Below are 55,465 nucleotides of genomic sequence, written 5' to 3' on the forward strand. Positions count from 1 at the left end.
CCCCACCCCCCACCCGCCGGGCGCCCCCACGTCACGGCTCCCGGGCGACCTGCACCACTCGCCCCCCGCCGGGTGGCCCCCCACCTCGCGGCCCCGAAGGGGCGCCCCCACCCGCCTTGGGAGTGCCTCTAATCCGGCGCCGGGTCGGCGGGAAGTGGTACGGCGAACCCGGCGCCGCCGTACGGCGAGAAACCCGCTATAGGTGGCCGAACCGGGAAGATCGCCGTTAAGGGACCAACAACATCAACCCCCTGCCGGCTGGGGTGGATAGCCCCACCCGTCGTCGATTCCCACCATGTCGACATTGGCCCACCCGATTCCCGGCGCATCCAACACCGCACGGAAACGACACCCCCCAAGGGCGGGCGCCCACCGCGGACGGCAACCCTAACCGTGAACGCCATCCCGCCAACGCAGGTACCCCGGCGGACCCGATCACCATCGGGCTCCTGAACGCCGCGACCGCGCGACGCGAGACCAGGAGCAACTGACGTCAAACATCAACCCCGTTCCGGCTGGGGTGGATAGCCCCACCCGTCGTCGGTACCCACCATGTCGACATTGGCCCACCCGATTCCCGGCGCATCCAACACCGCACGGAAACGACACCCCCCAAGGGCGGGCGCCCACCGCGGACGGCAGCCCTAACCGTGAACGCCATCCCGCCAACGCAGGTACCCCGGCGGACCCGATCACCATCGGGCTCCTGAACGCCGCGACCGCGCGACGCGAGACCAGGAGCAACTGACGTCAAACATCAACCCCGTTCCGGCTCGGGTGGATAGCCCCACCCGTCGTCGGTACCCACCATGTCGACATTGGCCCACCCGATTCCCGGCGCATCCAACACCGCACGGAAACGACACCCCACGAGGGTGGGCGTCCGCGGGGGACGGCCACCGCGGACGCCACCGCGGACGCCACCGCAGGCGCCCGCCGCGGACGCCCGCCGCGGACGGCGTCCGCATCCGGCAGCACCACCGGTCCCTTGGGGCGGCGCCGGGACGGCGGGCCGTGGTACGGCGAAGCCGGCGCCGTCTGCGGTGGCCGGGCCGAAGCGTGGGGGATCGTGGCTGGTCAGGGGCGGTCGAGCAGGGTGGACAGGATGGTGCAGGCCTTGCGGACGTCGGGGAGGGAGGCTGAGCCGTAGCCGAGGACCAGGCCGTGTTCGTGGGGTGGGCCGTGGTGGTGGCGGGTGGTGGTGTCGAGGAGGACGCCGTGGGTGGCGGCGGTGGCGACCAAGGGGGCCACGCGGGGTTCGGGGAGGGGGAGGTAGACGTGGAGGCCGGCGGAGTCGCCGCGGATGCGGTCGCCCAGGACATCGACTATGGCGGCGCGGCGGCGGGCGTATTCCAGGCGCATGCGGCGGAGGTGGCGGTCCAGGTCGCCTCGGGCCAGCAAGGTCGACACCGCCTCCTGGACGGGGCCCGAGGTGCGGTCGTTCAGGCGGCGGCGTACGCGGGCGATCTCGTGCAGCAGGTCCGGGGGGGCGACCAGCCATCCGACGCCCACGTCCGGTGCCAGGGACTTGGACAGGGTGCCGAGCAGCACCACCCGGCCGGGGTCCAGGCCGTAGAGGGCGGGCAGGGGGGCCACGTCGTAGCGGAACTCGGCGTCGTAGTCGTCCTCGACGACGGTGGCCCCGGTGCGGCGGGCCCAGCCGAGCAGCATCTCCCGGCGCGGGATGGGCAGCCGGCCGCCCAGGGGGTACTGGTGCGCGGGGGTCGTGTACAGCACCCGCAGGCCGTCGGGCAGCCCGGCGGGGATCACGCCCTGCTCGTCCACCCGGCACGGCACCACCCGCCCGCCCCTGGCGGCGAACACCTCCCGGGCCACCCGGTACCCGGGGTCCTCCACGCCCGCCCCGTCCCCCGGCCGCAGCAGAGCCGCCGCGACCAGGTCGAGCCCGTGCGCCGTCCCCCGGGTCACCATCACGTTCTCCGGCCCGGCGGGCACGGCCCGCGCCCGCCGCAGATGCTCGGCCAGCAACTCCCGCAGCCGCGGCAACCCGTACGGGCTGGCCAGATCCGACGGCGGCCGCTCCCCCGCCGCCCGCCACGCCCGCCGCCACGCCGCCACGTCGTAGTACCGCACCCACGGCCGCCCCGGCCGCAGATCGATCGTCCCCGCCGGCACCGGCGTCTCCGACGCGCTGTACGGATCCGGCACCACCAGCCCGGCATGCTGCGCGGACGCCCCAGCGACCAGCGACCGCCCAGCACCGACCCAACCACCGACACCGACACCACCACCACCGGCAACGGCGGCACCAGCAGCACCGGCAGCACCGGCACCGGCACCGGTCCAACCACCGACACCACTACTGGCCCAACCACCGGCACCACCCACACCACCGGCACCACCCACACCACCGGCACCACCCACACCACCGGCACCACGACCGGCACCACCCACAGCACCCACACCACCGGCACCAGCACCACCGGCACCATGGGCAGCGGTGGCACCACCCACACCACCGGCACCACGACCGGCACCACCCACAGCACCCACACCACCGGCACCAGCACCACCGGCACCATGGGCAGCGGTGGCACCACCCACACCACCGGCACCACGCGCAGCACTCGCACCACGGGCACCACCCGCACCATTCGACGCGGGCGGCGTGCCGCAGGCGGGGGGTGCCGTGAAGGCGGGCCGGGTGGTGGGGGTGGGGATTTCGGCGACGTAGGTGCCGGAGCCGTGTCTGCCCTCCAGCCAGCCCTCGGCGTACATCTGCTGGAAGGCCTCGGTGACGACGGTGCGGCTGACGCCGAGGAGGGTGGCCAGGGTGCGGCTGGAGGGGAGGCGTTCGCCGGGGCGGAGGGCGCCGGTGCGGACGCCGGTGCGGAGCTGGTCGCCCAGTTGGACGGCCAGGGGGACGGGGGCGGTGCGGTCCAGGAGGAGGGGGAGGTCGATGGGGGCAGGCAAAGTGGTCTCCCGGAAGTGCTCGGGAGTGGACGTACACTTGGCGTCCACTTGGTCCTTACGGTAGCGGCATGCTCTCCACGACTCCTCGTACGACCCTCGGCCGCTCCAAGGACAGGGGCCGCACCGACCGAGCCGACCTCTACGCCGTGCTGGACGCCGGGCTCATCTGCCATCTCGGCGTCGTGCGCGACGGCGCCCCGATGGTGATCCCGACCGGGTACGGCCGGATCGGCGACACGCTCTACGTCCACGGCTCCACGGGGGCCTCCTCGCTGCGCATCTCGGGCGAGGTGTGCGTGACCGTGACCCATCTCGACGGCATCGTGCTGGCCAGGTCCGCCTTCCACCACTCCGTCAACTACCGGTCCGCGATGATCTACGGCACGGCCCGCGCCGTCGACGACCCGGACGAGCGCATGGCCGGCCTGCGCGCGGTGACCGAGCAGCTCGCCCCGGGCCAGTGGGACACCGTACGGCTCCCCGACCGCAAGGAGATGGCCAAGACCACGGTCGTGGCCATCTCGCTCGCCGAGGCGTCGGTGAAGGTCCGCCAGGGCCCGCCGAACGACGACGACGAGGACTACGCGCTCCCCGTCTGGGCGGGCGTGCTCCCCCTGCGGGTCGAATGGGGCACCCCCGTGCCGGACCCGAAGCTGGCACCGGGGATCGAGGTGCCGAAGCACATCGCCGAGCGCTGAGGTATCCGCGGGCCGGGCCGCCTTCCGGACGGAAATTGACTGGCGCCACGACAATCTGCCCAATATCCCGTTAAACGACACAAGGGCAGGTACGGCGTCGTTAAGCTTCGTTCTCGCCATGGGTGGGGGCCCGGCCACATAAGGAGACCGTATGGACGCCCACAGGGGGGAATGGCGAGTCCCCGGGTACACCGAGGTACGAGAGCTTGGAGTCGGTGGTTCAGGGCGCGTCGTGCTGGCGCGCTACGACGCGGACCAGACCCCGGTCGCCATCAAATACCTGTCCGACGAATTGCGCGCGGACCCCGGATTCATCGTGCGTTTCCGGCACGAGGCCCGTCTGCTGGAACTGGTGGACAGCCCGCACTCCGCCAGGTTCTACGAGTACGTGGAGTCCGACGGCGGCGCCGCGATCGTCATGGAGCTGGTCGACGGCGTGTCGCTGCGCGCGCTGCTCCGCTCGGAGGGCCCGACCGGCCCCGAGGCCGCGCTGACCCTGTTGAAGGGCGCGCTGCTCGGCCTCGCCACCGCGCATGCCAGCGGGGTGGTGCACCGGGATTTCAAGCCCGAGAACATCATGGTAGAGGCCAGCGGGCACAGCAAGCTGCTGGACTTCGGCATCGCCGTGCGGCCGGGCGACGGGGTCAGCGGCGCGGGCACCCCGCCGTACATGGCCCCCGAGCAGTGGGCGGGCGCGCCCGCCGGGCCGAGCACCGACGTGTACGCGGCCACCATCGTCTTCTTCGAGTGCCTCACCGGCACCCGGCCGTTCCAGTCGCGCAACGTCGCGGCGCTCGCCCGCCAGCACCAGTCCATGCCGCCCCCGGTGGAGCAGGTCCCCGCGCCGCTGCGCGGCCTCGTCGAGCGGGGCATGGCCAAGCACCCCGCCAACCGGCCCCCCACGGCGGACGCCTTCCTGGTGGAGCTGGAGGCCGTGGCCGCCGAGGCGTACGGCCCCGACTGGGAGGACCGCGGACGGCGCAGGCTGGCCGGGCTCGCGGCCCTGCTCGCCCTGCTGTTCCCGCTCGGCGGCGAGATCCCCGACGCCAGCACCTCCATGGCCGAGACCGACCTCGGCGGCGGGGTGAGCGGGGCGGCGCGCAAGCTGAGCATCAAGATCGTGGCCGGTGTGGCCGGGCTCGCGGTGGTCGCCGCGGTGACCGCCGTGCTGGTCGGCTCGCTCGGGGACCCGGACCTGCAGGCCCAGGAGACGCCGGTCACCCCCACACCGGCCGTCACCGAGACGATCGAGGACCCCTCGGCCGAGCCCGCCATCGACCAGCCGGTGGACCCGTCCGACAGCCCGAGCGACGCGCCGACCACGCCGGTGCCCGTCTCGTCGGCCGCCGCCCCGCCCACCGGCGCGGCGCCGACCTCGTCCGCCGCGGCCCCGCCGAAGCCGACCACCACCAAGAAGCCGCCCAAGTCGCCCATCGGCTCGGGCACGGCCAGCCCGTCGCCGAAGAAGTCCGGCGATCCCAAGTCCGACCCGGACGACCCGGACGTCGACAACGACCTGCCGTCGGGCAAGCCGAAGCCCAAGCCGACGACGCCTCCGCCGCCCCCGCCCCCCACCACCCAGGCGCCTACGCCGACGCGCACGCGGCCCTCGCCGCAGCCCTCGACCCCGACTCCCAGCGACACCCCGCGCGGCGAGTCCAGCGGGACGTCCCCCTCGCAGAGCTCCCCGCCGCCGAGGGGCGAGTCGGACGGCTCGGGTGACGGCGGCAGCCCTGCCCCCGACCCGGATCCCTCCACGCCGGGCGGCGACATCGGACTGCTCGCCGCCGGCCTGGTGACGACCGGCGCGGTTCCCGCCACACTTGTGCTGAGAAGGCGCATGGCGGGACGGCACCGGAGGCGGTAGATGCCCTATGGCGACGACACCGGACCGGGCGGTCCCGCCCCCGGGGCGGGCCGTCACAGCGGCTCCGACTTCCCCGCCGGCGTGAGAGGCCCCGGTTTTCCCTCCGGGACGGGCGGCCACGGGTTCCCTTCCGGCACGGGCGGCACCGGGGCGGGCGGTCCCACCGGTCCCACCGGCCCGAGCGGCCCCGCCGGGGGCGGCATGGGCGCCATCGCGGGGTACCGGCTCACCGGCCGGTACCGGAACGGCGACGCGGGTGTCTGGGTGGACGCCATCGCGCCGGACGGGGTGCGGGCCGGGGCGTTGCGGCTCGATCCCGGGGCCCTGGCCATTCCGGGGGCGCGGGAGCGCGTCGTGGCGGCGGTCACGGCGGACCGGCGGCTCGGGCAGAGCGGGCTCGGCGGCCTGATGCCGATCGACGACCTCGTCGCGGCCAGGGACGAGATCTGGCTGCTCACCGGCCGCCCGGGGACGCCGTCCCTCGAGGAGCTGATGAACGGGCGGCCCGGCTCCACGGGGCCGGACGCGGGCAGCGCGGCCACCGTGCTGGTCGAGACCGCGCAGACCCTGCTCGCGGTGCACGCGGCGGGACTGTCGCACGGCGCCCTGCGGCCCGGCACGGTCGTGATCGGCGAGGACGGCGCGACGGTGCTGGCCGAACGGGGACTGGCCGAGGCGCTGCGCGGCGAGCCCAACGACGCGCGGCGCGACGTCGCGGCCTGGGCGGTGCTGGCCCGCGCCCTCACGGCCTCGTGGGCCGCCGGCGACCCCCGGGCGGCGCAGTTGTTCGAGCGGGCGGCGGCGACGGCGTCCACGCACGGCCTGGGCGCCGCGCGGGACACCCTGCTGGAGGGCCGCGACCTGCTGCCGTCCGGCTTCACCACCCGGGAGCGGCTGGTCCGCACCATCCAGTGGTGGTCGGCGGGCGACGCGCCGACCCACGATCCCTCCCCCGCCCACGGGTTCGCCGCCGACTCCGGCGAAGTGGTCACCCTGCTCTACCAGCCCGGCACCTCCTCCGGCACCTACGGGGCCCCCGGCGCGTACGGCGCGGCGGGCGCCGCCGGAGCGGCGGCGGGCCTGGGGGCCGCGGGCACCGTCCCGGCGGGCGGGTCCGCCGCGAGCACGGTGCCGGCGGGCGGGCAGGCGTCCGGTGAGGGCATGCGGTTCGGCCCCGGCGTCCCGGCGGACACCGCCGCGGCGCAGATCTGGCGGTCCGGACGCGACCAGATGACCGTCTCCACCAAGGACCGGGCGTCCCGGCCCCGCAAGCGGCGGCGCGGCGGCGTCCTCGGCTCCGGGCTGATCTTCCTGCTGATCCTGGCGGCGGCCCTGTACCTGTGGTTCCAGCGCGGCGACCCGCTGGCCGTATCGGCGGTGGACGTCCGCGCCCCCAAGCCCAAGGGCTGCGACGTCACGCTGAACGTCGTCGGGGTGATCACCACCAACGGCTCGGCCGGGGAGGTCACCTACGAGTGGCTGCCCACCGGCCGCAAGCCGATCAGGCACACCGACACCGTGGAGTCGGGCAAGACGTCCCACCAGGTGAGCCTGGAGTGGGAGATCGGCGGCGAGGGCACCAAGAAGCTCACCGCCCGCCTGCGCGTGCTGTCCCCGATCGGCGACCAGGGTCCCCTGGAGGACAAGGCGACCTTTACGTATCGGTGCTGAAGGTTTACGCGGCGGCGTAAGAGGTTTCCCGGATGGGCGGACCGGCGCGGCGTCTTCATCATGAAGGCCGCGACGATCACACCAGGGGGGAACATGGACGTACTGCCCGCGCCGGCGAACGCCGAGTTGCCGGAGCCGACCAGTTACGAGGGACGCCACATCGTCCCGCTGGACGTCCGCCAGGAGGACTGGCTGGACTTCATCGGCATCAGCTACTGGATCGATCCGATCAGCTACGTGCAGGAGGGCACCTGCGCCCTGTCCTTCATCGAGGAGGAGCAGTTCGCCGGCGGGAAACCGTTCGAGCTGACCTGCGAGGTGTTCAACGAGCACGGCGGCCTGCAGACCCTGTCCCGCGACGGGGACGCCGATCCGCGCAACCCGGCGGCCCGGTCCTTCATGCTCATCCTGCGTGCCGGAGAGCCCGACCCGACCAGCGACCGGCTCGTCTGGACCGAGCAGGTGCCCGGCGACTCGCTGATGCTGCGGCTCAACTACGAAGGCAGCGTCGGAGTCAAGGATGTGGTGATCCGGCTGGAGTTCGGCGAGCCGGTTTCGCGGGCGCTCAACAAGCAGCGGCTGTGCTTCCGCCTCAAGCGCCGCCCGGTGACCTCCACCGACCTGCGGGCCCGCGACGAGGAGCGCCCCAAGGAGCGGACTCCCCTGATCTACCTGCACGGCTACGAGGACCCCGACACCGGCCAGGAGACGATCGGTGACCGCCTGCCGCCGTTCGCGCTGACCCACCAGCGCGTCGCCCGGGCATGGCCGGCCGCCCGCGACACCGGCTACTTCGACCCGGCGGTGTTCCCCAACGTGCCCGGCACGGGCGACCAGAACGTCCGCGCCGCGATGGCCCGGGCGGTCGCCGGGCTGGACGAGGCCACCGTGGCGCGGCAGCTCACCGCGGGCGGCCGTCTGGTGGTGCAGCGCACCGAGACCGGGGAGTACGGCTACCGGTTCCTGCCGGCGCCGCAGGCGTGCCGTCCCGGCCTGCTGCTGGTGGAGTACTACCGGCTGACGTCCTTCCCCGGGCGGTACGGCCCCGGGCGCACCGTCAAGACCTTCTCCCTGCTGCCGGGCGAGCGGACCAGCATCCGGGTCAGCACCTACAAGCGTTCGTCGCAGAGCCTGCAGAAGACCGCGTCGATCCTGGACGCCACCAACAGCGAGACAGAGAACGAGTTCGCCCGCACGGTGAACGCCGAGCAGTCCAACCAGGCCAACGCGGCCAACAGCCTGGAGTTCCGGGTCGAGGCCGAGGCGCAGGGCCAGGCGACGTGGGGCTGGGGCAGCGCCAGCGCCAAGGTCAGCGGCTCGGTGGCGGGCAGCACGTCCAGTGCCCGCGAGGAGTTCACCAAGAACCTCACCAACGCGGTGAGCAAGAACACCGCCCGCGCCTCCTCGCGGCGCGAGGTGCAGGTGGACACCAGCATCGATGTCAAGCTGGAGGAGGGCGAGGAGCAGGCGGTCGAGCGCACGCTGGAGAACATCAACGTCAGCCGCACGCTCAACTTCGTGTTCCGGCAGATGAACCAGGAGTACGTCACCCTGCTGCACCTGGTGGACGTGCGGGTGGCGTTCTTCAACGGCCACGCCGAGTCCCGCGACGAGGTCCCGCTGGCCGAGCTGGACCGGCTGCTCGCCGACTGCCTGCGTCCCGAGGCGATCCCCCAGGTCCGCGAGGAGGTGCACGCCGCGGTGCTGGCGATCACCGACCATCGCGGCGACAAGTGTCCCGGCTTCGTGCGGATGATCCAGCCGGACGGGGACGTCCCGGCGTACGCCCAGGTGAACCCGGACTTCACCTCCTCCGCCACCGGGCCGGACGGGCGCGAGCACACCGTGCCGGGGATCGTCGTCAGCACCGGCAGCCAAGTGCTGCGCACCGACGGGATCACCGTGGACTCCTACCTCGGCGCGGGCAGCGCGCTGGACGACTACTCCACCGGCCTCCAGACGCAGGCCGTCCAGGCGCGGGAGGCGGAGAACCGGGCCGCGCAGGCCGAGACGCGGCTGCGCAAGCTGGAGGCCGACCGGCTGGAGCTCGCCATGCGCATCGTCGCCGACAACGACACCGAGCGCGCCGCGCTGTTCCAGCGCCTGTTCGTGGTCCCGCAGATCGTCAACCAGATCGACCACGCCGCCGTCGCCGCCCGCCCCGCCGACCCGCTCCCCTCCGCCAACGGCCACTCATCCGCCACCCCGGCCTTGTGACGGGGCCGCCACATGGAACCGATGCCCCCGGGCAGGGGCGACAAGGGCGAGATCGAGGACCGGGTCACCGGCACCGGCGTGCTCGGCTCGGCGGTGCTCGTATCCGGCGCCACGGCGCTCGGCGGCCGGGCCGTGGAACACGAACCACAGGTGCTCGCCACGCCGGAGGACCCGCGCACACTGCGCGCCGGCGACCGGGTGCGGGTCGTCAACCCCACCTGGCGCCTCTACGGGCGGACCGGGGTGATCACGAAGCCGTCCGAATCCAAACCGGAGAAGATCTACGTGGCCTTCCAGGGCGAGGCGCTGCCCAACCGCTTCCTGCCCGCGGACCTGGAATTCGACATCAGGGACACCGCCGTGCGCCTCTACGGCGAGATCATGAAAAAGCATCCCGGCAACCGGTTCGTCCCCGGTCTTTACGAATTCCTTAAGTCCCTGACCGATGAGCAGTGGGCCCAGCTGCGGATCGGTGTGCCGCCGCGCTATATCGACCACATATGGCAGGTGTCCGGGGGCATCGCGCTGCGCCATACCCAGGACCCGTCCATCAAGAAAATGGTCATCGCCTGCGGCAACTCACCGCTGCCGGAGCGAGCGGCCAAGCTCAGCCATCCCAAGCACACGCCGGATACCTACACCATCGACCCGGAGATCGATCTGGGACCGACCCTGCTCGGGCTGTACGGCTCCGACCCCGTGCATCTGGCCTTCCTGCCGGGCAACTTCGATGTGGTCTTCATCGAGGGCCTGACGCTGCTGGACACCGTCGCCTCGTTCACGAAGGTGCCGTTCTTCCTGGAGGGGTTCCGTCATCTGCTGCGCGACGGCGGAATGGCGGCCTTCCCGATCGGGCCCAACGGGAAGACGGTGATGGTCTGGGCGATCAAGAAGGGCGAGTCGTTCCTCGCCGGCGACTACACCGAGCGGGAGGACTGGCGGGGGGCCGAGGTCACCCCTGAATGGCTGATGACGAAAGTTGCAGAGATCAACGGCTAGGAGCCGGTCGGCCGGGTGCGCGCGGTGCCGCGGTGAGCGGTGCCGGGCGGCCGGCGGTCTGCCTTGCGCGCATTCCCTGGCCTAGCAAATGCGCGAAAGAATCGGGATGTCACTATTCTGGCGGACATGACGCAGACCCCCGCCGGCTGGTACCCCGACCCGTACGGATCCCCCCAATTGCGTTGGTGGGACGGCACGCAGTGGACCGACGCCACGCATCCCATCGAGGGGACGCAAGGGCAGGGCCCGGTGTCGACGGGACAGTGGGCGCAGCCGGGCACCGGGCCGCAGCCTGCGCCCGGCTCCGGCCCCCAGGGACAACCGGCCCCTCCGCAGGGCACAGGCCCGCAGCAGGGCCCGCAGGACCCGGGCTCCTCGCCGTCCGCGCCGCAGGGACAGCCGTCCTTCCAGCCGGGCACCGGGCCGCAGCCGACCTTCTCCCCGAACCCGGGGGGCACCGGCGGGCCGGGCGGCACCGGGCCGTACCCGCAGCCGGGGACCGCCCAGTACGGCCAGCCCGGACAGCAGGGGACCGCCCAGTACGGGCAACCGGGACAGCAGGGGACCGGTCAGTTCGGCCAGCCCGGCCCTTACGGGCAGCCGGGCACCGGCCAGTACGGGCAGCCGGGGCCGGGCGGCACACCCTATGGCGGGCAGCAGGGCCCCGGGCCGTACGGCCAGCAGCGCACCGAGCAGTTCGGCGGCCCCGGGCTGCCCTCGTACAGCGGGCAGCCGACCCAGCAGCAGTGGGGCAACCAGGGCACCGCCCAGTTGCCGGGGGCCGACTTCGGCGCGCCGCCCCCGCCCAAGAAGAGCGGCCCGCTGCCCTGGGTGCTCGGCGGCGGGGCCGTGGTGATCCTCCTGGTGGTCGCGCTGGTCATCGGGCTCAGCCTCATCAACCGGGGATCCCCGACCGCGGGGCCGACACCGGAGCCGAGCGACATCGAGACGCTCGAACCGCTGGACCCGCAGGTCACCCCGCCCCTGGAGACGACCCCGCAGCCCTCGCCGTCCGGGTCGGGCGAGCTGCCGGCCGAGCTGGCGCAGCCCGACGGCGACACGATCAAGGACCCGCGCGCGGGCCTGTCGTTCTACTTCCCCGGGGGCCCGTTCACGGTGCCGACCTGGGCCGAGGTCAACGGCAACGGGCCGACCGACCCGCGCTTCCCGCGCTGGACCAGCGGCTACCAGGCCCCCTCGCAGGAGAACTACGACGGCCAGGGGAACAACTGGCTCGGCACGATCCTCGCGAGCAGGCTGCCCGAGTCGTTCGAGTACTCCGGGCCGCAGGATCTTCGTAAGACGACCGGTGAGGTGCTGCTGCGGTACGAGCCGGTCTTCTACAGCCCGCCGCACGAGCGCAAGGGCCTCAAGGACGAGGCCATCGACGTCAGCGGCAAGAAGGGCTGGGTGCTCCGCTTCCGGATGGACTTCACCGCGGAGTCCAAGAAGAACAAGTGGAAGTGGAAGACCGAGGAGGGCGCGATCGTGATCGTCGACCAGGGCCAAGGGCAGCGACCTTCCATGCTTTACGTCTCTGTACCCGACAATCTGGACACTTCGCTGATCGATCGCGTACTGGACTCTCTCAAGGCCTCGTGACCGGGCACTACGCTGGGCATCATGAGTGACCTGTTGGTCTGGATCGACTGTGAGATGACCGGGCTCGATCTCGGCCGGGACGCGCTCGTCGAAGTGGCGTGCGTCGTCACGGACGGCGATCTGAACCAACTGGACGAAGGCCTGGACGTGATCATCAAACCGCCCAGGGAGGCGCTGGAGCAGATGTCGGAGGTCGTGCGCCAGATGCACACCGCCTCCGGCCTGCTCACCGCCCTGGGCGACGGCGTCACGCTGGCCGAGGCCGAGGCCATGGTCCTCGACTACATCCGCCTGCACGTGGCCGAGCCCAAGAAGGCGCCGCTGTGCGGCAACTCCATCTCCACCGACCGCGCGTTCCTCGCCAGGGACATGCCCGCGGTGGACGCCTTCCTGCACTACCGCATGGTGGACGTCTCGTCGGTGAAGGAACTGGTCCGCCGGTGGTACCCCCGGGTGTACTTCGCCTCCCCGGCCAAGCAGGGGGGCCACCGGGCGCTGGCCGACATCACCGAGAGCGTGCGCGAGATGCGCTACTACCGCGCCGCCGTCTTCGTCCCCCAGCCCGGCCCCGACTCGGCCACCGCGCGGGAAGTGGCGGAGGCCATAACCGGATCTTGACCGGTGGCGTCCTCAGAACCCCCCAAAGCCCGCTACACTCTTCTTTGTGCCGCGGCGAACAAGCCAGGCCGTGGTGGGTGTAGCTCAGTTGGCAGAGCGCCAGGTTGTGGTCCTGGATGTCGTGGGTTCAAGTCCCATCACTCACCCCACAAGGGATGGCCGGTCCTATAGGACCGGCCATCGCCCTTTTCCAGGATGTTTCGGAAAAACACCCTTTCTGCGGCGGCATGCACCCAAAGGCGGGATCAGCGGGCTATGCTCGCACCGAACCGCTACGCCGCAGGCGCGGGGGGCTCGGCGATCTGACAATGTTCGTGCCACCGGAGGCCGGATGAGTGTCGATGACGCCACGCACGAGGAGCACGCGCACGCTGGGTTGAGTAAACGCGAAGCAGAGGTGATGGAGCTGATCGCGACTGGTCACTCGAACGGCGAGATAGCCCAGCGGCTATTCCTGAGCGAGAAGACCGTGAAGAACCACGTCAACCGCATCTACTCGAAACTCGGCGCCGACTGCCGCATGACCGCGATAGGTCTGTGGCGGGGGGACGCGCCGGGAAGGTCGCACGCCTAGCCCACCCAGGCGGACCGGCGCACAGGGGACGGCGCCGGTACCGGAAGGGGGCCGGGCGGCGATGCCGACGACCGTTTCAGGCGGGTACGGTCATCGGACTGGCCAGCGCGGACAGCGTCCGCGTCATGGCCGCCAGGCCGTGGTCGATCTCCTCGGCCGTGATCGACAGGGCGGGACGGAAGCGCACGGTCCGTTCACCGCCCGGCAGCACCAGCACCCCGTGATCGTCACGCAGGGCGGCGATGAACCCGTCCCGGCCGGACGGCACGTCGAACGCGCACATCAGGCCGCGGCCCCGCGGATGGAGCACGTGCCGGGGGAACGACTCCTGGAGCCGCCGCAGACCGGCCAGCAGGCGCTCGCCGAGCGGCCCGGCGCGGGCGATCAGGCCGTCCCGTTCGATGATCTCCAGCATCCGCCGCGAGCGCACCATGTCGGTCAGGCCGCCGCCCCAGGTGGAGTTGATCCGCCCGCTGACCTGGAACACGTTGTCCGGCACGTCGTCGACCCTGCGCCCGGCCATGATCCCGCCGACCTGCACCTTCTTGGCGAACGCCACCACGTCCGGCGCGAGCCCGAGCTGCTGGTAGGCCCAGGCGGTGCCGGTGATGCCGACGCCGGTCTGCACCTCGTCCAGCACGAACAGCGCGTCGTGCTCGTGGCAGAGCCGCTGGACGGCCTGGAGGAACTCCGGCCGCATGTGGTTGTCGCCGCCCTCGCCCTGGATGGGCTCGGCGATGAAGCACGCGATGTCGTGCGGGTGGCGGGCGAACGCCGCGCGGGCCTGCGCCAGCGCCCGCTCCTCGGCCGCCTCCACGTCGCCGTGGTGCAGGGCGGGGACCTCGACGCGCGGCCAGCCGAAGACCGGGAATCGGTCGGTCTTGACCGGGTCGGTGTTGGTGAGTGAAAGGGTGTAGCCGCTGCGGCCGTGGAAGGCGCGGGTGAGGTGCAGCACCTTGGTGCCGAGGGCGCGGGAGCGGCCCCTGGCCTCGTTGTGGCGGCTCTTCCAGTCGAACGCGCACTTCAGGGCGTTCTCCACGGCCAGCGCGCCGCCCTCGACGAAGAACAGGTGGGGCAGCGCGGGGTCGCCGAGGACGCGGGCGAAGGTGTCGGCGAAGTCGGCGAGGTGGGCGGTGTAGAGGTCGGAGTTGGCCGGCTTGTTGGCCGCGACCCGGCCGAGCAAGGCGACGAACTCCGGGTCGTCGTCGAACGGATTCACCCCGAGGGGGGCCGAGGCGAAGAAGGTGTAGAAGTCCAGATAGCTTCTGCCGGTGCGCGCGTCCACCAGCCAGGACCCGTGGCTGCGTTCCAGATCCGGCTCCATGTGGTAGCCGTCGATGAGCAGATGCCGGGACAGGCGGTCGAGTGCGCTCATGGCGCCTCCTAGGGGTGTCGGACGCTACACCGACAACCTTCCCGAATTGACGGTTTCTATATGCATATCTTCCGGTTACTCCGCGAACGGGGCGATGATTTTTCCGGTGACGCTCAGGCGACGCGCGGAGCGGTGCCCGCGGCCCCCTTGTGGCGCACGCCGTGGATCCGGTACGCCAGCACCAGTAGCGCGCCGCCGTACACGATCGCGAAGATGCCGATCAGCCAGGTGAGCGCCAGGGCGCCGGACGCCGGCCAGAGGAACATCAGGATCCCGAAGAGGACCGCGAGCCCGCCGTAGACGACGTACATCCACTCGGTCTCGCCGCTGCTGCGCCGCCGGAGCGCCGCGACGATCTCGGTGACGCCGACCACCACCGCGTAGGCCGCGATCAGCATCAGCAGGGCGAACGTCGTGATGCCCGGCCACAGCCAGGCGGCCACCCCGGCCACGATGCCGAGGATCCCCGACGCGATCGCCCACGGCTTGGAGTCCTCCGGGTCGCCGCCGCGCACCGCGCCGACCAGGGTGATGACCCCGCTGACCACGGCGAACACGCCGAACAGCACCACCAGCGTCATCAGGGTGATCAGCGGCCAGAAGATGGCCAGGATGCCGAACAGCACGGCTGCCGCGCCGCGCACCGCGTAACTCCACCAGTGACGGGTGGTCTCCTCCGCTACCAGTCGCATGTCGTCCCCCTCCCAGAGGCGTCCGGGAAACCGGGCGAAACCCATTAATCTCCCGATTTCGGTTCTATCCGCTTAGAACACGACAGCAGACCAACTGAGGGTCAAATGCTGCTCACCTCCTCGAAGGGGGACAGCGACCGGGGAACCTGGCAGTATGCGAGAACAGCACCCCGTGACCGGATCCAGGAGGCGATCAACGCGATGCCGGTGTCACTTCGCGAAGCGGCCGACGACATCCACGACGAGCTCGTACGGCTGCGCCACGCCCTGCACCGCGAGCCGGAACTCGGCCTGGAACTGCCGAGAACCCAGGAGAAGGTGCTCGCGGCGCTGGACGGGCTCCCGCTGGAGGTGACGACCGGCAAGGGACTCAGCTCGGTCACCGCTGTGCTGCGCGGAGGCCTGCCGGGGCCGGCGGTGCTGCTGCGTGGCGACATGGACGCGCTGCCCCTCACCGAGCGCGGCGGCGGGCCGGTGACGTCCGAGATCCCCGGGGCCATGCACGCCTGCGGGCACGACCTGCACACCACGATGCTGGCCGGCGCCGCCCACCTGCTGTCGGCGCGGCGCGACACCCTCGCCGGGGACGTGGTGTTCATGTTCCAGCCCGGCGAGGAGGGCTCGGGCGGCGCGAAGTTCATGATCGAGGAGGGCGTGCTGGACGCCGCCGGGCGGCGGCCCGTCGCCGCGTACGCCCTGCACGTGATCAGCTCGGTGCTCCCGGCGGGCGTCTTCGTCAGCCGGCCCGGCCCTATCATGGCCGCGGCCGACCGCCTGGTGGTCACCGTCCGCGGCTCCGGCGGCCACGGCTCCATGCCCCACCACGCCAACGACCCCATCCCCGCGGCCTGCGAGATGGTCACCGCCCTGCAGACCATGGTCACCCGCGGCTTCGACGTCTTCGACCCCGTCGTCGTCACGGTCGGCAGCTTCCACGCCGGCACCGCCGACAACATCATCCCCGAGGAGGCCCGCTTCGAGGCCACCCTGCGCTCGTTCTCCGTGGCCGCCCACGAGCGCATCCTCGCCCGTTCGATCACCCTGCTGCGCGGCATCGCCGCCGCGCACGGCCTGGAGGTCGAGGCCGAGTTCGACGCCGGCTACCCCGTCACCGTGAACAGCGCCGCCGAGGTCGGCTTCGCCGCCGGCACCATCCGCGAGGTCTTCGACGAGAACCGCTACATCGAGTCCCCCCAGCCCTTCACCGGCGCCGAGGACTTCAGCTTCGTCTGCCACGAGATCCCCTCGGCCTTCATCGCCCTCGGCGCCTGCCCGGCCGACCTGGACCCCGCCAAGGCCGCCTACAACCACTCCCCCGAGGCCCGCTTCTCCGACGCCACCCTCCCCACCGGCGCCGCCCTGTACGCCGAACTCGCCACCCGCCGCCTGAGCCGCACCACCTGACCGGCCCGCCGCCCTTCGCTCACAGGGCCCGCAGGAAGCGGGCCGCGGCGGGGGCCGCGGAGCCGGGGCCGCCGTGCTCGACGAAGACGGCGAAGGCGAGGTCGCCGCGGTAGCCCACGAACCAGGCGTGGTCGTTGCCCGAGGCGGCGGGGGCGGTCCCCGACCTTGCGGAGACGCCGGTGGGGAGGCCCTCGCCGGCGGCGGCCGGGGTGATCATGGTGCGCAGCAGGACGGCCAGCGGGTCGGACAGGCGCTTGGGCCTCGGGCCGCCGATGCCCTCCAGGCGGGTGACCGCGCGTTCCGACATCAGGCGCGGCGGGCGCCAGGTGCCGTTCTGCGCGGCGGCGGCCAGCAGGGCCATGCACAGGGGGGTGGCGGTCACCGAGGCCCGTGAGCCGCCCCCTGCGGGCTCCCGGGCCGAGCCGCACCGGCCGCCGAGGCCCGACTTGAAGCGGGCGCCGAAGCCGAAGTTGTCCCGCAGCGTGGCCGGCTCGGCGACCGTCTCGAAGGCCGGGCCCGGCGGGTACTGCGCGGAGAACGCCCCCTGCCTCGGCAGCCGGTCGGCCACCGCCAGCACCTCGCCCGTGGACGGCCGCACCGCGACAATCGCGGCGGGACGGTCGACGCCGTCCAGGGCACGGTCGGCCGCCGCCTCGGTCCACCAGTCCAGGGTGGTGCGCAGGCGGCGCTCCAGCGGCGGGCGGAACACCACCAGCCGCCGCGGGCGACCGGCCGCGGGCACCGCCTCGATGGCCCAGCCGGACGGCGGGGTCTCGTCCAGGTCGTCGATCTCCCCCACGAGGTCATCGAAGTAGGTCTCCGCGCCGCTGTCCTGCGGCAGCGCCCGGCCCTGCCGGGTCAGCAGCTCCGTCCCCGGCACGGTGATCTCCGCCAGCCGCAGCCGCTCGCTCGGCGCCACCCCGGGGGTCAGCGTGGACGGCGTCCAGATGACCTTCCACTCGCCGTCCCGCACCGCCAGGTGCAGGACCCCGGAGAACCGCCACTGGCCGAGCTCCCCGATCTGCCTGACCCCGCTGAACGGCATGTCCGCCGACCGTTCGCCGCGCCGCACCACCGTCCCCGGGGTCAGCTTCACCGAGATGATCTGCAGCTCGGCGGTGAGCCGGCGGTGCTGCTCGGCGAAGTCCCCCGGCGGCGCGGCCACCCGGTCCCGCATCCCCTCCAGGTCGTCCGCGGCCCACGAGCCGAGGTACGCCTTCCCCACCGCCTCGGGGGTGCCGTGCACGCGGCGGGCGTCCACGATGAGGGCCACAACGGCCGCCGTGACGATGACAAGCGTCACCACAATGAGGACGAACACTCCGCGGCGACGCATACCGTACTCCCAAGGATGCCGGGGATGGCACAACCGGATATACCAGAAGCAAAAGGAGACCGTGTGGCCAAGCGCAAGGTCGAGGCGGCACCCATGCCCGGCCGCTACCCGGTGACGCAGGGCGAGGTGGAGCTGCTACGCGACCTCGACCGGCCGGGCGGCTGGCTGCTCACCATGTCCGGAGTCCCCCAGTCCTACGTCGATCTGGACGATCCGACCTACCTGGACTTCGAGTACGTCCGGCTGATGGCCGACGTCATCGACTCCCTCCAGGAGGGTCCGCTGGACGCCGTGCACGTGGGCGGCGGCGCCTGCACGCTGCCTCGCTACATCGCGGCGACCCGCCCCGGCTCCCGGCACATCGTGATCGAGCCGGACGCGGCGCTGGTGGAGCTCGTGCGCGATCAGCTCCGGTTGTCGTCGGTACCCCGGCTGAAGGTGCGCGTGACCGGCGGGCGCTCCGGCGCGGCGGGCCTGCGCGACGCGTCGGCCGACCTGATCCTGCTGGACGCGTTCACCGGGGCGACCATCCCGGTGGAGCTGGTCACCGCGGAGTACATGGCGGACCTCACCCGTGTGCTCAAGTCCTCCGGCACCCTGCTGATCAACATCGCGGACGGCAAGGGCCTGGGTTTCGCCCGCAGAATGGCCGCCACGGTCCGCGGCACGTTCCGCCACGTGGCCCTGCTCGCCGAGCCCGGCGTGCTGCGGGGGCGCCGGTTCGGCAATCTGATCGTCGTGGCGTCACCCGCCCCGCTGCCGGTGGCCGTGCTGGCCCGCAAGGCGGCGGGCGGGCTCACCCAGTCCCGTTACGTGGGCGAGAACGACCTGGTGAACTTCATCGCGGGCGCGTCCCCGATCAGGGACGGCGACCCGGTGATCGCACCCGTCCCCCCGCCCGAGCTGTTCACCTGATCCCCCCACGGGCCGTGGCCCGGCACCCCCTCACGCGGGGGTGCCGGGCCACGGTGTGACGCGGATGAGGGCTACGCCCGGGTCCACCGCTGGGTGGACTGGCCGTTGCAGCTCGCGACGGTCACGCCGGAGCCGTTACCCGTGCCGGTGACACTGAGGCACAGGCTGTTGGCGTTACTGGTGACAGTGCCGTTGGAGTTGAACGTCCACTTCTGGTTGGAGTTGCCGTGGCAGTCGTAGAGCTGGATGCGGGTGCCGGAGCCTCCGCCGGTCGGCACGTCCAGGCACTTGTTCATCGTCACAAGCCGGCTGGAGCTGTCGTAGGTGAAGCTCTGGTTGGGGTTGGTGTGGCAGTCGTAGACCTGGAGCTGGGTGCCGTTGGCGGTGGCGCTGTTGGGCGAGTCGACACACCTGCCCGCGCTCTCGTTGCGCAACCGGAAGGTGCCGCCGGACGTGGGCGTCACGGTGGGGGTGACGGTCGGCGTCACGGTCGGCGTGACGGTCGGCGTGACGGTCGGGTTCGGGTTCGCGGCGTTGAGCGCGGCCAGGACCGAGTCGTAGGCCGGTTTCTTGTTGTTGCCGCTGAACAGGAGCGGGGTGTCGCCCGAGCGCCAGGAGTCCTGGTCGCGGACGCCCCAGACGGTGATGCCGTTGCAGCGGGGGACGGCGAGGCAGTCGTTGGTGACGGCTGCGTAGGTCTGGGCCGAGGCGCCCTGGATGTCCAGCTCGGTGATCTGGACGTCGACGCCGAGGGCGGCGAAGCTGGAGATGGTGGTGCGGAAGTTGCTGTTGTAGGGGCTTCCGCTGTTGAAGTGCGCCTGCAGGCCCACGCAGTCGATCGGGACGCCGCGCTGCTTGAAGTCGCGGACCATGTTGTAGACGCCCTGCGTCTTGGCCGCGGTCCAGTTGTCGATGTTGTAGTCGTTGTAGCAGAGCTTGGCGGCCGGGTCGGCGGTACGCGCGGTGCGGAACGCCACCTCGATCCAGTCGTTGCCGGTCGACTGCAGGTTGGAGCTGCGACGGCCGCCGCCACCACCGTCGGCGAAGGCCTCGTTGACGACGTCCCAGGCGTAGATGTTGCCCCGGTAGTGGGCCATCACGCCGTTGATGTGGTCGATCATCGCCTGGCGCAGGGTGCTGCCGCTGAGGGACTGCATCCATCCGGGCTGCTGGGAGTGCCAGGCCAGCGTGTGGCCCCGGACCCGCTTGCCGTTCTGCCTGGCCCAGTTGAAGACCCGGTCACCGTTGGTGAAGTTGAACTGCCCCCGGTTCGGCTCGGTGGCGTCGATCTTCATCTCGTTCTCGGCGGTCACCATGTCGAACTCACGGTTCGCGATCGTGGTGTACGCCGAGTCACCGAGCTTGCCCGAGGCGATGGCGGTACCGAAGTATCGCCCGCTCTGCTGCGCCGCCGCACCGAGCGTGCTGGCGGCACTGGCCGGGGCGGCGGTGATGCCCACGACCATGCCGGCGGCGAGGGCACCGACCGCACCGATGACGAGCGCGTTCTTGACGCTGAAGAGGCGCCTACCGCCTCTGCCGCTGGGGGCGGCGTTGTCGATCATTTCTGGTTCCTCCAGTGGAACACCAATCGGGGAGGGGACGTGGAGGCGATCACCGGCAGATCACAGCGGCACTTACGGCCACGGCGACCTGCGATGGGAGCGCTCACAACCGGTTGGGGACGGAAGGTCTCCACATGCGGCCCAAGTCTGAGCATGATCCCGAAAGGTGTCAATAAATCACCAAAATGTTTCGGGTACCCACTCCGCCGCTACCAGACCGAATCACCCTGACCTGCGCGTTTGGCCGAAACTTTCGGGGAAACCGAATGTTAGTTTCATCGCCGGCCCTCGGATCGACCGCCGGACGGGACGTCAGTCGAACAGGTCCGGGTCGGTGCGGCAGATCTGGTCGTACAGCGGCTGGAAGTTGATCCAGCCGACCAGTCCGTTGCCGATCTGGCCGTGGGTCAGCTTGGCGTTCTCATGGGTGATCGGGACGACCTGCCCCGCCGCCTTGGCGAGCAGCTGCGCCTGGCACGACCGCTCCATCGTGATGAACCACCACGCGGCGGCGTCTACCGAGTCCCCCACGGTGAGCAGCCCGTGGTTGCGCAGGATGACCGCCTTGTGCGACCCCAGGGCCCGGGCGATCCGCCGCCCCTCCTCGGTGTCCAGCACCACCCCGGTGTAGTCGTCGAACAGCCCGTGGTCCTCGTAGAACGCGCAGGCGTCCTGCGTCAGCGGCTCCAGCATCTGCCCGAGCGACGACAGCGCCTTCCCGTGCACCGAGTGACTGTGCGCCGCCGCCACCGCGTCCGGCCGCGCCTGGTGGATCATGGAGTGGATGGCGAACGCCGCCTGGTTGACCGGCCGCCTCCCCTCCACGACCTCCCCATGATGATTGACCAGGATCAGATCGCTGACCCGCACCTGCCTGAAGCTCATCCCGAACGGATTGACCCAGAAGTGATCCGGATGCTCCGGATCCCGCGCCGTGATGTGCCCCGCCACCCCTTCCTCGAACCCGAACCGCCCGAACAGCCGCAACGCCGCCGCCAGCCGCTCCATCCGATGCCGCCGCTCCGCAGCCACGTCATCGAACTTCTGTGGAAACCGGAACTCCAACGACTCACTGGGAACGGGCCGCAGGTCCGAGAGACTCATAAATTTCTCCTCACCGCGCCGAACTTCCGTCGGTTACCGCCGAGTATGCCCGCAACCTCCCACCCCGTACTACCCCCCGCAACCCGTCCACCCTCGCCACCTTCACCACTCCCACCCCCCCACCACCTTCACCACTCCCACCCCCCCACCACCTTCACCGCTCCCACCACCTTCACTGCTCCCACCACCTTCGCTGCCCCCGCCGTCCCGCAGATCGTCTATAACCGGCGCCGATACGGCGGGACGTGGTACGGCGAATCCGGCGCCGCCGTACGGCGGACAACCCGTGGCGTGTGCGGCGCCAATGAAATGGTCCTCGCGGGAGGCCGCGCTCCGCGCGAAGGGCCGCAAGGGCTGTGCTCATGCGGGGGACACCCCCGCACCCCCGGGTCCTGCCGGGCTCATGATGCTCCACCGCGACGCGCTCCGCCGGGCCGGTGCCCCGCCGTACGACGGCGCCGTGTTCGCCGTACCACGTCCCGCCGACCCGGCGCCGGTAAGACGAACCCGACGAGGCGACGGGGCTCCCGGGCACCGAGGCTCCCGGGCACCGAGGCTCCCGGGCACCGAGGCTCCCGGGCACCGAGGCTCCCGGGCACCGAGGCTCCCGGGCACCGAGGCTCCCGGGCACCGGGGCTCCCGGGCACCGGGGGCACCGGCTTACGGCGGACAACTCGTGGTGTACAGCAGCAGAGAAATAGTCCTTGCCAGGGGCGCGCTTCGCGCGGAAGGCGCAAGGGCTGTGCTCATGCGGGGGACACCCCCGCACCCCCGGGTCTTGCCGGGCTTACCGTGACCCATCCAGTCGCAAGATCGCCATGGAGCGTCACGAACCGAAACATCGCACGGGTAAGCCCCGGATGACATCGCTTTTCGAGCGGGCTCCGGGGCACAGCCGTTTCTGGAGCGACCACGCTCTCTCGGCCTGGCTTCCCCGCCATCCGGACCTCAGCCCGGACGGGCACCGTCACGGCGGCCGTGCTGCGGCCGGCGACTGTCGGGACGCCACCTACGAACGTAGACGAGCCAGCGGGCCGCTCCGCGCTCGTCAGCCCCCCATCCCGGTCGCCGATCCCATGGACGGCGCCGCGACGGCGGAACCGTAGGGCGGCGAGATCCGGCATCGCTGTACACGCCCCAGGTGGCACCCGCGCCCCTAAGGGGATAGGCGGACGCGCCCCCCGTTCCTATCCTGCTGGAGGATCATCGCGAACGGCGAAGGGGGCGGCATGGACATGAGCGACGGGCTCAAACTGATGGCCGAGGCCCACGACTACCTCCGTGCGGTGACGCGCGGCGTCCCGGAGCACCGCTGGGGCGCCCCCACCCCATGTGCCGAGTGGACCACTCGCCAGGTTCTGAACCACGCATGCCTCGCCCAGCTCGCCTACGTCCACGCCTTCGAGGGCCCCGAGAGGCGAGTGAACCCCTTCGACCCGCCGGACGCCTTCGACGCACCCCCTGCCGACGCCCTCGACGAGGCGATCGCCAGACTCAACGCGGCCTGGGCATCCCTGCCCTCCGACGCCGCCGACGCCCCGACCCCGTTCGGCAGAGTGCCCATCTGGCTCGCCGCCGGCGCCCCCGCCATGGACGCCGCCGTCCACGCCTGGGACATCGCCAGGTCCACAGCCCAGCCCCTCCCCCTGTCCGACGACCTCGCCGACCGCATCATCCCGGTCGCCGAACACCTCGTCCCCCCGATGCGCGACACCCTCCGGCTCTTCGCCCCCGCCCTCCCCTCCCCTGCCACCGCCTCCCCCACCACTCGCCTCCTCCACTACCTGGGCCGCACCCCCACCTGGTCCCCCGCACACTGACCCGAGCCACCTACATCGGCCCGTTCTCCGGCGCGCCTGCCGGGAGGCGGGTGTGGTCGCGGGCCAGGAGGCGCAGGTAGGCGGCGGCTTCCACTGTTTGGTGGAGGGGGAAGCGGAGCCAGGGGGCGTCGCGGGGGGTCACGCAGTAGAAGCGGCCTTCGGTCATGTCGGCTACCAGGACTGTGGCGCGTTGTTCCTGGTCGGGGCCGAAGACGTGGAGTTCTGTGGGGTGGTGGGTCTCGTGGGGGCGGATGGGGCCGTCGGAGGGGGTGCGTTCTCGGAGGTGGATCTCAGAGCGGGTGCCGTGCGGGGTCAGCTCGCGCTGGAGGATCGAGAGGAGTTCGGCGCAGTGGGCCGCGGTGCTGGCCGAGACCGGCCTGGTGCGCACCGTGGGGCGTGCCTCGGTCAGGCCCGTACCGAGTGAGAGATGTGCCATCAGCCATCACCATTCCCTGTTCGGCGAATATCTTCTCAGGGTGACGCCGAGCGACTACTGTCGGTAGTCCTCGCGATGTACTGCCGATAGACGGAATTCGTAGATCCCTAGGTAAACCGTGGGATCGGTCGATAGGAGCGGACCGGATGCCTCTCCCCAACGAGCTGCACCCGGCCGACAGCCCACGCGCGCTTTTCGGATTCGAGCTGAGAAAACACCGCGAGGCGGCCGGATTGACGCAGCGTGAGCTGGCCGACAAAATCCAGTACACAAATGTGATGATCAGCGCAGTTGAGAACGCAAAACGGACGCCTTCTCTGGACTTCGCCGAGCGATGTGACGCCGCCTTGCATCTTGACGGAGCCCTTGTCCGGCTGTGGCCATTCATCCATCACTCGGCGACCCCGACGTGGTTCCGGCCATGGCTGGATCTGGAGCGTGAGGCGACCGTGCTCCGCACCTGGGAGCCCCTGGTCGTGCCGGGCCTCCTGCAGACCGAGGAATACGCTAGAACGATTTTCCAAGGGGAGCCGCGGCCCGTCCCCGAGCGGGTCGAGGAGCAGGTCATGGCCCGGATGGAACGGCAGCTCATCTTCGAGCGGGCCGAACCCCCGATGTTCTGGGCACTGCTGGACGAGGGGGTCCTGCACCGGGTAATCGGCAACCATCACATTATGAATGAACAGCTCAAACGGCTCGAAGAGCTTAGTTTCCTACCACATATCACCATCCAGGTAGTTCCCTTCAGTGCGCGTGCCACAGCGGGACTGGAGGGCGGATTCGTCTTAGCTCAGACCCCTGGTGCGGCCGATACGGTATACATCGAGGCAGTCGGACACGGACACCTCCTTGAGCGAGATGAAGATGTCCGAAAAATTGCCACACGCTACGAGGTAATCCGAGCCGAGGCGCTGCCGAGGCAGGCGTCGCTCGACCTCATCAGGGAGATTAGATACCGAATGAACCCACAGCTGGAGCAGGAACTGGCTGTCGCCACTTGGAGGAAGTCCAGCCGCTCTGGAGGTAGCGGCGGAAACTGTGTCGAGATCGCATCCCTGGCCGACGGCCACAAGGGTGTGCGCGACAGCAAGAACCCCACCGGCCCGGCGTTCGTGGTCGGAGCGGGCGCCTGGGAGGCGTTCCGCGCGGGTGTCGAGGACGGCACCCTGGCATGACCGGATGAGGCCGCGCCCCGGACGCCGTCGCGTCCGGGGCGCGGCCGTTTCCGGGGTCAGCCGAGCGCGATCAGGACGGCGTCGTAGGCGGGCTTCTTCGCGTAGTTGCGGTCGAAGAGCAGAGGTGTGTCGAGGGGGTGCGAGGAGTAGTGGTCGGGGATGCCCCAGACCGTGATGCCGGTGCACCGGGGGACGGCGAGGCAGGCGACCACGACGGCGCGGTAGGTGTCGGCCTGGGGGGTGCCGCCGCCGGCGACGTCGAGCTGGGTGATCTCGACGTCCACCCCCAGGGCGGCGAACTCTTCGAGGGTGCGCAGGTAGCTGGCCGGGAGCGGGGCGCTACGGGGATCGAAGCGTGACTCCAGGCCGACGCAGTCGATGGGCACGCCGCGGGCCTTCAGGTCGCGGACCAAGGTGAGGACGGCCCGGCCCTTCGGCTTGTCGACGTCCTCGATGCCGTAGTCGTTGTAGCAGAGCTTGGCCGCGGGGTCGGCGGCGCGGGCGGCGCGGAACGCCTCCTCGATGTAGCCGTCACCGAGCCACTGCTGGAAGACCGTGGGGCGCCGGGGGGCACCCGGGGTGTCGGCGAACGCCTCGGACACCACGTCCCAGGTGCCGAACACCCCCCGGTAGCGGGTCATCATCACGTTGATGTGGTTGATCATCGCGACGCGCGTGTTGGCGGCGTTGGGCAGGCTGGTCAGCCAGCCGGGCAGCCAGGACGGTCCCACCAGGTGCCCGCGCAGCCGTATCCCCCGGGACCGCGCGTGGAAGGCGACCTGGTCGGCCGAGTAGAAGTTGAACAAGTTGCGCTGCGGTTCCACCGTGCTCCACCGCAGCTCCACCTCGGGCGTGACCGAGGTGAACTCCCGGTTCAGCACGGTGGCGTACGGCGCCTCCCCGAGGAAACGCGCCTGCACCGCGGCCCCGAAGAACCGCCCGGTCCGCGCGGCCCCCGCACCGAGCGTGGTGGCCGCCTCGGCCGGCACCGGGAGCACGACGGCCAGGACCAGTCCGAGCACACCTGCGACGGCGACGGCCAGGACGCGGCGTGACGAACAAACGACACCGCTCATCATGTCCTTCCTCCGGTGGAACATCGATCGGGGCAGGGACGTGCATCACCCGAGACAACGCGACGGAAGGCACTCCAAGGGAGTGCCCGGGCCACTTCGAAACGTGTCTTTCGGGGCGGTGAGCTGGTCGCGGATGCAGGTCGTCCAGATCCGCTTCAGCTTCCTCCGGACGTCACCCACATGCCGAGGCCGGCGAGCGTGGCGGCGTAGGCCGGTTTCTTGTTGTAGTAGCGGTCGAAGAGCAACGGGGCGGAGCCGGAGCGCCAGCTGTAGTGGTCGGGGATGCCCCAGACGGTTATCCCTTTGCAGCGGGGGACGGCCACGCAGGAGGAGACGGCGGAGCGGTAGATCTCGGCCTGGCGGGAGGCGGTGTCCGACACGTCGAGCTCGGTCATGTGGACGTCGACGCCGTAGGCGGCGAACTGCTGGAGGGTGGGGCGGAAATTGGGCGGGGACGGGAAGGCTCGGTAATCGAAGTGGGACTCCAGGCCGACACAGTCGAGGGGGACGCCGCGTGTCTTGAAGTCGCGTACGAGGGCGAGGACGGCCTGGGTCTTGGGCTTCGCGACGTCCTCGATGCCGTAGTCGTTGTAGCAGAGCCTGGTCTGGGGGTCGGCGGCGCGCGCGGCGCGGAAAGCCTGCTCGATCCAGCTGTCACCCAGGCGGGACTGGAAGATGCCGGGACGGCGGGGACTGGTGGAGGTGTCGGCGAAAGCCTCCCCGACGACGTCCCAGGTGGCGACCTTGCCTTGGAAATGGCGCATCACGGTGGTGATGAAAGTGACCAGGGCCGCGTTGACGTCAGAGGCGCTGCCCAGGCTGGTCACCCAGTTCGGTATCCCATAGGACGCCACCAGGCGCCCCCGGACCGTCATCCCACGGGCCTGCGCGTACTCGACGATGCGATCCGCCGGTGCGAAGTTCCACACCCCCCGGGACGGCTGCAGCACCTCCCACCACATCTCCAGTTCAGGGGTGACCGACGTGAACTCACGGTCCAGCACCGTCGTGTAGGCGGCCTCACCGAGATACCGCGCCTGCACCGCGGCCCCGAAGTAGCGCCCGCTCCTCGCGGCGGCCCCGCCCAGGGTGGAGTCGGCTGCGGCCGGCGAGGACGGCACGACGGCCAGGGCCACGGCGACGACGCCCGCGGCGACCACCACCAGGAAGCGGTGTAACGGACGCACGACATCAATGATCATGTTTCTCCTCCGGTGGAACACCGTGCGGGGAAGGGGGACGCGAATCACCCGAGGTAGCGCGACAGGAGGTGCTCCCATGGAGTGTGTGGACCACTCCAAAGCGTGTCAATCAGCACCCGGCAGCTCTCCGGAGCACAAAAGAGGATCACCCCGTCGACGCTGCACGGGAACCACGCGACCCCAGATATCCCCGGGGAAAGGTTCACAGGCGCAGGGGCACCGGCCACGTGGAGGTGGCGCCTCGCGCACGCCGGCGCCATGGACACGACCGAGGCCATGCGACAAGCTGCGACGCATGCGAACTCGGACGGACGGCATGTGGTGGGGGACGGCGATCGAAGCACCGGATCCAGGTGCTCTGGCGCGCTTCTACTCCGAGTTGCTCGGGTGGCCCATCGGCCACGAGGAACCGGGGACCGCCATTCTCACCGCCCCGCAGGGGTCCGTCTACGTCGTCTTCCAGCAGGCGACCGGCTACCGGCCTCCCGTCTGGCCTCCCGTCGACGGCGCGCAACGGCCGATGATGCACTTCGACTTCCAGGTCGGCGACCTGGACTCCGCGGTCGCCGACGCGGTCGCCTTAGGAGCCACCTTGGCCACGGCCCAGCCACAGGAGAACGTCCGAGTGCTCCTGGACCCGGCCGGCCATCCCTTCTGCCTCTGCCGCGAAGAGGACTGAGCCGCGAGCGCCGCGGCGTTCACCACATGCCGGCGTCCGGCGTGGAGTGGGGTCAGTAGCCGAAGGCGGCGAGAGCGTCGTAGCAGGCGGGCTTCTTGTAGCCGTCACGCTGCGCCAAGGCTCGGTGAACACACGGGAGGTGAGGAAAGGTTCAGGACGCGGCGTGGTCCGCGGCGATGGTGTCGATGCGCAGGGCCAGGGTGAAGTCGTTCTGAGTGAGGCCACCGGCGTCGTGGGTGGTTAGTGCCAGGTGGAGTTTGCGCCATCTGATGTCGATGTCGGGGTGGTGGTTGAGGGCCTCGGCCTGTTCGGCGATGTCGTTGACGATCGCTATGGCGGTGCGGAAGTCGGGGGCGACGATGGTGCGGCGGATCTCGTCGCCTTCGCGTCGCCAGTCAGGGACCTCTGCCAGTCGTGCGGTGATCGCCTCGTCGTCCAGCCTCTCCATACCGATCATCATTTCACGTGGTGGCGACAATGTCGCGGGGCGGGCACGGCGGGGTGCCGTGCCCGGCCCGGGGGGTGGGTCAGAGGCCGACGGCGGCGCAGGTGGTGGTGGAGTTCTTGGTGGGGTCGCTTTCGCTGGTGGCGGTTAGGGTGATCTTGGCTAGGCGGGGGGCGGTCTTGGTGCGCTGGACCTCGATGGGGATGAGGGTGGTTTTGCCGAACTCAAGGGCGGTGAGTTGGTTGGGGGTCCAGGTCGTCCAGCCCTTGGTGGAGGTGGAGGCGGACAGGCGGTAGACGTCGGAGTTGAGGTAGGCGGAGACGTCTTCGGGGTGTTCGCCCTGGGGGGTGGCCTTTTTGCCGGTGTTGGTCAGGGGGAACTGGCAGGTGGCCCAGTCGGTGCCCTTGGTGATGGTGGCGGTGGGGAGGAGCTTCACGCCGCGGCGTTGGGGGCCGGCGCCGTCCAGGGAGCGGACGGCGACGGTGTAGGAGAGGATGCCCTTCTTGTCGCGGTGCTTGCCGATGATGTAGAAGTGCAGGCGGTTGGCCTGGTCGACGTGCTCGAACTCGCTGCCGGAGCCGGTGCCGGCGTGGAAGAGCGCGTCGGACAGCTGCCGGTAGTCGCCGATGGTGATCGGGACAGCGGTTTCGTCCGGCAGGACGTAGTCGGTCATGCCGATGTCCTGCGGGTTGGCGTCGATCACCCACTCGAACGGCGCGCGGTCCTGGTCCTTGGTCTTGGCCACCAGCACGCCGGAGTCCGGGGTGAAGGAGTCGGCGCCCATCCGGTCCACGACCTCGACCGTGTAGTTCTGGTAGCCGCCGCCGTCGCACAACGCGTCGGTGTTGACGTCGCACGCGGGGCTGAGGTCGCCGCCGCCGAGCACCACGTTCACACCGGCCAGGCCGCTCGCGCCGGGCTGGACGGTACGCGCGGTGACCTTGGCGACCACCAGGCCGGACTGGGCCAGCGCCTCACGGGTGAGCCGGAGCACGTTGCCCTCGTCGACCATGTTCAGCTTGATCTTGTTGCGCAGCATGTGCTGGGCGCCCATCGAGCCGCCGCCGGTCGGCGGGATCAGCCACCGGCTGTGCGGGCCGCCGGGGCCGTTGAAGCTGCCGCGGCTGAGCATCTCCCAGATGCCGGTGTACGCCCGGCGCGGCGGCACGCTGAAGGGGTTGTTGTAGTTGTCGCCGATGCCGAGGATGTGGCTCAGCTCGTGCGCGTACACGCCCTGGCCGGAGCTCTCGGCCTGCGTGGACGAGCCACCGCCGGCGTTCGGCCAGATGGACGAGCCCGACGCCCAGGAGGTCCACTCGACGTACCGCGTGCGCGACCAGTTGGGCAGCGCGGGGTCCGGCGGCCCGAAGTCGTCGGTGACGTCCTCCTTGGTGGGGAACTTGATCGGCCCGAACTCCTGCCAGGTGGCCGACTCGTCCTGCCCCGCGCTGAGGTAGAAGATGAAGTCGAACTGGGCCAGGGTGGGCTCGCCCTGCTCGGCGGCGAAGGCGGCGCGCCCGTCGGTGCGGATGTTGCGGTTGCAGTTGTCGCCGGCCGGGCAGGCGGTGCCGGCCTGGAACTCCATGGCGTACTCGTGGTCCTTGCCCGGCATCTCGTACGGGCCGAAGGCCGTGAGGTCGACGCCGTACCGGCCGCCGGAGTCCTCCATCCAGTACTCGTGGATGGTGTGGCCGCGGTTGAGCGTGTTGGGGGTGTTCAGGAAGTCCTTGTAGAACTGCGCGACCTGCGTCCGGGGGATGTCGTGCGCCTCGGTGCTGGGGTTGCCGAACACCGTGGACCGGGCGGGCTGCGTGACCACGAAGGGCTGGTTGGGGTAGTCGAGCAGGACCAGGGCGCCCTTGAAGGTGCGCTGCGAGCCCTTGCCCGCGGGGTCGGCCCAGTTGGTCCCGGGGACCGCCTTGTAGTCCGCCCACGTCATGTGGTCGGGGTTCTTCCAGTTCTGCGGGTCGATCGCGGCGGGGCCGCCGGGCACGCCGCGCAGGGCCGACGCGGGGGCCGACTCCTGCCAGGGCTGCCGCTGCGGCCAGTGGTCGGCCTGCCAGGGGTTGGCGGGCTCGGGCGGCGGTTCGGCCGCGGCCGGGCCGGGGATCGCGGTCAGCCCCACGGGGCCGAGCACGACGGCGGCGAACAACAGGGTGAGTCGTCTTCTCCGGCGATGGACGGATGGCACGGTCTCTGCCTCATCTCCATGGGGGGCTGCTCGGCCGCCTGCCTACAGACGGCCTTGACCGCGATCATGAAGCAGAAGTCGAATCCCGGCAAGAGGTGACAAATGATGAAAACGGCCCCACCATAAAGGCGCTACTTGACGGCCCCAGCGGTGAGCCCGGACTGGATCTGGCGCTGGAAGATGATGTAGACGATCAGCATCGGGATGATCGCCATGCTGAGCGCCGCGAACAGCCCCGGCCAGTCGGCCTCGTAGCCCGCGTTGGTGTTGATGTTGGCGATGCCCTGGGTGATCAGCCATTTGTCCTCGACGCCGCCCGACAGCAGCACGATGGGCAGGAGGTACTGGTTCCACTGGCCGAGGATGTTGAAGATGGTGATGCTGATCAGCCCGGGGCGGGCCATCGGCATCATGATCTGGAAGAACGTCCGGGTGTGCGACGCGCCGTCCATCATCGCGGCCTCGGCCACCGAGGTGGGCAGCGTCTTGAAGAACGCGGTCAGGAAGAACACCGTGAACGGCAGCGAGTAGGCGATGTACACCAGGATCACGCCGACGTGGGTGTCGATCAGCCCGAGGTTGCGCACCACGAAGAACAGCGGCACCAGCGCCAGGAACACCGGGAAGGACAGCCCCGAGACGAACAGGTAGTACACGATGCGGTTGCCGAAGAAGCGGTAGCGCGCGAGCACGTACGCCGCCATCGACCCGAACAGCATGGTGAACGCGGTGCTGATCGCCACCACGTACACCGTGTTGAGCATGTACGTGCCGATGTGCGCCTTCTCCCAGGCCCGTCCCCAGGCGTCCCACGAGAAGTCGTGCGGCAGTGCCAGCGGCGCGTCGCCGACGATCTCGCCGTTGGTCTTGAAGGACGCCAGGAAGGTCCACAGGATCGGCCCGACGACCAGGATCATCCAGACGACCAGCGCCAGGTGGGAGAGCACGCCGAACGCGCCCAGCGGGTTCCTCGGACGGCTCGGCCGTGCGGTCGCGCGCGGGGCCCCGGCCACCCGGACCGTGTCGGTGTGGGTCGCCATCAGAGCTCGATCCTCTCGCGGCGCGTCACGCGCAGGCTCAGCGCGGCGAACGTGATGGTCAGGAAGAACAGGGCCACGCCCATCGCGGAGGCGTAGCCGAACTTGGAGAACGTGAACGCCGTCCGCCAGATCTCCAGCGGGAGCACGGTGGTGGCGTTGTCCGGGCCGCCGCGGTCCACCGAGAGCACCTGGACCAGGGCGAAGCAGTCGAAGGCGGCGATGCCGAGGTAGACCCAGCCGACCTGGATGGTGTCCCAGATCAGCGGGAGCGTGATGCTGAAGAACAGCCGGAACCGGCCGGCGCCGTCCAGCGCCGCGGCCTCGAAGACGTCGCGCGGGATGGCGGACATCCCCGCGGAGAACAGCACCACGTAGAACCCGACGGACTGCCAGATGACCACGCCCATGATCGACCACAGGGCGAGGTTGGTGTCGATGAGCCAGCCGACCGGGCCGAGGCCCACGACGTTCAGCAGGCCGTTGATGACGCCGGTGCCGTCCGGGCGGTAGATCGCCTGGAACAGCACGCCGACCACCGCCACCGCCAGGACCTGCGGGAAGAAGTACACCACGCGGTAGAGCTTCGACCCGAAGACGCCGGTCATCCGCCCGCCCCTGCTGCCTCCCCCGAGGTTCAGCAGGAACGAGAAGAACAGCGCGATGGCGATGGTGATCAGCGGCATGGCGACCAGGAGCAGCGCGTGGTGGCGCACCGCGGCCCAGAACACGTCGTCGTCCAGCAGGCGGGTGAAGTTCTCGAACCCGATGAACTGCGGGTTCCCTGTGATACCGCGCCAGTTGGTCAGCGAGATGTAGAACGCCTGAGCGTAGGGGCCGATCACGAAGATCGCGTAAAGGGCCACCGGGATCGCCAGGAACGAGACGACGAACCCGTACATTCTCGCCTTGGACGACGTCAGCATCCCGGCCCTCCCTGCTCGCCATGCCGCATGATCTGCTACACCGTCCGGTTCTGCTTGTCGATGGAGGAGTCGGCCTTCACGGAGTCGGCCTTCTTCTGCATGTTGGCGCAGAACTCGTCGGCCGAGATGCGGCCGAACATCAGGGAGTTGGTCTGCTTGCGCAGCTCGGTCTCCAGCTCCTTGTACCAGTTCTCGAAGCTGCTGTAGGTGACGATGTTCGCCCCGGCGGCGGTCTGGGCGTCCGCGACGCTCTTCAGGCCGGGCGACAGCGGGAGGCCCTCGGCGGCGCCGACGACCACGGTGAGGCTGCCGGACTTCTCGGTGAAGCCCTTGGCGCCTTCCTTGGAGAGCATGATGCGGGCGTACTCGAGAGCGCCGGCGGTGTTCTTGCCCTTGGCCGGGATGATGTACGGCTCGCCGGCCGCGGCGCGGATGGCCTCGAACGGCATCTTGTCGCTCGCGGTCAGGCTCGGGGTGGGCGACACGGCGTACTCGAACGAGCCGGGCGTGTTGGCCTTCTGCTCGTTCTCCAGCCAGGAGCCCGACGGGTACAGCGCGACCTTGTCGTTGTTCTGCCGGGTCTGCACCTCGGTGTGGATGAGCCCCTCGTAGCTCTTGTCCATGAACTTGCCGATCTCGGCCCAGGCCGCGGCCGACTGCTTCACCGAGTCGCGGGTCCACGCGCCGTCGGCGAGGTTGTCGATGTCGATGAGGATCTGGTTGCCCTCGATCTTGGCCGCCGTGATCAGGATCATCCAGTACTGGTAGTACGAGGCGTTCTTGCCGGCGTAGGCGTACGGGGTGAGGCCCGCGTCCTTGATGGTCGCGCAGAGGGTCTTGAACTCGTCGAACGTCTTCGGCGGGGTCCAGCCCTTCTCCTGGAAGAGCTTGGCGTTGTACCAGAGGCCGTAGCCGGTGAAGACGTAGTTGAGGATGTACGGCTTGTCGGCGATCAGGCCGGACTCCACCGTGCCGGGGACCAGCGTGTCGCGCACCTTCTTGCTCGGGTCGTCGACCGAAGGCGCGTCGAACAGCGGGGTGAGGTCGAGCAGCTGGCCCTCGCTCTGCAGGGCGCCGTTGTCCATCAGGTCGGAGCCGGAGTTGGCGATGAAGTCCGGCACGTCGCCGCTGGCGAAACGGGGCTGCAGCGTCTGCGCGATCTGCTGGGTCGCGACGTGCTTGACCGAGGCGTTCGGGAATTCCTTCTTGTACAGCGGCTCGTGCACGTCGGTGGCGTAGCTGTCGCCGAGACCACCCTTGAAGATGACGACCTCGAGGGGGGCGTCCGCCTTCACGCCGAACGGGTTGGCCGCCGAGGTGGGCGCCGCGGCGGAGGGGCTCGGGGCGGCGGCGCTGCCACCGCCGCCGCTGGTCGCGCAGGAGCTGAGGAAACCCGCAGCGGGCCCGGCGACGAGCGCGGTAAGGCCGATCCGGCGGAGCATCTGCCGCCGGGTGATCTCTTGGGGCGTGCCGGCGGAGTAGGTCATGCAACCCTCCAGAAAGGAGCTATCAATTAGGAAAGTTTCCTAAACGTTTGAGGAACGTACGTCCAACGCCGTGCACCGTCAAGTGGTATAGGCCAACCCGTGATCGAGCTGTAGCCGACCAGCAAGGGGACCGCGACCGACGACGTCATGCACCGCCCTCCGAAACCCGTGTGTAACCTGCCAACACCACAGGTCATCGGCCGATGATGACACAGAACCCCACGAGATTGACACCCCTTTGACCCGGTCTAGACCAGCAAAGGGGAAACCGTCCGCAGAGCGGACACCGGGTGCGCGCGACGCCCCGGAACGGCTAGCGTCGCCTTCGGCGAGTTCTCTAGTAGCGAGGAGCACGGGTTTGCCGCTCCAGATCACCGGCGCGCCCAGCGATCCCGACCTCATCCGCCTGCCGTGGGAGATCCCCCTGGAGGAGTGGCCGGAGTACCACCTGGTCACCCTGCCGCGGGGCATCTCCCGGCACATCGTGCGATTCGCCCGGCTGTCCGGGCGGGTCTACGCCATCAAAGAGATCAACAGCAGGTTCGCCCGCCGGGAGTACCAGCTGCTGTGGGACCTCGGCCGCCTGGACGCCCCCTCCGTGGAGCCGGTCGCCGTGGTGACCGGCCGGACCACCGAGGACGGGCAGCCGCTGGACTCCGCGCTGATCACCCGGCACCTGCAGTTCTCGCTGCCCTACCGGGCCGTACTGTCCGGCTCGCTGCGGCCCGACACACTCATCCGCCTGCTCGACGCGCTCGCCGTGCTGCTCGTGCGGCTGCACCTCGCCGGGTTCTACTGGGGCGACTGCTCGCTGAGCAACACCCTGTTCCGGCGGGACGCGGGGGCGTTCGCGGCGTACCTCGTGGACGCCGAGACCGGCGAGCTGCACCCGGTGCTCAGCCGGGGCCAGCGCGACCAGGACATCGAGGTCGCCCGGGTGAACATCTTCGGGGAGATGCTCGACCTTGAGGCCGGAGGGTTCCTGCACCCGTCGATAGACCCGCTGGCGTTCGCCGACCAGCTCGTCGCGCGGTACCACCGGCTGTGGGAGGAGCTCACCCAGGAGGAGATCGTCGAGGACGTCGAATGGCACCTGATCGACCAGCGGATCCGCCGGCTCAACTCCCTGGGGTTCGACGTCGCGGAGATGATGATCAGGCGTAAGGCCGGCACCGCCCGGCTGATGGTCAAGCCCAAGGTCGTGGACGCCGGGCACCACCAGCGGCGGCTGCTGCGCCTCACCGGGCTGGACGTCGAGGAGAACCAGGCCAGGCGGCTGCTCAACGACCTCGACTCCTTCCGGGTGGCCAAGGGGCTGCGCCACGAGGACGAGGCCATAGTCGCGCACCTGTGGCTGGCCCAGATCTTCCAGCCGACCGTGCTAGCCATCCCGCCGGAGCTGCGGGGCAAGCTGGAGCCCGCGCAGCTGTTCCACGAGGTGCTGGACCACCGGTGGTTCATGTCGGAGGCAGCGGGGCGGGACGTGGGGCTGGAGGAGGCGCTGCGGTCGTACATCGACACGGTGCTGGTGTTCAAGCCCGACGAGAAGGCGCTGATCGGCGAGAACGCCGTCCCCGGGGTGGAACAGGCGCCGGACCTCACCCTCTGACCGGGTCGCCTCAGCCGCGCACGGCCTCCAGCTCGTCGAGGTAGCCCGCGGCCTCGGCCAGGCGGTCCTCGCCGAAGACGCGGACGCCGTGCACCGACAGCAGCGCGGCCGTCACGCCCGAGCCCGGGGCCACCCGGCCGCGGAAGGTGCCGTCGTGGATGCGCAGGGTGCCGCAGGACGGGCTGCCGTCCTTGAGTATCGCGATCTTGAGGTTCATCGCCCTGACCACGGCCAGCGCGGCCTGCGCGCCGGCCAGGAAGTGGCCGGTCACGTCCACGCCCGCGGCGGTGAGGATGCGCCCGCTGCCCGCCAGCACCGCCGGGCCGCCCACGCCGCCCTCGATCTCGGCGGGGGGCCGGGGCACCGGGAGGCCGCCCTCCACTTCGGGACAGAAGGGCACAAGACGGCCCTCGGTGCGCCAGGCCGCCAGCAGGGCATCGTCGACGGTCTTCGCCTGGCCGTCGAAACGCACCGGACGCCCCATCAGGCACGCGCTGACCAGGATCCTTTCCATTCCCCCACGGTAACGCGCATCGGGCGGGGGTGGTGACGGTGGCATTGCATCCGCATAAGCACCTTTATGAGTAAATCGGCAGAGATATACCGAGCGATATTCAACTGCAGCTCTGCCACCCGGTCGGCAAATCCTTCTACGTGGTGAAAGATCCTTATATCCCAGGACTTTACTGGATCGTTGACTGGTGCCGACCTGGACCGGTGACCTCTCTAGAGTCGGCCCCGTTGTGACGGAAAGTATCCGGCGAGGGGTGCACCGTGCTCGATATCGAAGCCTGCCTGGCCGACGTGGTGGCCATTCCCGGGGCGCTGGACGCGCTCCTGGTCGAGGACTCCGGAGGCGCGGTCGTCGCGTCCGGCTCCCTCACCGCCCTGGACCCGCAGGTCAGCGCCGACGCGTTCGCCCTGAGCCTGCGGGCCACCCTGGACGCGCTCGCGCTGAGCGCGCCCGGCGGCACCGTCCGGATCGAGGACGTCATCGTCACCTCCGACCAGGGCCACCACCTGCTCCGGCCGCTCGACGGGGCGCCGGCCGGGCCGATGCTGCTGTACCTGCGGCTGGACCGCGACCGCGCCAACCTCGCCCTGGCCCGCCACCGGCTGCGCGTCATCGCCGGCCGGCTGGCCACCTCGTGAGCCATGGCGCCCTCCACGCGGCTGGACGCCGTCCTCCCCGGCCTGGCGGACGGCCGGGCGACCGGCTCGCTGCGGGTGGGCCGGGCCGGGACGATCTACCTGACCGCCGGGCGGGTCAGCTACGCCGAGAGCGCCGGGGTCCCCGGGGTGGAGGACCTGCTCGCCTCCTCGGGGCGGATCGCCGCCACCACCCTCGGCTCGATCAGGCGGGAGGCGGCCGAACGGGCCGACGGCGGGGAGACGCTGGTGCGGCAGGGCCTGCTGACCCGGGGCGAGCTGCAGTTCTGCGTGCTCGGCGCCACGCTGGACGCCGCGTTCTTCTTGCTCTCCGCGACCGGCACCCGGCCGCGCTTCCGGGAGGGGGACCGGCACTGGCTCGGCCCGCAGTGGTACTTCGACGTCGCCGGGCTGCTGCGCGAGTGCCGGCGCAGGAGGCTCCGTTTGGACCGCACCTGGCCGTCCCCCGACCTGGACACCCGCCCCGTCGCCCCCATCCCCCGCGTCAGCGCGGACCGTGTGGTTCTCACGGCCGTTCAGTGGGAGGTCGTCGTCCACGCGGACGCCGTCGCCACCCCTGCCGAGCTGGCCCGGCGCCTCGGCCGCCCGGCCTACCCCGTCCTGCTGGCCGTCCGCCAGCTGGCCGCCGCCGGCCTGCTGACCCCTCCCCCGGCCGCTCCACCGCCTGACGCGCCGCCCCCGGACGTGCCCGGCGCCGTCCCGCCCGGTGCGCTGCCCCGCAGGGAGAGGCGGGCCGTGCGGCCGGAGGGCGTGCCGCCGCCCCACGATGCCGACGCCACCGACGTCGGTGTGCTCATCAGGCTCCGTGACGCGCTGGAGCGGCTGCTCTGACCGCTCCCCCGTGATTCGACACCCAAATCCCCAGGAGGAAGCACATGGCCGGCATTGACGTCTCGCTCAAGGAGATGATGTCCGTCGACGGCGCGATCGGCGCCGCCGTGGTCGACTACGGCAGCGGCATGGCCCTCGGCGCCCTCGGCGGCTCCAAGGACCTGGACCTCCAGGTGGCCGCCGCCGGGAACACCGAGGTGATCAAGGCCAAGCTCCGCACGATGGAGGCCCTGCGGCTCCAGGACGGCATCGAGGACATCCTGATCACCTTGAACACCCAGTACCACGTCATCCGCCCCCTGGCGGGCCGGAGCGGCAAGGGCCTGTTCCTCTACCTGGCCCTGGACCGGCAACGCGCCAACCTGGCCCTGGCCCGCCACTCCCTGCGTCACATCGAGGAGAAGCTGGAGGTCTGACGCGCCTCGCCGACGGCGGCCGTCATCGGGCGGCGACGCGGGTGGTCAGTTCGGTGACGGCGTCGACGATCTGCGGCCACAGCGGGCGCGGCAGGTCGTGGGCCATCCCGGGGAAGGTCAGGAGCCTGGCTCCCGGGATGGCGTCCGCCGTGGCGATGCCGCCGGAGAGCTGGACCAGCGGGTCGTCCTCTCCGTGGATCACCAGGGCGGGCACCGACAGCTCCCGCAGCGCCGCCGTCCGGTCGCCGGAGGCGAGGATCGCCGCGAACTGGCGGCCGAAGCCCGGCGGGTCAAAGGAGCGGTCGTAGCTGTCCCCCGCCACCTTGACCAGCCGCTGCTCGTCCATCGGGTAGCCGGGCGAACCCAGCACCTTCCACGCCTCCAGCGCCCGCCTGATCACGGACTGACGGTCCGGGGCCGACGGCATCAGCAGCGTCCCGAGCGCCCGCTCGGTGGGCGGCCCGGCCTCCAGGCCCGGCGTCGACATGATCGAGGTGAGGCTGAGCGTCCGCTCCGGGTGCCGGATGGCGAACTCCTGGGCGATCATCCCGCCCATCGACGCTCCGAGGACGTGCACCGCGTCCAGCCCGAGCGCGGCCACCAGGCCCGCCGTGTCGTCCGCCATGTCGCTCAGGCGGTACGGCGCTCCCGAGGTGTCGCCGCCGAGCGCCGCCGCCAGGTCCGGCGCGCCGGCCTCGTGCAGGTGCGTCGACAGGCCCGCGTCGCGGTTGTCGAACCGGATGACGTGATGCCCGGCGTCCGCGAGCGCCGCGCAGAAGTTCTCGTCCCAGCTGATCATCTGGGTTCCCAGCCCCATGATCAGCAACAACGGACGCGCCCCGACCTCCCCGAAGGTGTCGTAGACGATCTCGATTCCATTGGCCTCGACACGATTCATGCGAACAGAATTCCATTCTGTTCCACTGCCGACAAGTGGCGCGCCCGGTCGTCACATGGACTCGCGGAGCAAAGGGAGCACCTCGGTGCCGAGCCTGGTGACGTTCTCGATGGTCGCGGCGGGGTCGCCCGCGCCTTCGACGGCGAGGATCAGGTGACGTATGCCGGTGCGCTCGACGGTGGCGCGCAGCGTGGCCACGCAGTGGGACGGGGAGCCGACGGGGTGCAGGCGGCACAGCAGGTCGGTGTAGTCGCGAGCGTTCCTCGGACGGTACGGACGGCCGTCCGCGCGGCGGTATCCCGCCAGCCCCGGTTCCAGCCACCTCGGCAAGGACCGCGTGATGACCGCCACGGCCTCCTCGGTGGTGTCGGCCACCTGGGCGAGACCGGCCGCGACATGGGGAACGTCCCCGGTGTCACCTGCGGCCCGCCCGTACGCCTCCACCATGGCGGCCTTGTCTGCGTCCCCGATGTGCATTCCCAGCAGCATCGGAAGCCCTCGCGCGGCCGCGAGTCCCAGGGTCCGCCGGGACGTGACCGCCACCACCGGCCGGATCGCCCGCTCCGGCCGCGGCACCATCTCGACCGCCGGAAACCGGAACACCGGCCCGTGACCCGCGACCGCCCCTCCGGAAAGAGCGGCCAGAAGCAGATCCAGACTCTCGGCGAACCCGTCCTCATATCGTGCGAGCCCCGTCCCGAACACCTCCAGATCGACCCACGGCCCGCCGCGCCCCACCCCCAACCGGAACCGCCCTCCCGAGACATGGTCCAGCAGCACCGCCTGCTCGGCCAAAGCCACAGGATGCGCGGTCGACAACACACTGACCGCCGTACCCACATTCACCCGAGAAGTCCGCCCAAGAATATGCCCCGCCAACGTCACCGCCGAAGGACAAAGCCCATAAGACATGAAGTGATGCTCAGCCACCCAAACATCATCAAACCCCACCCCCTCCGCCACCACACCCGCCTCCACCGCCGCCCCCAGCAACTCCCCCTGCCCCCACCCAGGAAACCCAGCCACCACCAGAAACACCCCAACCCGCAGATCTCCGGCCACCTGTCCACTGTGCCACCCACCTGACCGGAGAGCGATTAGACAAATCCTCGACGAGGACCGATAGTGGCAGCCGTCGATCACCGCCCTCAACATGGAGGACATATGCCTTTTGGCGTTAGCTGGCCGGAGCTGGCAGCCATCTTCGCTTCAATCATATTTGCCGCTTTGATTATCTTCCGCATTTACCGAATCGGCCGCAAGATACGCCAATGGACTCACAAAGCCAAGCAGTGACGCTTTTCATCTGGAATAGCGGCCTGCCTCGATGGCATGCAGCCGGGATGATGAGCCCGGCAGAACCGGGGACACGGGGGTATCCCCCGCACGAGCACAGCCCTTGCGCCCTTCGCGCGGAGCGCGGTGATCACCAACGGCGCGACCGTCCTGGTGATCGGCCCTTGCGCCCTTCGCGCGGAGCGCGGCCTCCCGCAACGACCATTTCACTGGCGCCGCACACGCGCTGGGTTGTCCGCCGTAAGGCGACGCCGCCGGAATCCCGTCGCCTCGTCGGGTTCGCCTTCTCCGGCGCCGGGTCGGCGGGACGTGGTACGGCGAATACGGCGCCGTCATACGGCGGAACCCGGCCAGGCGGAACGCGTCGCGGTGGAGCACCATGAGCCCGGCAGGACCCGGGGGCGCGGGGGTGTCCCCCGCACCAGCACAGCCCTTGCGCCCTTCGCGCGAAGCGCGGCCTCCCGCGAGGACCATTTCACCGGCGCCGCACACACGCCGGGTTGTCCGCCGTAGAGCGGCGCCGATTTCGCCGTTCCACGTCCCGCCGTCGCGGCGCCGGAAAGAGAACGTCCTGAACGGACCGGGGCACGGGTCGGTGGGGGTGGCGGGCAGGGGCGCCTGGCGACCTGTGGCGGGTTTCCCGCCGCCCCTCGCTGTCGCGGTGCCGGAAACAGGGTGTCCTGCGGGTGGGAGCTGCGGGTGTCAGTGGCCGTCTGGGGAGGTGGTGGGGTGGGGGGCTACGCCGGTGAAGTATTCCGGGGTTGAGGTGCCGGCGGGGCGGCCCGTTCGGGGGTGGGCGGGTTCTTGGTGGCGGCCGGGTTCGGGCTTGTGGCGGGATAGGCGTTCGGGGCGGGTGGTGGTGCTCTGGCCTACGCCCAGAGGGCTGCGGGCTCGGGTGTCGGTGGGGGGGACGCCCTGGCGTTCGGCGTCGCTGACTACGCGGGGTGGGCGGCGGTCGCCGCGTGGGGGGCTCTGGAAGGCGCGCTGGGTGCCCTTCACGGCGTCGCGGTGGGCCTGGGCCCGGAGTTCCTTGGGGCTGGGGAGTTCTCGGTCCTTTGCCTGGCTCATCGGTGCCTCCCCGGTGGGACGGTGCTCATTAGGGATTCTTCCCGCTATTCGTCAGCAGATGCGGGGGAGAGGGTCTCCGACCAGCACATCTACGATGCGGGTGCCGCCGAAGGACGTTCGGAGAAGGACCAGTCCGGGGGGATCGTCGGCCACGCGGCCGATCACGGTGGAGCCGGTGCCGAGGGGGTGGGAGCGCAGGGCGGCCAGGGCGGCGTCGGCGGCGTCGCGGTCGACCACGGCGACCATGCGGCCCTCGCAGGCGGAGTAGAGCGGGTCGATGCCCAGCAGTTCGCAGGTGCCGCGCACGGCGGGGCGTACGGGGACGGCGTCCTCGTCGATCACCACGGCGACCTCGGACGCCTCGGCGATCTCGTTGAGGACGGTGGCGACGCCGCCCCGGGTGGCGTCGCGCAGGCAGCGCACCCTGCCGGGGCAGGTGTCCAGCAGCCGGGCGGTGAGGCCGTGCAGCGGCGCGGTGTCGGACGTCAGGTCGGCCTCGATGTCGAAGCCGCCCCGGGCCAGCAGCACCGTGACGCCGTGGTCGCCGATCGGCCCGGAGACCAGGACGGCGTCCCCGGGCCGGGCGGCGGAGGCGCCGAGGCGCAGCTCCGGGTCGACGGTGCCGACCCCGGCGGTGGTGACGTAGCAGCCGTCGGCCTTGCCCTTCTGCACGACCTTGGTGTCCCCGGTGACGACGGCGACCCCGGCGGCCCGCGCGGCGGCGGCCATGCTGGCGACGATCCGGCGCAGGTCGTCGATCGGGAAGCCCTCTTCGAGGATGAACCCGGCGGACAGGTACGCGGGCCGCGCCCCGCACATGGCGAGGTCGTTGACGGTGCCGTTGACGGCGAGGTCACCGATGTCCCCGCCGGGGAAGAACAGCGGCGTCACCACGTAGCAGTCGGTGGTGAAGGCGAGTTCCCCGGCGACGGCGCCGTCGCCCAGCGGTTCCAGCATCGGGTTGCGGAACGCCTCCAGGAAGACGGCCTCGACGAGCGTCCGGGTGGCCCGCCCCCCGGCCCCGTGCGCCAGGGTGATCAGTTCCTCCCGCACCCGCGCCTTACGCCGCCGCGCACGCTCGATGCGCTCCAGGACCTTTTCCTCGGCGTTCAGCACGGGAAGCATCCGTTCCGGGGGGATCGTCGCACGCTCGTCGGTGGTCATGCGCGGGTCGCCTCCCTGACCCGGTCCCGGGAGAAGCGGCCGAAGTTGTAGTACGCGGCGCAGGCCCCCTCGGAGGACACCATGCAGGTGCCGATGGGTGTCTCCGGGGTGCAGGCGGTGCCGAAGACCTTGCACTCCCACGGCTTGAGCACCCCTTTGAGCACCTCGCCGCACTGGCAGGCCTTGGGGTCGGCGACCCGGCCGCCGGGGATCTCGAAGATCCGCTCGGCGTCGAAGGCCGCGTAGCGGTCCCGGATCCGCAGCGCCGAGTGCGAGATGAAGCCGAGGCCGCGCCACTCGAAGTGCGGGCGCAGCTCCATCACCTCGTTGATGACGGCGAGGGCCTTGGCGTTGCCGTCCCACGGCACCACGCGGGAGTACTGGTTCTCCACCTCGCAGCGCCCCTCGGCGAGCTGCTCCAGGTTGGCGTGCACGGCCTGCAGCACGTCGAGCGGCTCGAACCCGGCGACGACCAGCGGCCTGCCGTACTCCCGCGCGATGAACTCGTACGGCGAGCACCCGATCACCGTCGAGACGTGCCCGGGGCCGATGAACCCGTCCAGGCGCAGGTCGGGCGACTCCAGGATCGCCTTGATCGCCGGGATGATCGTCACGTGGTTGCAGAACACCGAGAAGTTGGCGATCCCCTCGGCCTCCGCGCGCAGCAGGGTCATCGCGGTGGACGGCGCGGTGGTCTCGAAGCCGATCGCCATGAAGACCACCCGCCGCGCGGGGTTGTCCCTGGCGATCTTCAGGGCGTCCAGCGGCGAGTACACCACGCGGATGTCCGCGCCCCGCGCCGCCGCGTCCTGGAAGGACCCCCGCCCGCCGGGCACCCGGGTCATGTCCCCGAACGAGGTCATGATCACGTCCGGCCGCCCGGCGATGTGGATGGCGTCGTCCACCCTCCCCATCGGGATGACGCACACCGGGCACCCGGGCCCGTGCACCAGCGTCACCGCGCCGGGCAGGTGGTCCTCCAGCCCGTGCTTGTAGATGGTGTGGGTGTGCCCGCCGCACACCTCCATGAACTTGTACCGCCGCCCCGGCTCGCACAGCGCGGCGATGCGCGAGGCGAGCGCCCGTGCCGTGCCGGCGTCGCGGTACTCGTCGACGAAGCGCATCCTTACGTCCGATCCCCCGTGGATGAACTAACCTTTTTCGATCATGGATTCGCGCAGCGCGGCGATCTCGTCCTCGTACGCCTGCCCGATGCTCTCCAGGAAGTCCAGCGCGGCCTTCGCCTCCACCTCGTCGATCTTGGAGAGCGCGAAGCCCACGTGGATGAGGATCCAGTCCCCCGGCGCCAGCTCCTCCCCCTCCAGCAGGCCGATGTTGACGGCGCGGCGCACGCCGCTGACGTCCACCTGCGCCAGATCAGGACGATCGGCCGGCATCTCCACGATCTCCCCGGGAATCCCCAGGCACATAGGTCGCCTCCGCGAGCTGGATGGATTCGAGGACGAGATCGTCGCCGCCCTCGCTGTCGACGTCGGCGGACCCGCAGCCTGGGCAGACCGCGTGGGGGTCCACCGACATGGCCACGCTCCCGCAGTCACCGCAGGTGACCCGTACCGGCAGCGTGACCAGGTCGAGCCTGGCCCCCTCGGCCACCGTCCCCTCGCTGACCATGGCGAACGCGTCGTTGATGGACGGCTCGGCGACCCGCAGCAGCGCCCCCACCTGCACGCGTGCCCGGCACACCCTCCGCCCGTCCGCTCGTTTCTCCACGGCCGCGAGGATCGCCTCCGCGATCCCGAACTCATGCACGATCACTACCCCCCGTTCTCTCCTCTTCGTCCCTCCGCCAGGTCAGGCGGGGGTCACATGCTCCGCATGCGCATGTAGCGCTTGAGGTCCGGGATGGACCGGTAGACCATCACGCCGACAGCCGTCAGGGCGGCGAGCGTGATCAGGCGTCGTCTCATGGTTTCTCCTCGTGTGGTGCGCGCTGATGGAGCAGGTCGAGCACCAGGTCGGCGGCGCGCGGGACGGCGTCCGCGACCGGCGGGCTGAGTTCCATGCCGGGCTCGGTGGTGGCGGGCTCGCAGCCGACGAGCAGGACGGGGATCGACATCTCGCCGAGCGTGCCCGCCAGGGCCAGCACCGCCTCGGGGTTCATGTCGTGCGCGTCGAACAGCGCGCCGGTGAGGTCGCCCTCGGCCGGGCGCACCACGTACAGGGTGCCCGGCGGGTCCCCCCGTGGCGCGAGGTCGACGAGGATCGCCGCGTCGTAGCCGCCGCTGGTCAGCTCGTAGGCCAGGTGGACGCCGCGGATGCCGAAGTCGGTGACCACCGCGCCGTCGGGCAGGTCGCGCCCGGCGAGGTCCCTGGCCACGGCGACGCCGAACCCGTCGTCCCCGAGGAAGACGTTGCCCACTCCCGCCACCAGGGTCTTCACGCCCCCACCTCCCCGACCTCGCAGGCGTCCTCGCCGATCGGCTCCACCTCGTCGGGGGCGAAGTACAGGTAGCGGCCGTGGGCGCGGCGCAGGTCGGCCCCGGGGTCGTCCTCCAGGGTGACGGCGAGGTGCCGCGCGCCGTCGACGTCCAGCAGCACCGCCTCCACGCGGGCGGTGCGTCCGGTGAGGAACATGTCGTGCGCGTCCGCCCGGCGCCGCCCCGGGACCAGGCGCACCCGGCTGCCCTTGCGGATCGTCGTCCCGCCGACCGTGACGTGGTCCACGCCGGGCACCTGCTCCGCGGCGGGGTCCCACCACGGCGCGGGCCCGGCGGCGGGGCCCGTGCCGGGTGGTCCGGCGGCCTCGGCGGCGGGCCCGAGGTAGCGGATGGCGCCGTGCAGGCGTTCCAGCAGCTCGGGTGGCAGGTTGGCGGCGCGGTCGAGGAGTTCGGCGGCGCGGGGGTCGGTGGCGCGGGCCTCGCGTTCCTCGTCCTCGGTCAGGGTCAGGGCGCGCAGGTGCAGCAGCTCGTCGATCTCGGTGGAGTCGAACGTCGCGCCGGGGCTCTCGGGGGCGACGCCGGGATGGTCGTCCAGGATGATCGGCGAGGACAGCACCACGTCGCGGTGCCCGGGGTCGCCCACCAGCACGGGCCAGGTGTGCCGGTTGAGGCAGGAACGCGCCGCGGCCCGCGCCCACTCCGGCGGGTCGGCCAGCGACAGGAAGGACCCTGCCGTCACCCCGATCAGCAGGTGCGCGGCGACCAGCGAGTGCCGCAGCGCCTCCTCGCGCCCGGCGCCCCGCCCGGCCCAGGCGGCATCGCGCCCGGCGTCCCGCCCGGTCCACCCGGCGACGTCCCGCATCCCGCCGGCGAGCCCGCCGGGGACCCACGCGGTGCGGTTCTCCACCCGGACGCGCAGCCTGAGCAGGCCGTACGGGCCGGGGGGCCGTTCGGCGCGGACGCGCAGCACCGCGTGCAGGGGGCGGTGGGAGGTGACGACGCGGCCGGTCACCTCGCCGGACGGCGCGCGGATCGGCTCCTCGGCCCGGTCGCCGGGGACGCGCACCACGACGGTGCGCTCGGCGCCGAGCAGGTGCGGCACGGCGAGCACGGCCTCGGTCTCGCGTTCGGTGGCGTCGTCGTACGACAGGTGCGCGGTGTCGCCGCACCGCAGCTCGGCGACGGGCGCGAACCGGCCGGCGTCGGCGCGCTCGACGAGGCGTTCCCGCACGTGCAGGAAGCGAAGGCGCACCCGGACCAGAGCGTTGGCGCCCCCGTCGAGCAGGCATTCGGTCACGCTGACGGACGGCTCGGCGGTCTCCTGGTACGCGGGCGGCACCAGCACGCCGAACTGCCAGCGCAGCCGGTTCTTGGTGGCGGAGGCCCGGTAGGGGTACAGCAGGTAACCCTCGTAGAGCACGGCGTCGGCCACCTTGCGGGCCGCCTCCATCGGCACACTTCTCATCTGGCCTCCTTCAGCAGCGCCTCGACGACCTCGTCCCAGGTGGCCAGCGCGTGGCCGGACTTGTACCGCTGCAGGGCCTGCAGGGTGTGCCGCCGCAGCCGCAGCCAGCCGCAGCCGGGGAAGTGACGGTCCATCAGCTCGCGCCACACCGCGACGGGCAGCCCGCAGCGCGCCTCGCGGTCCCACGGCACGGGCATGACGGTGAATCCCTCGCCGGACCTGGCGAAGACGGTGCCGCTGAACAGCATCAGCAGCGGGATCTCGCCGTCCTCCAGCGACGCGAGGTACTTGCCCGCGGCCACGTCCAGGTCGTAGCTGCACAGGACCGGCACGTCGACCTCGGTGGCGCCGGTGTACCTCGGCACCAGCACCGGAACGTTCGCGAACTGGAACGGCCTGAGCGTCTCGCCCCAGCGCGACGGCTCGCCGAACAGGTCGCCGAGCAGCTCCGCCTCGCCGGGCGCGTACCGCCTGCGCTGGGGCTCGAAGCGGATCTGGCAGCGCAGCGCGACGGCGTGCACGGCCCCGGTCCCCGGCCCGGTGATGCCGAGCCGGAACGCCAGCGTGGGAAAGGCGGCGTACGGGTCGGCCCGCACCCCCCGGCACTCGAACCGGATGTCAGGCACGCCCGCTCCCTTCCGCCGTGGGCACGTCCGCGCGGCCGGCCACCGCGTCCGGGCCGGGTCCGTTCCCCGGAAGCACGTCCTCGCCGCGTTCGCGCAGCCTGGTGAAGAACGCCTCGATGGCGTCCCAGGCCTCGCGGCCGCCGTGGAAGCCCTTCCAGTGGGTGCGGACCAGCCCGACCAGCTCGTAACACGCGTCGACCGGCACCAGGTGGCAGGTGAAGCCCTCGTCCGGGCGGCGGTCGACGAGGAACGCCTCGACGTCCGGCAGGGGCGACGCCGCGGCCAGCTCGGGGGCGGCGGCCAGCACGCGGTCCCAGGCGCCGGCGGGCACGGACGCCTCGGTGGCGCCGCCGGGGCTCGGGTAGAACGCGACGACCTGGCCGAGCGCGGAGTTGTGGAAGAAGAACGCGGTGCGCACCGGCACGCGGAGCTCGTCCCAGTCCCCGTCGGTCAGGGCGAACGAGGGGAAGTTCAGGTAGCGCTCCGGCACCGCGCGGTACCGCCCGGCGCCGAGCGCCCCGTTGCGCGCCAGCAGCAGGTGGCAGCCCTTGCAGGCGCACAGCAGCGCCCGGCTTCCCGCGTCCACCACGTGCCCGTGCCGCTCCCCCACCGGCTCCGCGCACATCTCGCACCGCGCCGCCCCTTCCGGCGGCGGCACCCGGAACCGCCGCAGCCCGCGCGGCGCCGCACCGGGTCCGTCCGCGCCGGGCAGGCCCGCTCCGATCGTGTCCCGCACGCCCGCGGCCGTCCGCGGCGCCGCCCCCGGACGGGTCCCGCCGGGGGTCACAGGGCCGCGTCCTGCGGCACCGGGCACGGGCCAGGGGGGCGGGTCTGGATCTGGAGGAGGCCGGACTCGGCGGGCAGGCCCTCGACCTCCAGGCGGGTGACCTCCGGGGCGGCCAGGCGGACGGCGCGCTCGATGGCGCCGGTCACCGTGGCGGGGGAGGACGCGCAGCCGTGGCAGCCGCCCTCCAGCCGCAGCCGGACGACGCCGTCGCCGGTCACGCCGAGCAGCTCCACGCCGCCGTCGTGCAGGCCGAGCAGCGGGCGCACCCGGTCCAGCGCGGCGCGGACCCGCTCGTCGAGGCCGAGCGGGTGCAGGTCGTGCAGCACGAGCAGCCCGGAGACGACCGGGTCCTCGGCCAGGCGCCGCAGCACGTCCGACGCCTCGCTCTCGACGACGATCGCCACGACCCGCTCCAGGCCCGCCCCGTAGAGGTCGCCGAGGGCGCGCACCAGCTCCTCCGCCCTGGCCCGCGCCAGCGGGTCGGCGAGCCGCCCGAGCTCGTCGATGAGCGTCTCGACGCGTTCCCCCACGGCGTGCACGTCCGTCCGGCTCCCGGGACCGGCGGCCGGCCGGGTGTCAGATGGTGGAGTAGGCATGGGGACTGTGCAGCTTCCGCAGCTCCTTGCCGCTGCCGAGGTACATGTGCACCCCGCACGGCAGGCAGGGGTCGAAACTGCGCACGGTGCGCATGATGTCGATGCCCTTGAACGCGTCCGGCGGGTTCTCCTCGAAGATCGGTGTGTTCTGCACGGCGTCCTCGTACGGCCCCGGCGTGCCGTGCACGTCGCGCACGCTGGCGTTCCACGGCGTCGGCGGGTACGGGTGGTAGTTGGCGATCCGGCCGTTGCGGATCACCATGTGGTGGGACAGCACGCCGCGCACCGCCTCGGTGAAGCCGCAGCTGATCGCCTCGTCGGGCACCTCGAACGGCTCCCACGTCTGGTTGTGTCCCTGCCGCACCTCGTTCAGGCCCATCTCGGCGAAGTGCAGCGCGGCCGCCGCGGCGTACGCCTGGAAGTAGCTGCGGGCGCGGTTGCGCTCCAGGGTGTTGGAGATCGGCTGGCCGTCGCGTTCGGGGATCTTCCACTCGAACGTGCACTCCGGCTTGGTCGCGGTCTTCGGCAGGTTGATCTGCACGCTGCGCCCGGTGGAGCGGATGTACCCGATGTCCACCATGCCGGACAGGGCGGTGGACCACAGGCGGGCGATGGGGCCGCCGCCGGTGTCCAGCGCGAGCAGGTCCTTGCCGTCGAACCAGCGCGGGGACATCACCCAGCTGTACTTGTCGCTGAAGTCCCGTTTCTGCGGGCGCGGGATGGTGTGCTGGTTCCACGGGTGCCTGACGTCCACCGGGTTGCCGAGCGGGTCGTGGGTGACGAACTGCTCCTGGCCCGCCCAGTCGTCGTAGTACGAGCTGCCGAGCAGGATGCGCATGCCGAGGTTGATGTCGACGAGGTCGTTGGTGACCATCTCGCCGTCCACGATCACGCCGGGGGTGACGAACATCCGCCGGCCCCAGTCGTTCATGTTCTCGTAGGTGAAGTCGCAGTACTCCGGGTCGTTGAGGCTGCCCCAGCAGCCGAGGAGCACCCGGCGCCGCCCCACCTGCTCGTACCCGGGCAGCGCCTCGTAGAAGAAGTCGAACAGGTCGTCGTGCATCGGCACGACCTTCTTCATGAACTCGATGTAGCGCATGAGCCGGGTCAGGTAGTCGGTGAACAGCTGCACCGTTGCCACCGTGCCGACGCCGCCGGGGTACAGCGTGGAGGGGTGGACGTGCCTGCCCTCCATCAGGCAGAACATCTCGCGGGTGACGCGGCTCATCATCAGGGCCTCGCGGTAGAACTCACCCTCCAGCGGGTTGAGCGACCGCATGATGTCCGCGATGGTGCGGTAGCCGTGCTCGGCGGCGTGCGGGCACTCGGTGCGCTCGGCGAGCTCCAGCACGCCGGGGTTGGTCTCGCGCACCATCTTCTCGCAGTAGTCCACCCCCACCAGGTTCTCCTGGTAGATGCAGTGGTCGAACATGTACTCGGCCGCCTCGCCGAGGTTGATGATCCACTCGGCGAGCGCCGGGGGCCGGACCCCGTACGCCATGTTCTGCGCGTACACCGAGCAGGTGGCGTGGTTGTCGCCGCAGATGCCGCAGATGCGGCTGGTGATGAAGTGCGCGTCCCGGGGGTCCTTGCCCTTCATGAAGACGCTGTAGCCGCGGAAGATGGAGGAGGTGCTGTAGCACTCCGCCACCTCCTTCCGGGCGAAGTCGATCTTGGCGTAGATGCCCAGGCTGCCGACGATCCGGGTGATCGGGTCCCAGGCCATCTCGACCAGCTCACGGTTCTGCCCGCGTTGCTTCGAGGTCGTCATCGCTGCTCCGTCTTCATGTCAGCTCCAGGGAGCCTTGTAACCGGTGAGCAGTGCGCGGCCCTTGGACCGCCACTTCGGCTCCTTGTCGACCGTGTGCAGCGTGATGCCGCGCAGTCTGCGGATCACCCCGCCGTAGACCGTGCTGGCGGCGGTGGAGATGAGCGCGCCCGGCGGCTCGTCCATGAACGGCATGAACTTGTCGGGGAAGCCGGGCATGGTGCAGGCGATGCAGATGCCGCCGACGTTGGGGCAGCCGCCGATCCCGGCCATCCAGCCGCGCTTCGCCACGTTGCACTTCACCACCGGGCCCCAGCACCCGATCTTGACCAGGCACTTGGGCGAGCCGTACTCGTAGGCGAACTGCCCCTGCTCGTAGTAGCCGCCCCGGTCGCAGCCCTCGTGCACGGTCTGGCCGAACAGCCAGGTGGGGCGGAGCGCCTCGTCCAGCGGGATCATCGGCGCCTGGCCGTTGAGCTGGTAGAGCAGGTACAGCAGCGTCTCGGACATGTTGTCCGGCTGGATCGGGCATCCGGGCACGTTGACGATGGGCAGGCCCGCCTTGGACCGCCAGTCCCAGCCGAGGTAGTCCGCCAGGCCCATCGATCCGGTCGGGTTGCCCGCCATGGCGTGGATGCCGCCGTACGTCGCGCAGGTGCCCGCCGCGATCACGGCGGTGGCCTGGGGCGCCAGCCGGTCCAGCCACTCGGGCAGCGTCATGGGCTGGCCGGTCTCGGGGTTGTTGCCGAACCCCGACCAGTAGCCCTCCTGCTTGATCGACTCATTGGGGATCGAGCCCTCGACGACCAGCACGAACGGGTCGAGGCCGCCGTGCGCCGCCAGGAAGTACCACTCGATCATGGCGTCCGCGCCGCCCGCCGGGCCGCTGTTGTAGTCCAGGAGCGGCCAGTGCACCTCCACCTTGGGCAGTCCCGGCAGGGCGCCGAGCAGGATGTCCTCGATGGCGGGTTGCGTCGCGGCGGTGAGCGCGACGGAGTCGCCGTCGCAGCTCATGCCGGCGTTGAGCCAGAGTATGTGGACGACGGGTTCCCCCGTGTCCGGCCCGGCGGTGTCCGCCGCCCCGGTTTGTACGGCCATGCCGCCTCCCCATTCCGCTCAGGTGCCGATGGGCGTCGAGTCGCGCAACGCGTGCTGGGTGGCCTCCCACAGGATGTGGTAGACGGTGGTCTGCGCCTCCTGGATGCGGTGCACCGAGGAGGAGGGGACGATGAACAGGTGGTCGAGCACGCCGTCCATGGAGGACTCGGCGAGCTGCCCGCCCTCGTAGCCGGCGAGGGCGACCGTCAGCAGGCCGCGCGCCCTGGCCTCGCGGAACGCGCCGAGCATGTTGGCCGAGCCGCCGCTGGTGGACAACCCGAGCGCGATGTCCCCCGGGCGGGCCAGCGCGGCGATCTGGCGGGCGAAGACCACCTCGAAGCCGGCGTCGTTGGACAGCGCGGTGACCACCGCGACGTCGCAGGTCAGGCACAGGGCGGGCAGCGGGCGGCCCTCCCGCGGGTTGAGGAACGTGGTGGCCACCTGCTGGGCGTCGGTGCTGCTGCCGCCGTTGCCGAACGTGAACAGCCTGCCGCCCGCGGTGAACCGTCCCGCCATGTCCCTGGCGCACTCGACGATCCGGGTGGCGTGCAGCGCCGCGACCCGGCGCCGCAGGTCCGCGATCTCCGCCACCTTCTCCCTGGTGGACGCCGCCGCCTGCGCCACGGCGTCCGCGTCCGTCCCGCCGGGCCCGGGGTACAGGAAGGGGTACAGACCGCGCACGCCCTCCCCGCCGCCCCGTCGCTCAGCCGTCACCATGCGCCGTCTCTCCCGGGCACGCGACGGGCGCTGTCTCGCCCGCCCCGATGCGGGCGTGGAAGACGTGCACCAGCTCCCACAGCACGTGGTAGGCGGTGACGTGGATCTCCTTGACGACGAGAGGGTCCGGTGAGTCCGCGACGAGCACCTGGTCGACCGCCGGGCTGCGTGCGATCGCCCCGCCGTCCCCGCCGGTGAGGGCCAGGGTGAACAGGCCGAGCCCGTGCGCCGCCTCCAGGCCGCGCAGCACGCTCGGGCACCGCCCGTCCGGCGAGATGCCGAGCGCCATGTCCACGGGCTCGGCGAAGCACCGGATCTGATGGGCGAACGCCTCGGCCGCGCCGTCCCGCCCGGTCACCCCGGAGACGGTCGCGGCGTCGTTGCTCAGCGCGATGGACGGCAGCGCCCGCTTCCCCACCACCACCGGGTGCATGAACTCGACGGCCACATGGGAGGCGTCCGTCCCCGCGCCGCCCGCGCCGAACACGATCAGCTTGCCGCCCCGCCGGAACCGCCCGGCCATCTCGCGACAGGCCCACGCGATCCGCTCGGCGTCGTCCCCGAGCCGCGCCCCCACGGCGTCACGCCGGCTGAACGCTCCGTCGACCGCCGTCCCCGCGGTGGATGTCACAGGCATGGTCACACTCCGTCATGTACCGTGACCGCCAGGTTACGACCCGTACACAAGCCGTCGACACCCCAACCAGGACAACCCGCAGTAAAGCCTTCATGCCCCCCACCAACCCCACGGTTCACACCGGACGGCACGCGCGGCGGAGGGTCAGGCGTCGTCTCGCGAGAGGTGGCGGGTGAACCAGGTGCGGGTCAGGGCGGCGACGCGGTCGAGGGCGCCGGGCTCCTCGAAGAGGTGGGCGGCGCCGGGGACCAGGGCAATGCGGGAGTCCGGCGGGAGGCAGGCGAGGGCCGCGCGGTTGAGGTCGATCACCACGGGGTCGCGTTCGCCGACGATCAGGAGGGTGGGCTGGCGGACGCGGGTCAGGTGCTCGCCCGCCAGGTCGGGGCGGCCTCCCCTGGAGACGACCGCGCGGACGGCGCCGGGGCGCTCGGCCGCGGCCACCAGGGCGGCGCCCGCGCCGGTGCTGCCGCCGAACAGGCCGATGCCGAGGCCGGTCAGGGACTCGCAGGTCGCCATGCGGTCGGTGACGGAGACCAGGCGGGAGGCGAGGAGGCCGATGTCGAACCGGGGCGCGACCAGGGTGTCGGCCGTCTCCTCCTCGGGGGTGAGCAGGTCCATGAGGACGGTCGCCAGGCCGGCCCGCTGGAGTTCGGCGGCGACGTGCCGGTTGCGCGGGCTGTGGCGGCCGCTGCCGCTGCCGTGGGCGAAGACGACCACGCCGTGGGCGGGGTCCGGGACGACGACGTCCGCCTCCAGGGCGACGCCCGTGGCGACGAACGATGTGCTCTGGCGGACCACCATCGCTTCCTCCTCCCTTCCGGAGCGGTCCGGGTCCCGCGCTCTCAGCCGCCCGGCGGGAACGCCGGCGCGGCGTCCAGGGGATCGACCGCGTGGGTCTCGTCGATGTGGACGACCGCGTCGAACTGGTCGCCCACCCGGGCCCGGACGTACTCGCCGTCGCCGGTGGACGGGATGACGTCGGCGAGCACGTGTTCCGGGCGGGCCGAATCGAAGGCGCCGCCGCCGGGGAACGTGACCAGGAAGTCCTTTGCCCCCACTTCGTGGAACAAAGCTTCCACGCTGCCGGGGACGGCGGGGCCGGACGGGACGGACGCGGGCGGGGCGCCCCAGCGGGGGGCGGCGGTCACGGTGCCGGTGTAGCCGGTGAGGCCGAGCAGGCGGCAGTCGCCGGGGTACCGCTCGCGCACCAGGCCGCCGACGCTCAGCTCGCCGCGGCAGGCCGCCTCGGTGGCGCGGGCGTCGCCGAGGTGAGGGATGGTGCCCCACACGACGATCCGGGCCGGGTCGTCCCGGTGGCCGCCGAGGTGGTCGAGCAGCGCGCCCAGCGTGTCCGCCATGTGCCGGTCACGCAGGTTCCACGAGCAGATGCGCCCACGGAACAGCGCCCGGTCGTGTTCCTCGGCCGTGTCCATCGCCAGCCGGACCCGCTCGCCGTAGAACAGCTCGTCCTCGGCGGGCATCCCCCGCTCCCGTGCGCGGCGCAGCGCCGCCCGCCGCACCTGCGCCAGCCGCGCGACGATCTCGCGTTCCCTCCGCTCCCCCGCCCCGCAGGCGGCGGCGAAGAGGGGTTCCCCGCCCTCACCCGGGAGGACGGGCTCCCCGCCGGGGAACGCCGAGAACCCGCCCCCGCCGCGGTGGACGCCGGCTCCGAGGTCCTCGCGGCCCAGGTGGCCGTGAGCGAGGGCGGCGCGGGCGCGGGCGGCGGCAGACGGGTCGACGGCGTCCAGGCGGGTGACGACCTCGGCCACGGCGCGGTGCATGCAGTACAGGTCGAGGCCGTAGAACCCGACGGCGGGGGCGCCCGCGGGGAGGCGGAGGTTGTGGCGGCGCAGCCATTCGACGAAGTCGAGGACGACCGTGTTGCGCCACGCCCAGGCGGGGAAGCGGCGGAAGCCGCGCAGGGCCTGCTCGCCGGTGGTGTCGGTGCCGGCGCCGCGGGTGTAGCCGTCGACGCGGTGGGCGTCCGGCCAGTCGGCCAGGATGGCGACCGCGCCGAATCCCTTCTCCTCGATCAGCGCGCGGGTCAGCTCCACCCGCGCGGCGTGGAACTCCCGCGTGCCGTTGGAGGCCGCGCCGATCAGCACAAGGCCGGCGTCGCCGACCATGCCGAGCAGCGCCTCGGTGCGCGCGGCGCCCTCGCGCGGCTCCACGACGCCCGCGGCCACGGCGGGCACGCGGCCCACCCCGCGGCCGTCGGCGCGGCGTCGCAGCAGCTCACGCGCCTCACCGGCGGTGGTCTCCGCGGTCCGGCGGTAACAGCGCGCCGGCGACAGGAACGCCGCGGGGGCGGTCGCGCACACCACCTCGTCGGCCTCCTCGGCCAGTTCCCGCACGGTCGGCTCGCACGCGGCCGGCAGCGCGACCACCAGGCGGGCCGGGCGCATCAGGCGCAGGGCCCGGACGGCCGCCCGCAGCCGCGCCCCGGCCGCCAGCCCGTCGTCGGCGAGGATCGCGACCGCGCCCTCGACCCGCCGCGCGGGACGGTCCTCGCGGTAGTGCCGCTCCCAGCGCTGAACCTCTCGCCCCTCCCAGGCGGCGACGTGCTCCACCACCTCGGGATCGATGGCGAGGCCGCGGACGACGTCCTCGTTGAGCGCGATCACGCCGTGCGCCGCGACCGCGCCCATCAGCAGGTCCTCCTGCCCGGGGACCCCGAGCCCGCGCACCACCAGCACGTCGAGCGGGGCGTGCAGGGCCTCGGCGATCTCGGCCGCCACGAGCGCCCCGCCGAGCGGCATCGCCAGCACCACCACGTCGTGGCGTCCCCGGTAGGCGCCGAGCAGCCCGGCCAGGGCGCGGCCGGCGTCCCGGCGGTCGTGGAACAGATGCTCGGACATGGCGGTGCCTCGTGTCC

51 protein-coding genes, 1 tRNA gene and 2 pseudogenes are annotated in these 55,465 nt (G+C 71.3%); 19 read left to right on the top strand and 35 right to left on the bottom strand.

Annotation, left to right across the window (positions count from 1 at the left end):
• Positions 1-1,077 precede the first annotated feature (1,077 nt).
• Positions 1,078-2,130 (bottom strand): annotated as a pseudogene (locus ACFP1K_RS24070) (aminotransferase-like domain-containing protein); the annotation flags it as partial.
• Positions 2,131-2,700: 570 nt separating this feature from the next.
• Positions 2,701-2,982, bottom strand: a pseudogene (locus tag ACFP1K_RS24075) (GntR family transcriptional regulator); the annotation flags it as partial.
• 20 nt (positions 2,983-3,002) lie between these two features.
• On the opposite strand from ACFP1K_RS24075, the gene ACFP1K_RS24080 reads away from it, so the two are divergent.
• The 9 genes from ACFP1K_RS24080 (at position 3,003) to ACFP1K_RS24120 (ending at position 13,180) form a co-directional block, all read left to right on the top strand.
• On the top strand, positions 3,003-3,632 hold the full coding sequence (locus ACFP1K_RS24080) for a pyridoxamine 5'-phosphate oxidase family protein (RefSeq protein WP_380757119.1): 630 nt from the start codon (positions 3,003-3,005) through the stop codon (positions 3,630-3,632).
• A 151-nt stretch (positions 3,633-3,783) separates the two neighbouring features.
• On the top strand, positions 3,784-5,499 hold the full coding sequence (locus ACFP1K_RS24085) for a serine/threonine-protein kinase (protein ID WP_380757121.1): 1,716 nt from the start codon (positions 3,784-3,786) through the stop codon (positions 5,497-5,499).
• The gene (locus tag ACFP1K_RS24090; protein ID WP_380757123.1) at positions 5,500-7,170 is read left to right on the top strand and encodes a hypothetical protein; all 1,671 of its coding nucleotides are present in this window, start codon (positions 5,500-5,502) and stop codon (positions 7,168-7,170) included. It begins immediately after the preceding gene.
• A gap of 93 nt (positions 7,171-7,263) precedes the next feature.
• A complete protein-coding gene (locus ACFP1K_RS24095; RefSeq protein ID WP_380757125.1) occupies positions 7,264-9,387 on the top strand; it encodes a hypothetical protein in 2,124 nt (707 codons plus the stop codon).
• Positions 9,388-9,399: 12 nt separating this feature from the next.
• Positions 9,400-10,386, top strand: coding sequence for a hypothetical protein (locus ACFP1K_RS24100; RefSeq protein ID WP_380757127.1), 987 nt, complete (start codon positions 9,400-9,402; stop codon positions 10,384-10,386).
• A gap of 126 nt (positions 10,387-10,512) precedes the next feature.
• Complete coding sequence (locus ACFP1K_RS24105; RefSeq protein WP_380757129.1) at positions 10,513-11,988, top strand: DUF2510 domain-containing protein; 1,476 nt, start codon at positions 10,513-10,515, stop codon at positions 11,986-11,988.
• Positions 11,989-12,009: 21 nt separating this feature from the next.
• Positions 12,010-12,606 (top strand): oligoribonuclease, encoded by a 597-nt coding sequence (gene orn, locus ACFP1K_RS24110; RefSeq protein ID WP_380757131.1) that lies wholly within the window; start codon positions 12,010-12,012, stop codon positions 12,604-12,606.
• Positions 12,607-12,679: 73 nt separating this feature from the next.
• Positions 12,680-12,755: transfer RNA gene (locus ACFP1K_RS24115), tRNA-His, on the top strand.
• Positions 12,756-12,937: 182 nt separating this feature from the next.
• Complete coding sequence (locus ACFP1K_RS24120) at positions 12,938-13,180, top strand: helix-turn-helix domain-containing protein (protein ID WP_380757132.1); 243 nt, start codon at positions 12,938-12,940, stop codon at positions 13,178-13,180.
• Between the two features lie 76 nt (positions 13,181-13,256).
• Here ACFP1K_RS24120 and lat read toward each other — a convergent pair whose 3' ends face one another.
• Positions 13,257-14,555, bottom strand: a complete 1,299-nt coding sequence (gene lat, locus ACFP1K_RS24125; protein WP_380757134.1) for an L-lysine 6-transaminase — start codon at positions 14,553-14,555, stop codon at positions 13,257-13,259.
• 113 nt (positions 14,556-14,668) lie between these two features.
• Complete coding sequence (locus tag ACFP1K_RS24130) at positions 14,669-15,247, bottom strand: HdeD family acid-resistance protein (protein ID WP_380757136.1); 579 nt, start codon at positions 15,245-15,247, stop codon at positions 14,669-14,671.
• 201 nt (positions 15,248-15,448) lie between these two features.
• On the opposite strand from ACFP1K_RS24130, the gene ACFP1K_RS24135 reads away from it, so the two are divergent.
• Positions 15,449-16,651, top strand: coding sequence for a M20 metallopeptidase family protein (locus ACFP1K_RS24135; protein ID WP_449329158.1), 1,203 nt, complete (start codon positions 15,449-15,451; stop codon positions 16,649-16,651).
• 19 nt (positions 16,652-16,670) lie between these two features.
• Here the strand turns inward: ACFP1K_RS24135 and ACFP1K_RS24140 are convergent, their stop codons facing one another.
• Positions 16,671-17,987, bottom strand: a complete 1,317-nt coding sequence (locus ACFP1K_RS24140; protein WP_380757138.1) for an NTF2-like N-terminal transpeptidase domain-containing protein — start codon at positions 17,985-17,987, stop codon at positions 16,671-16,673.
• A gap of 63 nt (positions 17,988-18,050) precedes the next feature.
• Here ACFP1K_RS24140 and ACFP1K_RS24145 point away from each other — a divergent pair, with 63 nt between their 5' ends.
• Positions 18,051-18,902 carry a spermidine synthase gene (locus tag ACFP1K_RS24145; RefSeq protein WP_380757140.1) on the top strand — a complete coding sequence of 284 codons (852 nt, stop codon included), beginning with the start codon at positions 18,051-18,053 and terminating at the stop codon, positions 18,900-18,902.
• A gap of 71 nt (positions 18,903-18,973) precedes the next feature.
• On the opposite strand, the gene ACFP1K_RS24150 is transcribed toward ACFP1K_RS24145, so the two are convergent.
• On the bottom strand, positions 18,974-20,467 hold the full coding sequence (locus ACFP1K_RS24150) for an endo-1,4-beta-xylanase (protein ID WP_380757142.1): 1,494 nt from the start codon (positions 20,465-20,467) through the stop codon (positions 18,974-18,976).
• A gap of 312 nt (positions 20,468-20,779) precedes the next feature.
• Positions 20,780-21,571, bottom strand: a complete 792-nt coding sequence (locus tag ACFP1K_RS24155) for a class II aldolase/adducin family protein (protein WP_380757144.1) — start codon at positions 21,569-21,571, stop codon at positions 20,780-20,782.
• 1,229 nt (positions 21,572-22,800) lie between these two features.
• Here ACFP1K_RS24155 and ACFP1K_RS24160 point away from each other — a divergent pair.
• Positions 22,801-23,391: a TIGR03086 family metal-binding protein gene (locus ACFP1K_RS24160; RefSeq protein ID WP_380757147.1), complete on the top strand. Its 591-nt coding sequence runs from the start codon at positions 22,801-22,803 to the stop codon at positions 23,389-23,391.
• 10 nt (positions 23,392-23,401) lie between these two features.
• On the opposite strand, the gene ACFP1K_RS24165 is transcribed toward ACFP1K_RS24160, so the two are convergent.
• Positions 23,402-23,827, bottom strand: a complete 426-nt coding sequence (locus ACFP1K_RS24165; protein ID WP_380757149.1) for a hypothetical protein — start codon at positions 23,825-23,827, stop codon at positions 23,402-23,404.
• Positions 23,828-23,973: 146 nt separating this feature from the next.
• On the opposite strand from ACFP1K_RS24165, the gene ACFP1K_RS24170 reads away from it, so the two are divergent.
• Complete coding sequence (locus ACFP1K_RS24170; protein WP_380757151.1) at positions 23,974-25,002, top strand: Scr1 family TA system antitoxin-like transcriptional regulator; 1,029 nt, start codon at positions 23,974-23,976, stop codon at positions 25,000-25,002.
• 56 nt (positions 25,003-25,058) lie between these two features.
• Here ACFP1K_RS24170 and ACFP1K_RS24175 read toward each other — a convergent pair whose 3' ends face one another.
• On the bottom strand, positions 25,059-26,081 hold the full coding sequence (locus ACFP1K_RS24175) for an endo-1,4-beta-xylanase (RefSeq protein WP_380757153.1): 1,023 nt from the start codon (positions 26,079-26,081) through the stop codon (positions 25,059-25,061).
• A gap of 152 nt (positions 26,082-26,233) precedes the next feature.
• A complete protein-coding gene (locus tag ACFP1K_RS24180) occupies positions 26,234-27,280 on the bottom strand; it encodes an endo-1,4-beta-xylanase (RefSeq protein WP_380757155.1) in 1,047 nt (348 codons plus the stop codon).
• A gap of 295 nt (positions 27,281-27,575) precedes the next feature.
• Here ACFP1K_RS24180 and ACFP1K_RS24185 point away from each other — a divergent pair, with 295 nt between their 5' ends.
• Positions 27,576-27,959: a VOC family protein gene (locus tag ACFP1K_RS24185; RefSeq protein ID WP_380757157.1), complete on the top strand. Its 384-nt coding sequence runs from the start codon at positions 27,576-27,578 to the stop codon at positions 27,957-27,959.
• Positions 27,960-28,110: 151 nt separating this feature from the next.
• Here ACFP1K_RS24185 and ACFP1K_RS24190 read toward each other — a convergent pair whose 3' ends face one another.
• The 5 genes from ACFP1K_RS24190 to ngcE all read right to left on the bottom strand — a co-directional run bounded on the left by ACFP1K_RS24190 (position 28,111) and on the right by ngcE (position 34,045).
• The gene (locus ACFP1K_RS24190) at positions 28,111-28,407 is read right to left on the bottom strand and encodes a 4a-hydroxytetrahydrobiopterin dehydratase (protein WP_380757159.1); all 297 of its coding nucleotides are present in this window, start codon (positions 28,405-28,407) and stop codon (positions 28,111-28,113) included.
• A gap of 79 nt (positions 28,408-28,486) precedes the next feature.
• Positions 28,487-30,595, bottom strand: coding sequence for a M6 family metalloprotease domain-containing protein (locus ACFP1K_RS24195; protein ID WP_380757161.1), 2,109 nt, complete (start codon positions 30,593-30,595; stop codon positions 28,487-28,489).
• A gap of 131 nt (positions 30,596-30,726) precedes the next feature.
• The gene (locus tag ACFP1K_RS24200; protein WP_380757163.1) at positions 30,727-31,635 is read right to left on the bottom strand and encodes a carbohydrate ABC transporter permease; all 909 of its coding nucleotides are present in this window, start codon (positions 31,633-31,635) and stop codon (positions 30,727-30,729) included.
• A complete protein-coding gene (locus tag ACFP1K_RS24205) occupies positions 31,635-32,558 on the bottom strand; it encodes a carbohydrate ABC transporter permease (RefSeq protein WP_380757165.1) in 924 nt (307 codons plus the stop codon). Before ACFP1K_RS24205 ends, ACFP1K_RS24200 begins: the two co-directional genes overlap by 1 nt.
• A 35-nt stretch (positions 32,559-32,593) precedes the next feature.
• A complete protein-coding gene (gene ngcE, locus ACFP1K_RS24210) occupies positions 32,594-34,045 on the bottom strand; it encodes an N-acetylglucosamine/diacetylchitobiose ABC transporter substrate-binding protein (RefSeq protein WP_380757167.1) in 1,452 nt (483 codons plus the stop codon).
• Between the two features lie 358 nt (positions 34,046-34,403).
• Here ngcE and ACFP1K_RS24215 point away from each other — a divergent pair, with 358 nt between their 5' ends.
• Entirely contained in the window at positions 34,404-35,654 is a 1,251-nt protein-coding gene (locus tag ACFP1K_RS24215; RefSeq protein WP_380757169.1) for a DUF4032 domain-containing protein, read from the top strand.
• A 10-nt stretch (positions 35,655-35,664) separates the two neighbouring features.
• Here ACFP1K_RS24215 and ACFP1K_RS24220 read toward each other — a convergent pair whose 3' ends face one another.
• Entirely contained in the window at positions 35,665-36,168 is a 504-nt protein-coding gene (locus ACFP1K_RS24220; RefSeq protein ID WP_380757172.1) for a DUF523 domain-containing protein, read from the bottom strand.
• Between the two features lie 260 nt (positions 36,169-36,428).
• Here ACFP1K_RS24220 and ACFP1K_RS24225 point away from each other — a divergent pair, with 260 nt between their 5' ends.
• From ACFP1K_RS24225 to ACFP1K_RS24235, 3 genes are read left to right on the top strand one after another with little or no spacing between them, the layout of a single operon-like run.
• Positions 36,429-36,806, top strand: a complete 378-nt coding sequence (locus ACFP1K_RS24225; protein ID WP_380757174.1) for a roadblock/LC7 domain-containing protein — start codon at positions 36,429-36,431, stop codon at positions 36,804-36,806.
• Between the two features lie 3 nt (positions 36,807-36,809).
• The gene (locus ACFP1K_RS24230; RefSeq protein ID WP_380757176.1) at positions 36,810-37,655 is read left to right on the top strand and encodes a hypothetical protein; all 846 of its coding nucleotides are present in this window, start codon (positions 36,810-36,812) and stop codon (positions 37,653-37,655) included.
• Positions 37,656-37,699: 44 nt separating this feature from the next.
• Positions 37,700-38,071, top strand: coding sequence for a hypothetical protein (locus tag ACFP1K_RS24235; protein WP_380757178.1), 372 nt, complete (start codon positions 37,700-37,702; stop codon positions 38,069-38,071).
• Positions 38,072-38,093: 22 nt separating this feature from the next.
• Here ACFP1K_RS24235 and ACFP1K_RS24240 read toward each other — a convergent pair whose 3' ends face one another.
• Both ACFP1K_RS24240 and ACFP1K_RS24245 read right to left on the bottom strand, forming a co-directional pair.
• Positions 38,094-38,969: an alpha/beta fold hydrolase gene (locus ACFP1K_RS24240; RefSeq protein ID WP_380757180.1), complete on the bottom strand. Its 876-nt coding sequence runs from the start codon at positions 38,967-38,969 to the stop codon at positions 38,094-38,096.
• A 51-nt stretch (positions 38,970-39,020) separates the two neighbouring features.
• On the bottom strand, positions 39,021-40,133 hold the full coding sequence (locus ACFP1K_RS24245) for an LLM class flavin-dependent oxidoreductase (RefSeq protein WP_380757182.1): 1,113 nt from the start codon (positions 40,131-40,133) through the stop codon (positions 39,021-39,023).
• On the opposite strand from ACFP1K_RS24245, the gene ACFP1K_RS24250 reads away from it, so the two are divergent.
• Complete coding sequence (locus ACFP1K_RS24250) at positions 40,095-40,265, top strand: hypothetical protein (protein ID WP_380757252.1); 171 nt, start codon at positions 40,095-40,097, stop codon at positions 40,263-40,265. The genes ACFP1K_RS24245 and ACFP1K_RS24250 overlap by 39 nt on opposite strands.
• A 702-nt stretch (positions 40,266-40,967) precedes the next feature.
• On the opposite strand, the gene ACFP1K_RS24255 is transcribed toward ACFP1K_RS24250, so the two are convergent.
• The 17 genes from ACFP1K_RS24255 to ACFP1K_RS24335 all read right to left on the bottom strand — a co-directional run bounded on the left by ACFP1K_RS24255 (position 40,968) and on the right by ACFP1K_RS24335 (position 55,448).
• Complete coding sequence (locus tag ACFP1K_RS24255) at positions 40,968-41,333, bottom strand: hypothetical protein (protein WP_380757184.1); 366 nt, start codon at positions 41,331-41,333, stop codon at positions 40,968-40,970.
• A 51-nt stretch (positions 41,334-41,384) separates the two neighbouring features.
• Positions 41,385-42,497, bottom strand: coding sequence for a hydrogenase expression/formation protein HypE (gene hypE / locus ACFP1K_RS24260; RefSeq protein ID WP_380757186.1), 1,113 nt, complete (start codon positions 42,495-42,497; stop codon positions 41,385-41,387).
• Positions 42,494-43,621 (bottom strand): hydrogenase formation protein HypD, encoded by a 1,128-nt coding sequence (gene hypD, locus ACFP1K_RS24265; protein ID WP_380757188.1) that lies wholly within the window; start codon positions 43,619-43,621, stop codon positions 42,494-42,496. Before hypD ends, hypE begins: the two co-directional genes overlap by 4 nt.
• 27 nt (positions 43,622-43,648) lie before the next feature.
• Positions 43,649-43,894, bottom strand: coding sequence for a HypC/HybG/HupF family hydrogenase formation chaperone (locus tag ACFP1K_RS24270; RefSeq protein ID WP_380757190.1), 246 nt, complete (start codon positions 43,892-43,894; stop codon positions 43,649-43,651).
• Complete coding sequence (locus tag ACFP1K_RS24275) at positions 43,875-44,267, bottom strand: hydrogenase maturation nickel metallochaperone HypA/HybF (protein ID WP_380757192.1); 393 nt, start codon at positions 44,265-44,267, stop codon at positions 43,875-43,877. Before ACFP1K_RS24275 ends, ACFP1K_RS24270 begins: the two co-directional genes overlap by 20 nt.
• Before the next feature lie 53 nt (positions 44,268-44,320).
• A complete protein-coding gene (locus ACFP1K_RS24280) occupies positions 44,321-44,425 on the bottom strand; it encodes a DUF6893 family small protein (RefSeq protein WP_380757193.1) in 105 nt (34 codons plus the stop codon).
• Complete coding sequence (locus ACFP1K_RS24285; protein ID WP_380757196.1) at positions 44,422-44,898, bottom strand: hydrogenase maturation protease; 477 nt, start codon at positions 44,896-44,898, stop codon at positions 44,422-44,424. Before ACFP1K_RS24285 ends, ACFP1K_RS24280 begins: the two co-directional genes overlap by 4 nt.
• The gene (locus ACFP1K_RS24290) at positions 44,895-46,361 is read right to left on the bottom strand and encodes a hypothetical protein (protein ID WP_380757198.1); all 1,467 of its coding nucleotides are present in this window, start codon (positions 46,359-46,361) and stop codon (positions 44,895-44,897) included. The genes ACFP1K_RS24285 and ACFP1K_RS24290 overlap by 4 nt, the downstream gene beginning before the upstream one ends.
• A complete protein-coding gene (locus ACFP1K_RS24295) occupies positions 46,358-46,987 on the bottom strand; it encodes a DUF6084 family protein (RefSeq protein ID WP_380757200.1) in 630 nt (209 codons plus the stop codon). The genes ACFP1K_RS24290 and ACFP1K_RS24295 overlap by 4 nt, the downstream gene beginning before the upstream one ends.
• On the bottom strand, positions 46,980-47,774 hold the full coding sequence (locus ACFP1K_RS24300) for a DUF5947 family protein (RefSeq protein ID WP_380757202.1): 795 nt from the start codon (positions 47,772-47,774) through the stop codon (positions 46,980-46,982). The genes ACFP1K_RS24295 and ACFP1K_RS24300 overlap by 8 nt, the downstream gene beginning before the upstream one ends.
• Positions 47,771-48,313 (bottom strand): NifU family protein, encoded by a 543-nt coding sequence (locus tag ACFP1K_RS24305; protein WP_380757204.1) that lies wholly within the window; start codon positions 48,311-48,313, stop codon positions 47,771-47,773. The genes ACFP1K_RS24300 and ACFP1K_RS24305 overlap by 4 nt, the downstream gene beginning before the upstream one ends.
• A 37-nt stretch (positions 48,314-48,350) precedes the next feature.
• Positions 48,351-50,141 carry a nickel-dependent hydrogenase large subunit gene (locus tag ACFP1K_RS24310; RefSeq protein WP_380757206.1) on the bottom strand — a complete coding sequence of 597 codons (1,791 nt, stop codon included), beginning with the start codon at positions 50,139-50,141 and terminating at the stop codon, positions 48,351-48,353.
• 18 nt (positions 50,142-50,159) lie between these two features.
• Positions 50,160-51,236, bottom strand: a complete 1,077-nt coding sequence (locus tag ACFP1K_RS24315) for an NADH-quinone oxidoreductase subunit B family protein (protein WP_380757207.1) — start codon at positions 51,234-51,236, stop codon at positions 50,160-50,162.
• 18 nt (positions 51,237-51,254) lie between these two features.
• Complete coding sequence (locus tag ACFP1K_RS24320) at positions 51,255-51,953, bottom strand: D-sedoheptulose-7-phosphate isomerase (RefSeq protein ID WP_380757209.1); 699 nt, start codon at positions 51,951-51,953, stop codon at positions 51,255-51,257.
• Entirely contained in the window at positions 51,940-52,590 is a 651-nt protein-coding gene (locus ACFP1K_RS24325; protein WP_380757211.1) for a D-sedoheptulose-7-phosphate isomerase, read from the bottom strand. Before ACFP1K_RS24325 ends, ACFP1K_RS24320 begins: the two co-directional genes overlap by 14 nt.
• A 144-nt stretch (positions 52,591-52,734) precedes the next feature.
• Positions 52,735-53,391 carry a dienelactone hydrolase family protein gene (locus ACFP1K_RS24330; protein WP_380757213.1) on the bottom strand — a complete coding sequence of 219 codons (657 nt, stop codon included), beginning with the start codon at positions 53,389-53,391 and terminating at the stop codon, positions 52,735-52,737.
• Between the two features lie 41 nt (positions 53,392-53,432).
• Positions 53,433-55,448, bottom strand: a complete 2,016-nt coding sequence (locus tag ACFP1K_RS24335; protein WP_380757215.1) for an erythromycin esterase family protein — start codon at positions 55,446-55,448, stop codon at positions 53,433-53,435.
• Positions 55,449-55,465 lie beyond the last annotated feature (17 nt).

The organism is Sphaerisporangium aureirubrum (assembly GCF_042658925.1).
Classification (GTDB): Bacteria; Actinomycetota; Actinomycetes; order Streptosporangiales; family Streptosporangiaceae; genus Sphaerisporangium; species Sphaerisporangium aureirubrum.

What these genes read in the sequence shown, in the direction of transcription:
- ACFP1K_RS24080 (WP_380757119.1), top strand. Translation starts at nt 3,003, where the DNA reads ATGCTCTCCACGACTCCTCGTACGACCCTCGGCCGCTCCAAGGACAGG.
- ACFP1K_RS24085 (WP_380757121.1), top strand. Translation starts at nt 3,784, where the DNA reads ATGGACGCCCACAGGGGGGAATGGCGAGTCCCCGGGTACACCGAGGTA.
- ACFP1K_RS24090 (WP_380757123.1), top strand. Translation starts at nt 5,500, where the DNA reads ATGCCCTATGGCGACGACACCGGACCGGGCGGTCCCGCCCCCGGGGCG.
- ACFP1K_RS24095 (WP_380757125.1), top strand. Translation starts at nt 7,264, where the DNA reads ATGGACGTACTGCCCGCGCCGGCGAACGCCGAGTTGCCGGAGCCGACC.
- ACFP1K_RS24100 (WP_380757127.1), top strand. Translation starts at nt 9,400, where the DNA reads ATGGAACCGATGCCCCCGGGCAGGGGCGACAAGGGCGAGATCGAGGAC.
- ACFP1K_RS24105 (WP_380757129.1), top strand. Translation starts at nt 10,513, where the DNA reads ATGACGCAGACCCCCGCCGGCTGGTACCCCGACCCGTACGGATCCCCC.
- orn (WP_380757131.1), top strand. Translation starts at nt 12,010, where the DNA reads ATGAGTGACCTGTTGGTCTGGATCGACTGTGAGATGACCGGGCTCGAT.
- ACFP1K_RS24120 (WP_380757132.1), top strand. Translation starts at nt 12,938, where the DNA reads ATGAGTGTCGATGACGCCACGCACGAGGAGCACGCGCACGCTGGGTTG.
- lat (WP_380757134.1), bottom strand. Translation starts at nt 14,555, where the DNA reads ATGAGCGCACTCGACCGCCTGTCCCGGCATCTGCTCATCGACGGCTAC.
- ACFP1K_RS24130 (WP_380757136.1), bottom strand. Translation starts at nt 15,247, where the DNA reads ATGCGACTGGTAGCGGAGGAGACCACCCGTCACTGGTGGAGTTACGCG.
- ACFP1K_RS24135 (WP_449329158.1), top strand. Translation starts at nt 15,449, where the DNA reads ATGCCGGTGTCACTTCGCGAAGCGGCCGACGACATCCACGACGAGCTC.
- ACFP1K_RS24140 (WP_380757138.1), bottom strand. Translation starts at nt 17,987, where the DNA reads ATGCGTCGCCGCGGAGTGTTCGTCCTCATTGTGGTGACGCTTGTCATC.
- ACFP1K_RS24150 (WP_380757142.1), bottom strand. Translation starts at nt 20,467, where the DNA reads ATGATCGACAACGCCGCCCCCAGCGGCAGAGGCGGTAGGCGCCTCTTC.
- ACFP1K_RS24155 (WP_380757144.1), bottom strand. Translation starts at nt 21,571, where the DNA reads ATGAGTCTCTCGGACCTGCGGCCCGTTCCCAGTGAGTCGTTGGAGTTC.
- ACFP1K_RS24160 (WP_380757147.1), top strand. Translation starts at nt 22,801, where the DNA reads ATGGACATGAGCGACGGGCTCAAACTGATGGCCGAGGCCCACGACTAC.
- ACFP1K_RS24165 (WP_380757149.1), bottom strand. Translation starts at nt 23,827, where the DNA reads ATGGCACATCTCTCACTCGGTACGGGCCTGACCGAGGCACGCCCCACG.
- ACFP1K_RS24170 (WP_380757151.1), top strand. Translation starts at nt 23,974, where the DNA reads ATGCCTCTCCCCAACGAGCTGCACCCGGCCGACAGCCCACGCGCGCTT.
- ACFP1K_RS24175 (WP_380757153.1), bottom strand. Translation starts at nt 26,081, where the DNA reads ATGATGAGCGGTGTCGTTTGTTCGTCACGCCGCGTCCTGGCCGTCGCC.
- ACFP1K_RS24180 (WP_380757155.1), bottom strand. Translation starts at nt 27,280, where the DNA reads ATGATCATTGATGTCGTGCGTCCGTTACACCGCTTCCTGGTGGTGGTC.
- ACFP1K_RS24185 (WP_380757157.1), top strand. Translation starts at nt 27,576, where the DNA reads ATGCGAACTCGGACGGACGGCATGTGGTGGGGGACGGCGATCGAAGCA.
- ACFP1K_RS24190 (WP_380757159.1), bottom strand. Translation starts at nt 28,407, where the DNA reads ATGGAGAGGCTGGACGACGAGGCGATCACCGCACGACTGGCAGAGGTC.
- ACFP1K_RS24200 (WP_380757163.1), bottom strand. Translation starts at nt 31,635, where the DNA reads ATGGCGACCCACACCGACACGGTCCGGGTGGCCGGGGCCCCGCGCGCG.
- ACFP1K_RS24205 (WP_380757165.1), bottom strand. Translation starts at nt 32,558, where the DNA reads ATGCTGACGTCGTCCAAGGCGAGAATGTACGGGTTCGTCGTCTCGTTC.
- ngcE (WP_380757167.1), bottom strand. Translation starts at nt 34,045, where the DNA reads ATGACCTACTCCGCCGGCACGCCCCAAGAGATCACCCGGCGGCAGATG.
- ACFP1K_RS24220 (WP_380757172.1), bottom strand. Translation starts at nt 36,168, where the DNA reads ATGGAAAGGATCCTGGTCAGCGCGTGCCTGATGGGGCGTCCGGTGCGT.
- ACFP1K_RS24230 (WP_380757176.1), top strand. Translation starts at nt 36,810, where the DNA reads ATGGCGCCCTCCACGCGGCTGGACGCCGTCCTCCCCGGCCTGGCGGAC.
- ACFP1K_RS24235 (WP_380757178.1), top strand. Translation starts at nt 37,700, where the DNA reads ATGGCCGGCATTGACGTCTCGCTCAAGGAGATGATGTCCGTCGACGGC.
- ACFP1K_RS24240 (WP_380757180.1), bottom strand. Translation starts at nt 38,969, where the DNA reads ATGAATCGTGTCGAGGCCAATGGAATCGAGATCGTCTACGACACCTTC.
- ACFP1K_RS24245 (WP_380757182.1), bottom strand. Translation starts at nt 40,133, where the DNA reads ATGTCCTCCATGTTGAGGGCGGTGATCGACGGCTGCCACTATCGGTCC.
- ACFP1K_RS24255 (WP_380757184.1), bottom strand. Translation starts at nt 41,333, where the DNA reads ATGAGCCAGGCAAAGGACCGAGAACTCCCCAGCCCCAAGGAACTCCGG.
- hypE (WP_380757186.1), bottom strand. Translation starts at nt 42,497, where the DNA reads ATGACCACCGACGAGCGTGCGACGATCCCCCCGGAACGGATGCTTCCC.
- hypD (WP_380757188.1), bottom strand. Translation starts at nt 43,621, where the DNA reads ATGCGCTTCGTCGACGAGTACCGCGACGCCGGCACGGCACGGGCGCTC.
- ACFP1K_RS24270 (WP_380757190.1), bottom strand. Translation starts at nt 43,894, where the DNA reads ATGCCGGCCGATCGTCCTGATCTGGCGCAGGTGGACGTCAGCGGCGTG.
- ACFP1K_RS24280 (WP_380757193.1), bottom strand. Translation starts at nt 44,425, where the DNA reads ATGAGACGACGCCTGATCACGCTCGCCGCCCTGACGGCTGTCGGCGTG.
- ACFP1K_RS24290 (WP_380757198.1), bottom strand. Translation starts at nt 46,361, where the DNA reads ATGAGAAGTGTGCCGATGGAGGCGGCCCGCAAGGTGGCCGACGCCGTG.
- ACFP1K_RS24310 (WP_380757206.1), bottom strand. Translation starts at nt 50,141, where the DNA reads ATGACGACCTCGAAGCAACGCGGGCAGAACCGTGAGCTGGTCGAGATG.
- ACFP1K_RS24315 (WP_380757207.1), bottom strand. Translation starts at nt 51,236, where the DNA reads ATGGCCGTACAAACCGGGGCGGCGGACACCGCCGGGCCGGACACGGGG.
- ACFP1K_RS24320 (WP_380757209.1), bottom strand. Translation starts at nt 51,953, where the DNA reads ATGGTGACGGCTGAGCGACGGGGCGGCGGGGAGGGCGTGCGCGGTCTG.
- ACFP1K_RS24325 (WP_380757211.1), bottom strand. Translation starts at nt 52,590, where the DNA reads ATGCCTGTGACATCCACCGCGGGGACGGCGGTCGACGGAGCGTTCAGC.
- ACFP1K_RS24330 (WP_380757213.1), bottom strand. Translation starts at nt 53,391, where the DNA reads ATGGTGGTCCGCCAGAGCACATCGTTCGTCGCCACGGGCGTCGCCCTG.
- ACFP1K_RS24335 (WP_380757215.1), bottom strand. Translation starts at nt 55,448, where the DNA reads ATGTCCGAGCATCTGTTCCACGACCGCCGGGACGCCGGCCGCGCCCTG.